The sequence below is a fragment of the Raoultella sp. T31 genome (assembly GCF_002806725.1).
GTDB lineage: Bacteria > Pseudomonadota > Gammaproteobacteria > Enterobacterales > Enterobacteriaceae > Klebsiella > Klebsiella electrica.
Map to the genome: position 1 here is coordinate 172,733 of NZ_PIBO01000003.1, position 57,671 is coordinate 230,403.

Genomic DNA, 57,671 nt, shown 5'->3' on the forward strand with positions numbered 1-57,671 from the left:
CGTACTTTTATCGGAATCAAAGAAGAAGAAATCGCTAACCGCCAGGATGTGGTGGTCAACGTTGCGATTCACTACCCGGCGGAGCGTTCCCGCAACAGTGAAGATATTAACGATGCGCTGAATTACCGCACGATTACCAAACGTATCATCAGCCATATTGAGAATAACCGCTTCTCACTGCTGGAAAAATTAACTCAGGATGTGCTCGACATCGCATGCGAACATCACTGGGTCACTTATGCTGAAGTTGAGATCGATAAACTTTATGCACTGCGCTACGCCGACTCCGTCTCCATGACCATGAGCTGGCGGCGCTAAGCTTCTTAGGGAGGCGCTATGAGGATTCTGCTTACTGGCGGTACCGGCCTGATTGGCCAGCATCTGATCCCCCGGCTGCTTGAGCTTGGGCATCACGTAACGGTTTCAACGCGCAGCCCGGAAAAAGCGCAATCCCGACTGGATGCCCGCGTCACCTTGTGGCGCGGCTTCGAGGGACATCATCACCTCAATGATATTGATGCCGTCATCAACCTCGCGGGCGAACCTATCGCCGACAAACGCTGGACGGCGGAACAAAAGCAGCGCCTGTGTCACAGCCGCTGGGATATCACTCAAAAGCTGGTGAACCTGTTCAACGCCAGCGATACGCCCCCCGCCGTGCTGATCAGCGGTTCTGCCGTCGGCTTTTATGGCGATCTCGGGGAAGTTGTAGTGAACGAGGATGAGCCGCCGCACAATGAATTCACCCACAAACTCTGCGCCCGCTGGGAGCAGCTGGCCTGCGAGGCGCAAAGCGATCGCACCCGTGTCTGCCTGCTGCGCACCGGCGTGGTGCTGGCGCCGACGGGCGGGATGCTGGCCAAAATGATGCCGCTCTTCCGGCTTGGTCTCGGCGGCCCTATCGGTAACGGCAGACAGTATCTGGCCTGGATTCATATCGACGATATGGTTAACGGCATTCTGTGGCTGCTGAACAACGATCTCAGCGGACCTTTCAATATGGTTTCCCCTTATCCGGCCCGCAATGAACAGTTTGCTCATTCTCTCGGGCATGTACTGAATCGTCCGGCAATTTTCCGCGTACCGGCCACGGCCATTCGTCTGCTGATGGGAGAGTCGTCGGTACTGGTGCTCGGCGGGCAGCGAGCGCTGCCCCGGCGCCTGGAGGATGCCGGTTTTGGCTTCCGCTGGTACGATCTGGAAGAAGCGCTAAGAAATATCGTCGGCTAAACACGCCGTATGGTCATCCCGGGAGAATGGCCTTTCTCCCGGGAGCTCCCCTGATTTCACCTGTGGAAGCTGTCTCGCAGTCACTCGCTCTCCTGCCGCCGTTTCGCTATCGCTGTGAAGCCTGTTCCAGCCTCCTCTTCTGCTCTCTGTCATAAGGTCCTGATGTCGGTTTTATCGACAGTGCATCGTGAACATATGATGAGCGTCTGGTCTACACCGAGCGTTCCCGAGAATCACGCCAGGCAAATTGTCAGAATGGTCGACCGCTGCCGCTAAACACCGGCGACCCAACTTCATTACAAGGGTAGCAAATGATGGCCCTCTACAACTTCACGCTCACGCTGTCAGGCGTTAGCGCCCGGACGCCAGGTCTTGAGGATGCATTGCATCACGCCGGTTGTACTGATGCCCTGGTTTGTTTTTACGGGACGGCGGTATATCTGGAATTCGATCGTGAAAGTGAGTCGCTTGAACGGGCAATTCTGTCGGCGATCGATAACATCGAATCTTCATCAGAACTCAATGCCCGGGTCGAGTCCGTTGACGCGACGCTGGTAGGCTTAAGCGATATCGCCGAACTCACCGGCCTTTCCCGGCAGGCCATCGCCCTGCTGAAAGATGGGGCTCGAGGCTCAGGAAAATTCCCAGGCCCCGTGCAGCGCGTACAAGGCAACTCGCCGCTGTGGCGCTGGAAAACCATCGTCAGCTGGCTGGTCACGGAAGAAAGAATTGCCGCAGACTCTCCGCTGGTCGAGCATGCAGAGATCCTCGATAGCCTGAACCTGGCCCTGCAGCTGCGCGCTTCCCGGCGCAGCGAAACCGTGCTGCACTATTTTCACGGGCTCGACAAACCGCTACCGACTTCACCCGCCGCCGGGTAATTCACCGTAACGGAACGGTATAAGATCATGCAATCCGGTCCTTTCTGGTGTTAAGGTTAGAGGACGAACTACCGAAATGGCCCGTTTATCATGACGCTAACCACTCCCCGACTCCTGCTTTCCCCGTTTACTGAATCTGACTGGCCTTTTTTCCTCCGCCTGCGTCGCGACCGCGAGGTGATGCGCTTTATGGGCGAAATACTCGATGAACCCGCGCTGCGCACCCTGTTTGCTGCGCGCTGCGCGGACCCCGGCGTATTTGTGCTGCGCGATAAACAGGGCGAGGCCATCGGTGATATCGGTCTGCGCATTAGCAGTAAAAATCCGCACGAAGCCGATGTCGGGTATGCTCTCATCCCGCAGGCGCAGGGGCAGGGATATGCCCGTGAAGCGCTGCGGGCGATATGTGATTACGGCTTTAGCCAGCTCGGCGTCAATGCCATTAACGCCTGGGTACTGGGTGACAACATCGGGTCGGCGCGTCTGCTGGAAAAACAGGGTTTTGTGCGGATTCAGGTGCTGGAAAAAGCCTGTCACCTGAACGGCGTCGATTACGATGACTGGATATATCGGCTGGAGCGGTAATCCACTCCCGGCGAACGGTATCGCCGGGAGTGACGGCAAGGCTTATTTCAAGGAGCCTTTCAGGAACTGCTGCAGGCGTGGGCTTTGCGGATTGCCGAACAGCTCATCCGGATGACCTTCCTCTTCAATCTTGCCCTGATGCAGGAAAATGACGTGCGAGGAGACATGGCGCGCAAAGCCCATTTCATGGGTCACTACCACCATGGTTTTCCCCTCTTCCGCCAGCTTCTGCATGATCCGCAGCACTTCCCCTACCAGTTCGGGGTCAAGCGCGGAAGTGGGTTCGTCAAACAGCAGTACATCGGGCTCCATCGCCAGCGCACGCGCAATGGAGACACGCTGCTGCTGACCGCCGGAGAGATGCACCGGGTATTTGATCTGCTGACGCTCGTCGATACCCACTTTCGCCAGATATTTCACCGCCCGCTCGCGCGCTTCCTGTTTGCTCAGCCCGAGAACCTGAATCGGCGCCTCCATGACGTTTTCCAGCACCGTCATGTGGCTCCACAGGTTGAAATGCTGGAACACCATCGTCAGGCGCGTACGCAGCAGACGCAGCTGATTTTTATCTGCGACCTTCAGCTGGCCGTCTTTGTCGCGGACCAGGCCGATATTCTGTCCATTAACCACTATCGTGCCTTCGCTGGGCTTTTCCAGGAAGTTAATGCAGCGCAAAAAGGTACTTTTACCGGAACCCGATGAACCGATAATGCTGATAACGTCCCCGGCTTGCGCCTGTAACGAGACGCCTTTCAGCACCTCATGCTCGCCGTAACGTTTATGGAGATCGATAACATTTAATTTATTGTCGGACATGGCGGTCTCAATGCGTCGAAGAAGGTTTGATATGCTGCAACCAGCGCTTTTCCGCCTTGCGGAACACGCTAATCAGCACATACGAAATCATTAAATAGAGCACCGCGGCAATCCCGAAAGCGGTAAACGGCTGATAGGTCGCCGAGTTAATATCTCTGGCGATTTTCAGCAGATCCGGCACGGTGGCGGTAAAGGCCAGCGCGGTGGAGTGCAGCATCAGAATCACTTCGTTGCTGTACGCAGGCAGCGCGATACGCAGCGCAGACGGCAAAATAATGCAGCGATACATTTTGACCGATGAGAAACCATAGGCCCGCGCCGCTTCAATTTCCCCGGGAGGAACGGATCGGATAGCCCCGGCAAAAATCTCCGTAGTATAAGCGCAGGTATTGAGCGTTAACGCCAGCACCGTACAGTTAAGGCCGCTGCGGAAAAAGGCGTTCAGCAGCTCGGTGCCTTTGACGATTTCCAGGGTATACATCCCGGAGTAAAACACCAGCAGCTGCACGTACAGCGGCGTACCGCGGAACACATAGGTAAACAGCCAGATTGGGAACTGAATGTATTTATTCGCAGAGACGCGTCCGATAGCGAGAAATACCGCCAGTATGCCGCCCATCACCACCGAGGAGATCAGCAGCCACAGCGTGATAGCCACCCCGGTAAAGCGATAGCCGTCGGTCCACAGCAGGGATTTCCAGTACTCCTGAATAATCTCAATCACAGGTCAGCCCTCTTCACGCCCACGGAGTAACGGCGTTCAAGCAGCAGCAGTACACCATTGGAAACTGTTGTAAACACGAGATAAACCAGACCGCAGACGATCGCAAAGTAGAACGGCTGCCAGGTGCTTTTCCCTGCCAGCTGGGTGGCTTTGACCACATCTTCCAGTCCCAGCAGAGACACCAGCGCCGTTGCCTTGAGGATAACCTGCCAGTTGTTGCCAATCCCCGGTAACGCATAGCGCATCATTGCCGGAAAGAGGATCCGCCGGAAGGTCTGCCCGTTGCTGAAGCCAAAAGCGGTCGCGGCTTCGATATGTCCTTTCGGAACCGCCATAAAAGCGCCGCGAAAGGTTTCCGTAAAATAGGCGCCGTAGATAAAGCCCAGTGTAATAATCCCCGCGATCATCGGGTCGATATCAAACTGCGATAATCCCAGCGCATCGGTGAGCGTATTCAGCGCAATCTGCAGACCGTAGAAAATCAGCAGCATCAGCACCAGATCGGGCACGCCGCGAATTAACGTGGTGTAGCCTTCAAATACCAGCGCCAGCGGTCGATTGCTCGATAGCTTTGCTCCGGCACCCGCCAGACCAATGAGGACCGCCAGCACGACCGAACTAAGAGCCAGCTCCAGTGTGACAAGAGCGCCCTGTAAAATAACCTGTGAAAACCCGTACAGCATGCTGTCTGCCCTGTCTGTCATCGACCATCGCGCGCCAACATGCGCGCGGTGGGGTACGTATGATGCTTAGTCACCGTACACGTTAAAATCGAAATATTTTTTTGCCAGCTTGTCGTAGGTGCCATCTTTGCGCATTTCCGCGAAGGCTTTATTTAGCGCCTCACGCAGCTCGTTGTCCTCTTTACGCAGCCCCATGCCGGTGCCGACGCCAAACAGTTTTTCATCCTTAATCGACGGACCGCCAAACTGGTAATCTTTGCCCACTGGCTGCTTGAGGAAGCCTTCGCTCGCGGCCACTTCATCCTGGAACGCTGCGTCGATACGCCCGGCGGTCAGGTCGGCATAAATATTGTCCTGACCCTGGTAGGAGACAATTTCAATGCCTTTCGGCGCCCAGTTCTCATTACCGTAGGTCTCCTGGGTTGTTCCCTGGAGCACACCGACACGCTTGCCTTTCAGCCTGGCGAGATCCGGCGTGATATCACTGCCTTTTTTCACGACCAGACGGGAATCCGCAGCGTAAAGTTTGTCGGTGAAAGCAATTTCCTGCTGACGTTTTTCGGTAATGGATAACGAAGACATAATCGCATCGATTTTCTTCGCTTTTAAAGAGGGGATCAGCGCATCCAGCGGGTTTTCGACGAAGGTACATTGCGTATTGATACGCTTACACAGCTCTTTTGCCAAATCGATGTCAAAACCAATCAACTGACCCTGCGCATTTTTCGATTCGAACGGGGCATAAGTTGGATCGGTACCGATACGGAGTTTTTGCGGAATGGCTGCGAATACCGAGCTAACGCTGGAAAGGGCCAGCGCTAAAGAAAGAGACAACGCCAGTTTTTTCATAACTATCCTCAACAGACTGTCATTCTAACGAGTTTTTTAGAAGTACTTACAGCAGTTATCGTGCCATTATTCGCCCCGGTAAGGCAAAGCATTCTGCACCGGGAGGCCAATTATTTCGCAGCATAAACGCTTAACTATGCATTAAGCGCCCGACAAAATCGCCTTTTATGCACCAAAGCAGGACATTGCCGGTGGGATTGCACCGATATGGTGCAGATACGGACATGCGAAATCCATCAGGCCCGGTTTCCCGGGCCAGCGGCATGCTTAGTCGCCGTAGATGTTAAAGTCGAAGTATTTCTTCGCCATTTTGTCGTAGGTTCCGTCTTTACGCATTTCAGCCAACGCTTTGTCGAAAGCGGCTTTCAGCTCGCTGTCGGTTTTACGCAGGCCGATGCCGGTACCATCGCCGAAGAATTTTTTATCTTTAACAGAGGGACCGGCAAAGGCAAAATCTTTACCGGCAGGTTGTTTGAGGAAGCCTTCGCTGGCGGCGACTTCATCCTGCAGGGCAGCGTCAAGACGGCCAGCAGTAAGGTCGGAATAGATCAGATCCTGGTTCTGGTAGGCTATGACATCCACGCCATGGCTACGCCAGCGCTCATTGCCGTACGCTTCCTGAGTTGACCCCTGCAGCACCCCGACGTGTTTGCCCTTCAGGGATTCCAGCGTTGGCTGGATTGATGAGCCTTTCGCTGCAATCAGACGGGAGTCAGCGGCATACAGCTTGTCTGAGAAGGCAATCTCCTGCTGACGTTTTTCGGTAATCGATAATGAAGAGATAATGGCGTCAATTTTCTTCGCCTTCAGCGAGGGAATCAGTGAATCAAAGTCACTCCCCACCCAGGTACATTTCACCTTGATGCGCGAACACAGTTCATTGCCCAAATCAATATCAAAGCCGATGAAGCCACCTTTCGCATCCTTCGATGAAAAAGGCGCGTAGGTAGGGTCGGTGCCGATACGGATACTTTGCGGCAGCGCGGCAAAAACGCTGGAAGCGCTGCTGATTCCCATGATTAAAGAGAGGGCCAGGATCGTCTTCTTCATACAATACCCTTAAGTGTCGTGATGTTGTTATATGGTGCGTTGTTTCGTTATGTGTGTAGCCGACTCATCCTGCAGGTTTTATGCCATCTTCTCAGTGCGTGCTGGAAACAGCGTTAAATTTGTTAATATAAAGTTGCAAGATTGTCTTGAGAGGGAAGATAGCAGCATTGATGGGCAAACCGCAGTGGCCTGACGCAAAAAAGCCAATTAAATGTCGAGGATTTGATCGGGGCGACAAAATTGCACTGCGGAGACGCAAAAGTTCACGGCACGCACTACTTTAGTGCGTCAGAAGGCCCCTGCCAGCGGGTAAAGAGATCCTGAGGAAGGGTAATATCGAACTGATCGATGACCCGGTTGACCGTCTGATTAATCACATCATCGAGGGTTTGCGGGCGATGGTAGAAGGCCGGGACCGGCGGCATGATCACCGCGCCCATCTCCGCGGCCTGAACCAGCAGGCGCAGATGCCCGAGATGGAACGGCGTTTCCCGCACGCACAGAACCAGCGGGCGCCGCTCTTTGAGGATAACGTCCGCCGCACGGGTCAGCAGACCATCGGTATAGCTGTGCACAATTCCTGAAAGCGTTTTCACAGAACAAGGCAGGATCGCCATACCGGCCGTCTTAAACGACCCCGACGAGATGCTGGCGGCGATATCGCGCGCATCATGGACCACATCCGCCAGCGCCTGCACCTCCCGCAGGGAATACTCGGTCTCCAGCGCCAGCGTCTGCCGCGCTGCCTGACTCATGATCAGATGCGTCTCGACGGCAGGCACATCGCGTAAAATCTGCAGCAATCGCACACCGTAAATGGCGCCGCTGGCGCCGGAGATACCAATAATAAGTCGTTTCACGATGATTGCCTCTTCCACATAATGGGGCAGACTTTGCCGGATTATAGCACCGGACGCAAGCCTTGCGGCCCGCTAAGCGTCAAGCCGGGCCATCGGGCCCGCAAAGCAAAAAGCCCGCAGTCTGGCGACGGCGGGCTTTGACAACAAAGGTGTGGCTTAGCCTTCGTTATGCATCTCTAAGTTTTCCACTTCGTTCTGACGCTGCACCGCTTTCGCATCGTCATTACGTAAGGAATCGAGATAATCGAGGTACTGCTGGTCTACGTCCCTGGTGACGTACACGCCGTTAAATACCGAACATTCAAACTGTTGAATATCCGGGTTTTCCGCACGCACGGCATCAATCAGATCGTTCAGATCCTGGAAGATAAGGCCATCAGCGCCGATGAGCTGGCGGATTTCGTCCACTTCGCGACCGTGGGCGATAAGCTCGGTTGCCGTCGGCATATCAATGCCGTAAACGTTCGGGAAACGAATCTCCGGCGCAGCGGAAGCCAGATAGACTTTTTTCGCACCGGCTTCGCGCGCCATCTCGATGATCTGCTCCGAGGTGGTGCCACGTACGATGGAGTCATCCACCAGCAGCACGTTTTTATCCCGGAACTCAGCGCGGTTGGCATTGAGCTTACGGCGCACCGACTTCCGGCGCAGTTGCTGACCCGGCATGATGAACGTCCGGCCAACGTAACGATTTTTTACGAAACCCTGGCGATAAGGTTTATCGAGAATTCGGGCAATTTCCAGCGCGATATCGCAGGAGGTTTCCGGAATCGGAATGACCACGTCGATGTCCAGATCTTCCCATTCGCGGGCAATCTTCTCACCCAGTTTAGTGCCCATATTAACGCGCGCACTGTAGACGGAAATCTTATCGATAAACGAGTCCGGGCGAGCAAAATAGACGTACTCAAAGAGGCACGGGTTGCTGACCGGGTTCTCAGCGCACTGGCGGGTAAACAGCTGGCCCTTCTCGGTAATATAGACCGCTTCACCTGGTGCCACATCGCGCAGGAATTCGAAGCCCAGGGTATCCAGCGCCACGCTTTCGGAAGCGACCATATACTCGGTACGGCCATCGCCGACATCGCGTTTCCCCAGCACCAGAGGACGGATGCCGTTTGGATCGCGGAAGGCAACCATCCCGTGACCAATGATCATCGCCACGCAGGCGTAAGCGCCGCGAATCTGCCGATTGGTCGCCGCAATTGCCGCAAAGATATTGTCGGCTTCCAGCGGGTAATGGCGGAAGTTATCCAGTTCGCTGGCGAAAATATTGAGCAGAATTTCAGAATCGGAGGTGGTGTTGATATGGCGGCGTTTTTCTTCAAACAGCTTCTTACGCAGCTCGTGCGCATTGGTCAGGTTGCCGTTATGCGCCAACGTAATACCATACGGTGAGTTGACATAGAAAGGCTGCGCCTCGGAGGCGCTTGAGCTGCCCGCCGTAGGATAGCGAACATGGCCAATACCCATATTGCCCTGCATACGCTGCATATGACGAGCTTCAAAAACGTCGCTCACCAGCCCGTTCGCCTTACGCAAACGGAAACAGTTATTTGCATCAATAGTGATGATGCCTGCGGCATCCTGGCCACGATGCTGAAGCACCGTTAACGCGTCATAAATCGACTGGTTTACCGGCATAACACCGGCGATACCGACAATACCGCACATACGTCTTTTCCTCGTTCAGCCACATCCCAACGCTTATGCTTTGGGCAAGAAACTTGACGAGCTTTGCAGATAGTCAAAAAACCATCTGATAACGAAACTGAACTGCGGGATAAGCTCTGACTTTTGCCAGTCTTCGCTTTTCGCCATACCGGTAAAGCTATCGAGAAAGAACAGAATCGCAGAGACAATCAGCACGCCGCGCAGGGCGCCAAAACAGATCCCTAACACCCTGTCGGTACCCGACAGGCCCGTTTTCTCCACCAGCGCACCAATCACATAGTTAACGATGGCGCCAACGATAAGCGTTACGATAAACAGTATCGCGATAGCAATCCCATTGCGGACCATTTCGTCTTCAAAGCCCGTGAACCAGACAGCCAGGTAAGTGTAGTAATGACTGGCGACAAAGAAAGCGCATCCCCAGGTTACCAGCGATAACGCTTCACGAACAAAGCCGCGGATCAGGCTTACCAGACAGGAAAAACCAATCACCGCTATAATGACGTAATCAATCCAGACCATAAACATCCCACGATTTACGCCCTGTCGTCCGGTTCGGGGCGCATTCTAACAGAAAAAGAAAACGTTTGCGTAGGGATTTCCGTGCCCTACAGAAATAAAAATGGCGCTGAAAAAACATTCAACGCCATGCTGTCTTTCGCCTCCTGAAAGCGCGTCAGACAGGAGCTTTAGCTCTCACCAGCGCGGAGCGGGGCAAGATTAGTTGGGGCTATATCCCATGACCACACCGCTCAGACCGGAGATCTGTTTCAGGTCGCCAAGCTGCCCTTTCAGTTTATCTTTTGACGCGTCCGGGCCGACCAGAATACGGGTAATTTTACCCTGAACCGGCGTCGAAGGCGACGTGTAGACCTTAAAGCCGGAGGAACGCAGCTTACCGACGATTTCATTGACCTTATCCGCATTCTTCAGCGCGCCGAGCTGCACCACATAGGCTTTGCCGGTCGGAGCAGGTATCTCTGCCGGTTTCGCCGACGGCGTCTGAGCAACGGTTTGTTGCTGCGGCTGCGGCTTCTCAACCGGCTTCGGCGACTGGGGCTGCGCTTTAGGCTGAGGCTGAGGTTGAGCCTGTGGTTTGGGCTGCGGCTGCGGCTTCGGCGCGACAACCGGCTCCTGCGCATCATCGAAACTGTTGCTGTTAACCGGGATACGCGACGGATCCAATGACGGCGCAGCGGCATCCCCCGCTCTGACCTCTTCAGCCGCGCCCTCCGGCGGTTGAGCCGGAAGTGCCTGCGTCGCCGCCGGAAGCATATCCGGCTCATCGCGATCGCCCGGTTTTGGCACCAGTGGAATTGCCGCGAACTCGTCCTGATAATGCTTTTTCTGACCGTCAAGCAGACCCGGGAGGATAATCACCCCCAGCGCGACCAGCACAATCGTCCCGACTAAACGGTTCTGAAACTTACTCGCCACCGATTCTCCCCGCCTCTATTTCTTCCATTACATGCGCCACCGTATGGAACGAACCACACACCAGCACCGTATCTTGCGGTCTGGCATCGGCCATCGCCGCATGCCAGGCCTGAGCCACATTGGCGTAAGCTTTTCCTGCGCGCAAATGCGCCTGCAGCTGTTGCGCCGTTGCGCCGCGCGGCCCTTCCAGAGGCGCGCAGTACCAGCTATCCACTTCCGCCGTCAGGTTTGCCAGCGTGCCGGCAATATCCTTATCATGCAGCATACCAACAACCGCCAGCACGCGCCCCGTTTTCGACAGGCTTTTGAGACGTCCGGCAAGCCAGGCGGCCGCGTGAGGGTTATGCGCCACGTCGAGAATAACACGCGGCGCTTCGCTGATTATCTGAAAACGCCCCGGCAACATGGCCTGTTTAATGCCGTCGCGAATCGCCAGCTCGCTCACCTGAAGTCGGCTGGCCCGCAGCGCCGCCAGCGCGGTTGCCGCATTCGGCAACGGGATCTGCGGCAACGGTAAATCCGTCAGCGTTCCCTCCCCGTCGCTGAACGACCACGTCTGCGCATCGGCGCCATAGCGCCAGTCGACGTCGCGTCGCAGAAGCATCGCGCCTTTCCCGGCGGCCACTTCAGCAATGGAATGAGGCATCTCCGGCTCGCCAACAACGGCCGGTTTGCCGACACGGAAGATACCGGCCTTCTCGCGACCAATGCTTTCCCGATCCGGCCCCAGCCAGTCAGTATGATCCAGGGCGATACTGGTCACCACCGCCACATCCGCATCGACGATGTTGGTGGCATCAAGACGCCCGCCGAGACCGACCTCGAGGATCACCACATCGAGCTGCGCCTGCTTAAACAGCCACAGCGCGGAGAGCGTGCCAAATTCGAAATAGCTCAGGGAAATCTCACCGCGCGCCGCTTCAATTTCGGCAAAAGAGGCGGTATGCGCCGCTTCCGGCAGCTCCGCGCCCTGTACTCGCACGCGCTCGGTATAGCGCACCAGGTGCGGCGAACTGTAAACCCCGACCTTGTAGCCTGCCGCCATCAGCACAGACTCCAGCGTACGGCAGGTGGTTCCTTTACCGTTGGTTCCCGCCACCGTAAAGACGAACGGCGCTGGTTTTAACACCGCCATCCGTTCGGCGACTTCGCTCACGCGGGTCAGTCCCAGATCGATGGTTTTACTGTGCAGGTGTTCCAGATAGGAAAGCCACGTAGCCAGGGGCGACGTGGCCTGAGGAATAGGTTCTTTTTCCATGATGTCCGCGAGTATTAACGGTAAATACGCTTCATCCTTCAAACTGCCTCTTGCCGGCAGCGCTCGTCACCCGCGCAGTCCATTGGGCCGGGCCTGACGGGGCTTTAGCCTTGCCGCCGCGCCGCAGTTTGAATGATGGCGCATAGAATTAAAAAAGGGCAGCGCCATCAGGCCTGCCCTCCGAATTATCAGGCCTCTGGTTCCTGATCCGGTGCCGGTGGCACCACCTCACCTTCGTGAGAGGCGTCCTGACTGGGCGCCGGAAGATTCATCAGCTTCGCCAGAATGCTGGCCAGCTTCAGACGCATTTCCGGGCGACGAACGATCATATCGATCGCCCCTTTTTCAATCAGGAACTCACTGCGCTGGAAGCCCGGCGGCAGTTTCTCACGTACGGTCTGCTCGATAACGCGAGGACCCGCAAAGCCGATCAGGGCTTTCGGCTCTGCAATGTTGAGATCGCCCAGCATCGCGAAGCTCGCCGATACGCCGCCCATGGTCGGGTCGGTCAGCACGGAGATATACGGCAGGCCACGCTCCTGCATTTTTGCCAGCGCGGCTGACGTTTTCGCCATCTGCATCAGCGACATCAGCGCTTCCTGCATACGCGCGCCGCCGGAAGCGGAGAAGCAAACCAGCGGGCAATTATCTTCCAGCGCCTGTTCTACCGCGCGCACGAAGCGCGCGCCAACAACCGAACCCATCGAACCGCCCATAAAGGAGAATTCGAATGCTGCTGCGACAACCGGCATCTCGTGCAGAGTGCCCTTCATGACCACCAGCGCATCTTTTTCACCGGTCTCTTTTTGAGCCGACGCCAGACGGTCTTTGTATTTTTTCGAATCGCGGAACTTCAGCACATCTTTCGGCTCGAGCTCGCTTCCCAGCTCCACCAGGGAACCTTCGTCCAACAGGCTATGCAGGCGATTACGCGCCGACATACGCATGTGGTGATCGCACTTAGGGCAAACCTCCAGGTTGCGCTCCAGCTCTGCGCGGTACAGAACCTGCCCGCAGCTGTCGCACTTAGTCCATACACCCTCAGGAATGCTCGCCTTGCGGGTGGGAGTGATATTGCTTTTAATTCGTTCAATCCAGCTCATTGATAACCTTTCTGCCTGAACATGGTCAATGCCAGTTTTGTCGTAAGGGGCGCATAATGCCATTTTTGACCCTTACAGACCATGAATGTTGCACATTAAATCATAACATCCCGTAACATGGGATAAAAAAGTGGTCGTACCGCTCACACTTCCCTCTTCGGGCAACGACGCGCCGCCCGAAGAAGATAAAGGCTGGAGGCTTATTTCGTCTGCTTCGCCGCTGCGCGTTTGTGGCGAATAATTTCAATGACCCCTGGCAGCACCGACAGAACAATAATAGCGACAATCAGCAGCTTCAGGTTTTGCTGAACGATCGGCAAATCGCCGAACAGGTAGCCTGCGTAGGTAAACAGCAGAACCCACAGCAGCGCGCCAACCACGTTATACGCGGCAAAATGACGATAGGACATATGGCCCATTCCCGCCACAAACGGCGCGAAGGTTCTGACGATCGGCACAAAACGCGCAAGGATAATCGTTTTGCCGCCGTGGCGCTCATAGAACGAATGGGTTTTATCCAGGTAGCTGCGACGGAAAATCTTCGAGTTGGGGTTACTGAAGAGCTTTTCGCCAAACAGCCGTCCGATAGTGTAGTTCAGCGCATCGCCGACAATGGCCGCAATGACCATCAATACCACCATCAGATGCACGTTCAGATCGTTCGTCGGCAGCGCCGACAGCGCACCGGCCACGAACAGCAGCGAATCACCGGGCAGGAATGGCGTCACCACCAGACCCGTTTCGCAAAACAGAATCAAGAACAAAATAGCGTAAACCCAGATACCGTAATCGGCAACCAGCTCAGCCAGATGCACATCAATATGCAGGATGAAATCAATTAAAAAGCGAATCAGGTCCATATTGTATGAGTCCTTAATGACACGACACAAAATCGGCCAGGATGCCGTGCGGCGACAAACCGGTCGTTTCCGGCCGCAGAAAAAAATCGCCGACCGGAACGCTCAGATGCAGCCAACAAACAGACAGCCTGAAGGATAAAGCGTTAATGTTAGTCCGCCAGGAACAGCGGGCCCATCGGCATCACCGGCAGATCGTAGCGGGCCGGATAATCCACCGACACCAGATACAACCCTTCTGCTTTTGCCGTCGCGGCGGCCAGCTTCCTGTCTTTCGCCGCCAGAAGTTCTGCAATCCAGCTCTCCGGCTGGTTACCGGCCCCCACTTCCATCAGGCTGCCGACAATGTTTCTTACCATATGATGTACAAAGGCATTCGCTTTGATATCCACCACCACATACGCGCCATACCGCGTGACGCTAATATGGTTAATATTCCGCCACGGCGTGCGCGACTGGCACTGCACCGCGCGAAATGAGGTGAAATCATTTTCCCCCAGCAAACACTGGGCGGCGCGCTGCATCCGCTCCGCATCCAGAGGCTGATGATAATGCGTTACGCCCTGGCTTAACACCGCCGGACGCAGACGGTGATTATAGATGACGTAACGGTAGCGGCGCGCCGTAGCGCTGAAGCGGGCGTGAAAATCGTCCGGGACATGTTTCACCCAGCGGACGGCGATATCACCCGGCAAATTCGCATTGACACCCAGTGTCCAGGCCGCGTCTTTGCGCAGCGCGTGGGTCTCAAAATGCACCACCTGGCCGGTGCCATGAACACCGGCATCGGTGCGGCCAGCGCAGAATACGTTAATCGCTTCATTTGCCACCTGCGAGAGCGCCTTTTCCAGCTTCTCCTGCACGCTGCGAACTTCGTTTTGCCGCTGCCAGCCGTAATATTTGCTGCCGTCGTACTCGATGCCCAGCGCGATTTTGTAGACCGGCTGCTGCTCCATCTCTGACATCAGTACAAATACTCCTGCACCAGTTTCTCAGCGATTTTCACGGCCATCAGCGCGCCGCCAAAGCGCACGTTATCGGCAACGGACCAGAACTGAATCTGTTCCGGCATCCCGTAATCATTGCGCACACAGCCGACGGAGAGCTGCGCGGTACCTGAAGCATCGCCGACCTGAGTCGGGAACTCGCGCTCAGCGGACAGCTCAATATCTTCGCCGCGAGCGAAGGCATCGCGGGCCTCTTCTGCCGCCAGCGGACGCATCGCTTCGAAGTTCACCATCTGCGCATGACCGTAGAATACCGGCGACTGCACGATACTGGCTGAAACCATCAATCCTTCATCCTGGAGGATCTTGCGAACTTCATCGACAATACGGCGCTCTTCGCGCACGCTGCCTTCGCGATCCGGCAGCAGCGGCAGCATGTTAAACGCCAGCTGACGGCCAAAGAAATCTTCCTCATCGATGGGGATACCGTTGAGCAGCTTCGCGCTCTGCCCTGCCAGCGCATCCACGGCTTTTTTGCCGTATGCGGAAGCGGAAATCAGGCTGGTCACGCTAATACGCGACAGGCCGCCCTCATCGATCAACGGTTTCAGCGCCGTCAGCAGCTGACTGGTCAGACTGTTGGGAACGGCGATGACGTTGCGATTGCGGTAATCGGCCAGCACAAACGGGTTCACTTCCGGCACCACCAGCGGCACGTCCGGCTCCAGCGCGAACAGACCGCTGAGATCGATAACCAGACAACCGGCATTGGTCGCATCGTCAACATAGGCCGCGCTCGCTTCAACGCCGGCGGCAAAAAAGACCAGCTGTACCTGGGTCCAGTCAAATACGGCAGCATCCTGCACGATCACTGACTTACCGCTAAAACGCAGGTGCTCTCCCGCGCTCTCAGTGCGCGCCAGCGCATAGATCTCCCCCACCGGGAACTGACGTTCAGCAAGGGTGTCGAGCAGGGCTTCGCCGACGGCGCCCGTTGCGCCCAGTACGGCAATATTCCAGCCTTCAGACATGGTGGTTTACTCCAGAGAAAAGCGACCCTGCAGGAGTATCTAACAGGGTCATTAAGAAGATATTAACGAATGGGGTGATGTACGGCATTAAAACCGAGCTGTCGCAACAGCGTCGCCGTCTGCACATCGCTGCACTGCACGTACAGTGATGACCATTCACGGCGTTCCTGATAATTTTTGCGCAGCTTGTCAAATTCACCCGGTACGCCGGCCACTTTTCGCAGCGGCGCATCATCGCGGCGCACATCATACACCAAATGCACCAATCGTTTCAGCGTTGACTGATCGAGCGCACCGTGCAGGGTGATGCGGCCAAATTCCGGGGCAGGCAGCAGCGTATCCAGCGCCACCTGCTGCGGATGGCCGATAAAGGCGCTGTAGGCTTCAAAAACCTGCGTCGTCCCGCGCGCTTTCCCTTCGAGGGTGTAGCCCGCAATGTGCGGGGTGCCAATATCTACGCGATCCAGCAGCGCAAGGTTCAAATCCGGCTCAGGTTCCCAGACATCGAGCACCACGCTCAACGCTTGCCCGCTTTGCAGGCAGGCCAGCAGCGCGCCGTTATCCACCACCGGCCCGCGGCAGGCGTTAATCAGCACGCTTCCCGGTTTCAGACGGCGAATCAGCGCCTCATCCGCCAGATGCAGGGTTTTATAGCGGCCTTCTTTATATAAAGGCGTGTGGAACGTCAGAACGTCCGCTTCCTCTACCAGCTCATCCAGAGTGCGGAAGTCGCCTTCATCTCCCTGTTCGGCACGCGGCGGATCGCATAACAGCGTTTTGATCCCCAGCGCTTCCAGACGCTTTTGCAGGCGCCCACCGACGTTGCCGACGCCGACGATCCCGACGGTACGATCGGTCAGCGCGAAACCGTCGCGCTCGGCCAGCATCAGCAGCGCCGAGAAAACATATTCCACGACCGCAATCGCGTTGCAACCCGGCGCGGCAGAGAAGCCAATTCCGGCCTGCTGCAGCCACGCCCGATCGACATGGTCGGTACCGGCTGTCGCGGTGCCAACGAATTGAATTGCCTTGCCGGCGAGCAGCGCTTCATTGACTTTCGTGACCGAGCGCACCATCAACGCATCGGCGCCGGTCAGCGCATCGACGGGGACGGGACGGCCGGGGACCGCCTCGACTTCGCCCAGGCGACTAAAAAGCTCGCGGGCATAGGGCATATTTTCATCAACGAGGATTTTCACGGTTCAGTACCTGTCTGAGAACGAGAGTAAACCGGGGAAGTGTGCCATAATCTCGCCGCCAGGAACATCATCACCGGGCCTCTGTACAGCAATACGGAAAGGATTAATATGACGCAACCCGTTTCAGGTATGTCCGCTCGTCCCCCGGGGACCGGCGCTTCCGTCGCCGGAGAACACGCGCTGACCATGCAACAACGTACCGTTCTCGAGCGACTGATTACGCGCCTGGTGGCGTTAACCTCGCAACAGAACGCGGAAGTGTGGGCGGGAATCAAGCACGATCTGGGGCTCAAAGGCGATGAACCGCTGCTGGCGTGCCACTTTAGCGCCGCCGAAAACAACCTGAATCAACGCTTAACCGTAGCGCAGCAAAACCACCATCAGCGCCAGGCTCTGGCGCAGTTAAGCGAGTTGCTGAGCCAGGGAAACAACCGCCAGGCAGTGAGCGATTATATTCGCCAGCATTATGGGCAAACGACGCTGCACGCGCTGACCCAGGAGCAACTGCAAAATGTGCTGCAGCTCCTGCAAAACGGTCAGCTGTCGATCCCGCAACCGCTGCAGCGACCGCCGACTCTGCGCCCGCTGCTGCCCGCGGAGCACAATACGCTTAACCAGCAGGTAAGCCGCCTTGCCGCCGCAACCGGCGAACCCGGGAAACTTATCTGGCAGTCAATGCTGGAGCTGTGCGGTGTGAAAACCGGTGAGCTGATTCCGGCGACCCACTTCACTCCCCTCTCTTACTGGCTACACGCGCGCCAGACGCTGAGCACGCAGTCAGCCCCGACCCTGACCTCCCTACAGGCGGCGCTGAAGCAACCGCTGGAAGTTCAGGAGTGGCAAAAGATCGTCGATTTTGCCGAGCATAACTGGCACGTCACGCCGCAAACGGCATTGAGCGCAACGCAGATTCTGACGCTACTGAATAAGATCTTTGTGCTTCGTGTCGCCCGGGCGCAAGAAACGCTGGCCATCCCCGCGCTGCCTCCGGAACCCTCTTCGCTCACCAGGCGGCTCAAAAAGCCGGGAGTGATTGTTCTGGTGCTGATACTGCTACTCGCTCTGCTCTGGCTGGTGATGTAATTCCGCGTTGCTCGCCGCCTGACAGGGTTATCGCTGACAATAATCTTTAAACTCAAACGCCCGCGCGATGCGGGCGTTTGAGTCTCGACAAGGCCATGACGCCCCCACCCCGGTCCGCACGCCTGGCATAAATTCATCCTTGCGCTCCAGGTCATAGCGGCGCCAGCATGGTTGACCGCACTCCCTCGCCAAAGTGCGGAAAGCGGGTTATTTACGCAGGGAGAACAGCGTCATGAGAATGCCCAGAACCGCGCATATCGCCCCCGCCAAAAAGACGGAAGAGTAGCCCAGCGACGTGGCGAGCAGCCCGGCAAGCGGGCCGGTGACACCGTATGAAATATCCTGAAAAGCCGCATAGCCGCCGAGCGCGGTCCCCCGCACCTGAGCCGGTACGCGTTTGACGACTTCCACGCCGAGAGACGGGAAGATGAGCGAGCAGCCGCAGCCGGTCAACGCCGCCCCGGCCAGGGCAACCCAGGCATCCGGCGCCAGCCACAGCAGAGTCAAGCCAATGGCCTCGATCAGCAGCGACGCCATCGCCACTTTTATGCCGCCGAAGCGGTCCGGCATCCAGCCGAACAGAATACGCATCAGCACAAAGGCACCGCCGAACGCGGTCAGCGTGAAGCCCGCCATCGCCCAGCCGCGGCTGGCGAAATAGAGTGAAACGAAGGTGCCAATCACGGCAAATCCCACCCCTTGCAGCCCCAGGCCGATGCCCGGACGCCAGATCATACCGACGACGCTCCACAACGAGGGCCGCTCTCCCCCGTGCGCCGGCACTTTACTGACCGTGCCGTTGATTGCCAGCGCCAGCAGCGGTAGTCCCATCGTGACGCAGGCGAGAACCGCAACGCCAAAGTGCGAGTAGATAATCAGCCCCAGCGGCGCGCCCACCGCCAATGAGCCGTACATCGCCATCCCGTTCCAGGACATGACCTTGCCTGAACGCGCAGGGCCAACCAGCCCCAGCCCCCAGCTCAGATTTCCGGTCAACAGCTGGCTTTCGCCAAATCCGAGGATCAAACGCCCGAGCACCAGCAGCGCAAATTTCGCCAGCGCGGAAACCGGCAGTAACGCGGCCAGCAGCCACGCCGCCCCGGCTAATGCGCAGGCGAACATGCCCTGCAACACCGAGCGTTTGGCGCCATGCTGATCGGCCAGACGACCTGCATAGCCCCGGGTCAGCACCGTCGCCAGAAACTGAATGCCCACCGCAAGGCCCACCATCGTGTTACCGAAACCCAGCTCATGGTGGACAAAAAGCGGGATCACGGGTAGCGGCAGGCCCACGGTCATGTAGGTCAGAAAAACGGCAAAGGTAATACGAAATAAGGGAATATTCGCTGCAGAGGTATGTGTTGTGTCAGTCGCTGCGGACATGCTTTACTCCAGTTCGCAGAGTAAGGCGAGGTCATAGCCACGCCCCCTCCACCTGATTATCAGGGTTAAGGCGCGTTGGATGACGTTAAACGCTTACGCATTATCGGGGTGATAATGTTTTGCAGCAGTTTGCCTGCAGAGGTCCGGCCCTGTCAAGACGACAAAAAGGGAGCCAGCAGGCTCCCTTTGAACATATCGCTTGAAAAAGCAGCCGCTTATGCTGTGAGTTTACGCATCACCAGCGTGGCGTTGGTGCCGCCGAAACCGAAGCTGTTGGACATCACGGTCGTCAGCGCTTGCTCGGTCGGTTTGGTGACGATGTTCAGACCCGCTGCCTGCTCATCCATCTCTTCGATGTTAATGCTTGGCGCAATAAAGCCGTGTTCCAGCATCAGCAGAGAGTAGATCGCTTCCTGTACGCCCGCGGCGCCCAGGGAGTGGCCGGTCATCGCTTTAGTCGCGGAGATAGCCGGGCTGTGGTCGCCGAAGACTTCGCGAATGGCACCCAGTTCTTTCACATCGCCGACCGGAGTCGAAGTCCCGTGGGAGTTCAGGTAGTCAATCGGCGTGTCGACACCGGCCATCGCCTGTTTCATGCAACGCACTGCGCCTTCACCAGACGGAGCAACCATGTCCGCGCCGTCAGAAGTCGCGCCGTAGCCGACCACTTCCGCATAAATGTGCGCGCCGCGCGCCAGAGCATGCTCCAGCTCTTCAACCACAACCATACCGCCGCCGCCGGCGATAATAAAGCCATCGCGGTGCGCATCATAAGTACGGGACGCTTTATCCGGCGTTTCGTTGTATTTGGTGGACAGTGCGCCCATGGCGTCGAATTCACAAGCCATTTCCCAGCACAGCTCTTCGCCGCCGCCCGCAAAAACGATGTCCTGTTTGCCAAGCTGAATTTGTTCAACCGCGCTGCCGATACAGTGTGCTGAGGTCGCGCAAGCGGAGCTGATGGAATAGTTCACGCCGTGGATTTTGAACGGAGTGGCGAGGCAAGCGGATACCGCAGAAGCCATCGCTTTGGTTACAACGTAAGGACCGACGGCTTTCAGGCCGCGCGGGCTACGCATCGCATCTGCGCCGAACACCTGAGATTTAGAAGAACCGCCGGAACCCGCAATCAGGCCCACGCGAGGGTTGTTTTGATAAACTTCTTCTGTCAGCCCAGCATCGGCGACAGCCTGCTGCATAGAGAGATAAGCATAGATAGAGGCATCGTTCATGAAACGTACCACTTTGCGGTCGATAAGACCTGTGGTATCCAGTTTAACGTTACCCCATACGTGGCTGCGCATACCAGAATCTTTGAATTCTTGAGAGAAAGTGATCCCCGAGCGCCCTTCACGCAGAGATTCCAGGACTTCCTGCTGGTTGTTACCGATGCTGGAAACGATGCCCAGGCCAGTAATCACTGCACGTTTCATTCAATACCTCTGTAAGTCACACTATTTTAAGTTTCGAGTCGCACAATAGCGTACACTTGTACGCCGAACAAGTCCGATCAGCCATTTTGTGTATAAATTTGCGCCCCCAGACACACATCGTTAAGATCGTGCTACGCCTTGAGATTCGAGTAACTTACGTGAAACAAAACGCCATACAACCTGCCAACCTGGAATTCAACGCTGAGGGTACACCTGTTTCCCGAGATTTCGATGACGTGTACTTTTCCAATGACAATGGTCTGGAAGAGACGCGCTACGTTTTCCTCGGCGGCAACCGCCTCAATGCACGCTTCCCGCTCCATCCACACCCGCTGTTTGTGGTCGCCGAGAGCGGGTTCGGCACCGGTCTCAACTTCCTGACACTTTGGCAGGCGTTTGATGTTTTTCGCCGTGATAATCCTGAAGCTACCCTGCAAAGATTACATTTCATCAGTTTTGAAAAATTTCCGCTGACCTCCGCCGATTTGCGCCGGGCCCATCAGCACTGGCCGGAACTGGCACCGTGGGCAGAACAGTTGCAGGCGCAGTGGCCGCCGGCGATCGCTGGCTGCCATCGCCTGCTGCTGGATGACGGGCGCATCACGCTGGATTTGTGGTTCGGGGATATTAATACGCTGACCCACGAGCTTGATGACTCGCTGAATCAGCAGGTCGACGCCTGGTTTCTTGATGGTTTCGCGCCGGCGAAAAATCCGGATATGTGGACGCCTGAGCTGTTCGGGGCAATGGCCCGCCTCGCCAGGCCGGGCGGCACGCTGGCCACCTTTACCTCCGCCGGTTTTGTCCGTCGCGGCCTGCAGGAAGCGGGCTTTACCATGCACAAACACAAAGGGTTCGGCCGTAAACGCGAAATGCTGACTGGTGAAATGACCCGGACGCTGAATATTCCCGCCCGTACACCCTGGTTTGCGCGAACCGGCAGCCAGCAACGCGATGCGGCGATTATCGGCGGCGGTATCGCCAGCGCCCTGCTCGCACTCGCGCTGCTCCGCCGCGGCTGGCAAGTCACCTTATACTGCGCGGATAACGCCCCGGCTGAAGGCGCATCCGGTAACCGCCAGGGAGCGCTCTACCCTCTGCTTAGCCAGCACGATCCGGCGCTGGCTCGCTTCTTCCCGGCGGCATTTACCTTCGCCCGTCGTCTGTATGATGCCCTGCCGATCATGTTCGACCATCAGTGGTGCGGCGTCACCCAGCTTGCCTGGGACGAGAAGAGCGCACAGAAAATCGCGCAGATGCTGGCCCTCGACCTGCCGACAGAGATTGCCGCTGCCGTCAGCGCGCAAACCGTCGCACAGCTCGCTGGCGTGGAAACCGGCTGCGCGGGAATCACCTATCCTTCCGGGGGCTGGCTCTGTCCGCAGCAGCTGACGGCAGAACTTGTAGCGCTGGCGGCGACACGGGGTTTGCACACCCGATATAACGTCAAGGTCGCAACGCTGACTGCTGACCATGACGGCTGGCGGCTCAATGAGCAGCTGCGTCATGACGTGGTGGTGCTGGCAAACGGCCATCATCTGACCGACTTTCCTCAGACTGCACGGCTGCCGGCGTATCCGGTGGGGGGACAGGTGAGCCATATTCCGACCACGCCTGCGCTGTCAGCTTTGCGCCAGGTCTTGTGCTACGACGGCTACCTGACGCCACAGAATCCACGTCATCAGCAGCACTGCATCGGCGCCAGCTACCATCGTGGGCAGACAGAGCCGACCTTTAGCGTCGATGATCAACAGCAAAACCGCCAGCGGCTGATCGACTGCTTCCCGCAGGCAACATGGGCGCGAGAGGTGGATACCAGCGGAAATGACGCCCGCTGCGGCGTGCGTTGCGCCACCCGCGATCACTTACCGATGGTGGGCAATGTACCGGATTATGACGCCACGTTAACGCAGTACGCGACGCTGGCCGAACACAAAACGCTGGCGCCGACGGCCCCGGTTTATCGCAATCTGTTCGTGCTGGGGGCGCTGGGTTCGCGCGGGCTATGCTCCGCCCCGCTGACGGCGGAAATACTGGCGGCGCAGATGAGCCATGAACCGCTGCCGCTGGACAGAGAGACGCTGGCGGCGCTGAATCCGAATCGATTATGGGTGCGGAAACTGCTGAAGGGAAAAGCGGTAAAATAAGCCGGGCGGCAGTGATAGCGGTCGGTTGAGTCAACAGCAGCGCGACATCAGGGGAGACCCGGCGTCGCGCTACCTGGCCGGATTTTCAGGCCCGGCGCTCAGAGGTTTATTGCTTTGCCCGCTGATATAAATTATTCCACATTCCCTGCACCAGAATCTGGTCCGGCGGCGACAGTTCGCCTGCGCCGATCGCTTTCTCCAGGCTATGCATCACCCGCTCGTTGATCGCTTTCGCAGAGTGATCGTCCCCCCCTTCCAGCTCGGCTACCGCCAGCGTCAGGTGGCCGCGCAGATAGCCGCTGGCAAACAGTTCATCATCACTGGCGTGGTCTACCATTTCATCAATCAACGCCAGAATGCGTGATTCAAACTCCGCGAGCATTGTCTTTCCTCTTCTAGTGTCAAACGTGGCGTTATTGCAGGTCTTCCGGCCACGGGAATTGTTCTGCCGTCAGTGGCGGCGTCTGATAATATTCTTGTAACGCGCGGATAAAGCGCGCCGGACGTTCAGGGATCCCTTGTTCCAGCAAGGTCATAACCTGTGCGTGAACCCGCCGCTGAAAGGCAATGCGGTCAGGTTCAAAGTCGCCTTCCAGATTGTCGCAGCTGACGTTAAACGGAAAACCTGCCGCCACGCAAAACAGCCAGTCCAGCGCCTGCGGTTTCACCTCAACATCTTCAAACTGACACTGGGTCATGGCATCACGGCCATCCGGGCAGTACCAGTAGCCGAAATCAACCTGCTCGCGACGCGCTTTGCCCGCGATACACCAGTGAGAAATCTCATGCAGACCGCTGGCGTAAAAGCCATGGGCAAACACAATGCGGTTATACGGCACGTCGCTATCTGCCGGAAGATAGATCGGTTCGTCATCGCCTTTAATCAGACGGGTATTAAAATCATCGGCAAAGCAGCCGTCAAAAATAGCGATCAGCTGCTGATAATGGTGTTGCTGTTGCATTAATGAATTCCCAACCACTGAAGAATTTCAGCACCGTGGCTGTCATAAAGAAGTTTCGCGCTCATCACCGCGGAGACAACCACAATCATCGGACGAATCAATGATTGTCCTTTACTCAGAACCAGCCGCGAACCGGCGCGGGCGCCAATAAACTGCCCCGCCATCATCACGAATCCGGTCGCCCAAATCACTTTCCCACCGATGATAAACAGCAGCAACCCGCCGATATTCGACGTCGCGTTGAGCACCTTGGCGTGAGCGGTGGATTTGGCAAGGTTGAACCCGGCAAGGGTGACGAAAGCCAGCGCATAGAAAGAGCCGGCGCCTGGGCCGAAGAAACCGTCATAAAAACCTACGCAGCCGCCGGCTACCAGGGCAAACGGCAGACCGTACAGACGACGCTGACGGTCTGCTTCACCTAATTTTGGCATCAGCAGGAAATACAGGCCAATGCCGATCACCAGCACCGGCAGGATCTGGCGCAGAATATCGGACTGGACGTGCTGCACCAGCAGCGCACCGGCGGTTGAGCCGATAAAGGTCATCAGGATATTGAGCTTCTGATCCGCCAGGTTCACCACCTTGCGGCGGATAAAATAGAGCGAAGCAGAAAGCGATCCCCCGCAGGCCTGCAGTTTGTTTGTCGCCAGCGCCTGCGCCGGAGGCAGCCCTGCCGCCATCAGCGCCGGAACCGTCAGCAGCCCGCCGCCGCCCGCCAGAGAATCAATAAATCCCGCCAGAACGGCCACAAAAAACAGCGCCACCAGTACCGTCGGCGACACCATAAACAGCTCAATAAAGCTTTCCATTACAGCACATGCTCATCCAGTAGCGCCTGACAGGAAGCCGGCAGCGGAGGCGGCGTCTTCTTCACAGGAGAGGTTGTTCCAGGTTTCGGTGGTTCAAACCAGCTTTGTAGCTCAGCGCCGCAGCCATCGCCTGGCGGCGGTGGCGCCTGTTCTTCGCACTCCAGGCTACCCGCCGGGCAACGCAGACGAACGTGCATATGCGCACGATGCTGGAACCATGGTCGGACTTTCTGTAACCAGGCGCGATCGTTGCCGGCATCCAGGCACAGCTGCTGCTTGATTGCCGGGTTCACAAAAATGCGCGTCACATCCCTGTCTTCTGCCGCCAGTTTAATCAGATGGCTGATTTGCGGGCTCCACAGTGACGGCACGACGTTCTTGCCGTCGCGAGCCACCAGATCCAGCGCCTGGGGTTTCAGGAGCTGCGCTGAACTCCAGCGCGTCTGCGGGAGCTGAAGGAAGATATCAACATCCAGCCCGCTCTGGTGACTGGCATGGCCGCCGTTAAAGCGCCCGCCTGCCGGCATCCCCATATCGCCAATCAGCAGCGTCCCCATTCCCTGACTCTGCACCTGATTACCCAGGCGCTGAATAAACTGGATCAGGTCCGGATGGCCGAAGTAACGGCGCTGGTCGGTGCGCATGACCTGGTAACTGGTCGCACTCAGCGGCAGCGCCTGCGCGCCGACAATGCAGCCGTTCGCAAATGCGCCAATTGACTGCGCGCTGCCGCTAATCGGCTGGGTGATTTTTTGCCACGGCGTCGCCGCAAGGCAGGCAGAGCTGGCCAGGAGCGCCAGCAGAGCGATAACGGTTTTTTTCATCGATTACCAGCGTGGAATTGATGTCGTCACGTCGCCATTTTGCGCGCGTTGACGCATAAAGTGATCCATTAGCACGATCGCCAGCATGGCTTCCGCGATCGGCACCGCGCGGATGCCCACGCAAGGATCGTGGCGCCCTTTGGTGATCATCTCAACTTCTTCACCGTGACGGTTAATCGTATGGCCCGGCACGGTGATGCTGGAAGTCGGCTTCAGCGCGATATTCGCGACGATCTGCTGACCGCTGCTGATACCGCCAAGAATGCCGCCCGCATGGTTGCTCTGGAAACCATTTTTAGTGATTTCATCGCGGTTTTGGCTGCCGCGCAGTTTCACCACCTCAAAACCATCGCCAATTTCCACGCCCTTCACCGCATTGATGCTCATCAGCGCATGGGCAATGTCGGCATCCAGACGGTCGAATACCGGCTCACCGAGTCCCGGAGGCACGCCGTCGGCGACCACGGTCACTTTTGCTCCGATGGAGTCGCCCTCTTTTTTCAGGCCACGCATCAGTTCATCAAGCGCTTCAATTTTATCCGGGTCCGGGCAGAAGAACGGGTTTTGTTCAACCTGTTCCCAGTCTTTGATCGCCAGAGGAATATCGCCCATCTGGGTCAAACAGCCGCGAATCACCATGCCGAATTTTTCCGCGAGGTATTTCTTGGCAATCGCGCCAGCCGCCACCCGCATCGCGGTTTCACGTGCTGAGGAACGACCGCCGCCGCGATAATCGCGCAGGCCGTATTTCTGCTCGTAGGTATAGTCAGCGTGCCCAGGACGGAAAACGTCTTTAATCGCGCCATAGTCCTGAGAACGCTGATCGGTATTCTCAATCAGCAGACCAATGCTGGTCCCGGTCGTCACGCCTTCGAATACGCCGGAGAGGATCTTCACCTGATCCGGTTCACGGCGCTGGGTGGTGTAGCGCGACGTCCCCGGACGACGACGGTCCAGATCGTGCTGCAGGTCAGCTTCAGTCAGCGGAATGCCCGGCGGCACTCCGTCAACAATGCAGCCCAGCGCCAGACCGTGCGACTCGCCGAAGGTGGTGACGCGAAAGAGTTGTCCAATTGTGTTTCCTGCCATCACGGCTCCGTCATGTTTGCGTGTTGTTTTAGTCTTTATAAATGCCGAAATGCGCGCGGGCGGCGATCAGCTGCGCTTTGGTCAGCATGAAGACGCCGTCCCCGCCGTTTTCAAACTCAAGCCAGGTAAACGGCACGTCCGGATACTGCTCAATCAGATGTACCATGCTGTTACCGACTTCACAAATCAGAATACCGTCATCGCTGAGATAATCCGGCGCATTACCGAGGATACGGCGCGTCAGCTTCAGGCCATCGCTGCCGGAAGCCAGGCCCAGAACCGGCTCATGACGATACTCGCCCGGCAGATCGGACATATCTTCTTCATCAACATACGGCGGGTTGGTGACGATCAGGTCGTACTGCACTTTCGGCAGGTCGCGGAACAGATCGGAACGAATCGGCGTGACCTGATGGATCAAACCGTGCGCTTCCACGTTCTGCTCGGCAACGGCCAGCGCATCAACGGAGATATCCACCGCGTCCACTTCCGCTTCCGGGAAAGAGTAAGCGCAGGCGATAGCAATACAGCCGCTGCCGGTGCACATATCCAGAATGTGCTGCGGTTGGTAGTCAATCAGGCCAGCGAAGTGATTATTGATAAGCTCGCCGATCGGCGAACGCGGCACCAGCACACGTTCGTCCACGAAAAATTCATGGCCGCAGAACCAGGCTTTATTGGTCAAATAGGCAACCGGAATACGTTCGTTGATCCGGCGAATGACGCGCTCAACGATGCGGTGTTTCTCGCTGGAAGTCAGGCGTGCGGAGTGCATATCCTCCGGGATATCCAGCGGCAGGTAGAGCGATGGCATAACCAGCTGTACCGCCTCATCCCACGGGTTGTCCGTGCCATGGCCGTACCAGATATTCGCCGCGCTGAAACGACTGACCGCCCAACGCAGCATGTCCTGAATGGTATGCAGCTCATTGACCGCTTCATCAACAAAAATTTTATCCACGCCATCCTCCAGGACACGCTCTACTGTAAATTCGGCGGCTAGTTTGCCACGAAGACGGCGATAAATCAGCATTCTTACGTCGGGCGGGCGGGGAAAAATACGTTTTGCTTGCCTGAACAGAGGCCGAGTCGGGTAAACTAGCGAAAAGAAATGATGAGAGTGGGCAATGAAAAAGAAAACATCGCTAAGCGACGAGGATCAGGCGTTGTTCCGTCAGTTAATGACCGGCACGCGTCAGATTAAACAAGACACCATCGTGCACCGCCCGCTGCGCAAGAAAATCACCGAGGTACCGCCAAAGCGCTTACTTCAGGAGCAGGCCGATAACAGCCACTATTTTTCCGATGAGTTTCAGCCGCTGCTGAATACCGAAGGGGCGGTCAAATATGTTCGCCCGGACGTGAGCCATTTTGAACTGAAAAAACTGCGCCGCGGGGATTATTCGCCGGAGCTGTTTCTCGATCTGCACGGGTTGACCCAGCAGCAGGCGAAGCAGGAGCTGGGGGCGCTGATCGCCGCCTGCCGTCGCGAGCATGTCTTTTGCGCCTGCGTGATGCACGGACACGGGAAACACATCCTCAAGCAGCAAACGCCGCTCTGGCTTGCGCAACATCCGCACATCATGGCTTTTCATCAGGCGCCAAAAGAGTATGGCGGAGACGCCGCACTGCTGGTGCTGATTGAAGTTGAAGAGTGGCAGCCGCCGGAGCTTCCGTAATACGGATGCTCCGGGGGGAGTCAGATAGCCTTCGCCATCTTCAGATTGCAGGGGCTCATCTGCCAGTTGAACTCGCCCTTACCATCGGCATCAAGGGTGACACAGGCAATAGCCGAAGTTGTGAACATCGGGGGAGTCTCCCCCGGGCACAGCTCTGAGACGAGGTACCCCACCAGCGGCAGGTGCGAAACAACCAGCACCGTTGAAACACCTTCATTGTTCAGCGTCTGAAGCCAGGCACTGACCATGCCAACATCGCCACACGGCGTGAGCTCCGGCATCACGTCGACATTCTCGGGCAGGTCCATGCACTCTCTTACCACATCCAACGTCTGTTCAGCACGCAGGTAAGGACTGACAAGAACCCGTTCAATATCCACTTTTTGACCTTTCAGCCAGGTTGCCATCTGACGGGACTCATCACAACCACAAACGGTTAAGGGACGAACCGAGTCACTGGCTGCATCGAGGGCAGCGTCGCCGTGACGCATGATAAAAACTTGCATATTGCACCGCTTTTGTTAACCAGAAGCACCGCAGTCTTACCTGCGTAGATAGCACGCAGTCGACCCGGTGGCCGGGCATTGTGCCTGATTCATCCAACGAATGAAACGCTGTTTTTTACCTCAATGGCGTAAGTATAGTCAATGATTGTTTACAAAACAGCCAGCCAACAGCGTCATTCATCGCCGGATTTATCTTCTTTGACCAGAACTTAGGTCATCCGTTCAGCAGCGGGCCAAAAGGTTGCCCCCTGCCCGGCCATGCGCAATAAATTTTCGCATGGGGTAAACCGTGAGCCGTACTGAGCGGCCAGACGTTGCAAGATTGCAACAACTTCACCCGCCCCGAGTTTATCCATATAACGGAACGGGCCGCCAAGAAACGGCGGGAAGCCAATACCAAACACCGCGCCAATGTCGCCATCGCGGGCGCCGCGGATGACCTGTTCATCGAAGCAACGCGCGGCTTCGTTAAGCATCATCATGACACAACGCTCGGCTATCTGCTGCGCGGACAAGCGCGCCTGCGGCGCAGAAATGCCCAGCAGCGAATAGACCGCAGCATCAGACCGTTTTTTGCTTGTACGCCCTTTTGTCTCATAAAGATAGAAACCGCGGCTATTTTTTCTACCTTTGCGATCGTCATTCAAGATCGCATCAATGATGTTTGCAGGCGGGCTAAAACGTTCTCCCCACGCGGCTTCCAGTACCGGCAGGATTTTGGTTCCGGTATCAATCCCGACTTCATCCAGCAGTTGAACAGGCCCGACGGGAAAACCAAATTTCACCAGTGACTTATCAATATGCTCAATGGGTTCACCTTCCATGAGCAGGCGCATCGCTTCGTTGATATAGGGCGCCAGGATACGGTTAACGTAGAAACCCGCTTTATCCGCCACGACGATCGGCGTTTTCCCCTGCATTTTGGCCAGCTTCACTACCGTCGCAATCGTCTGCGGATCGGTATGCTGATGGGGGATCACTTCAACCAGCGGCATTTTCTCGACCGGGCTGAAGAAATGCAGGCCAATCACCTGCCCCGGTCGACTGGCCTGCGCCGCAATGTCGCCGATGGGTAGCGAAGAGGTATTGGAGGCAAAGATCGTCTGCGGGCCGCAGTGTGCCTCGATCTCGGCCACCATCCGCTGTTTAAGGGCTAAATCCTCGAAGACCGCCTCGATCACCACATCGCGATGGGCAAACCCCTGATAATCCGTGGTACCGGAAATCAGCGCCAGCTGGCGATCCCGCTCGCTGGCCCGCAGATAGCGGCGGCGAACCTGCTTATCCAGCAGATCCCAGCTGTATTTCAGCGCATGGTTAATTCCCCGGGGCTGAATATCTTTGATGCGCACCGCAAGCCCGCCTTTACAGGCGGTAACATAAGCAATTCCGCCGCCCATCAGACCGCCGCCGAGAACGCCGATTCGAGTCAGCGGCCCGGCCTGCGCATCGGCGCCGCGATCTTTCTTCAGATCGGTGCTGGCAAAAAATATCGATCGTAATGCCTGGGATTGCGGCGTCATCGCCAGCTCACCGAAGGCGCGCGCTTCCTCGGCGTAGCCGCTGCTACAGCCGTGGGCCAATCCATTTTCAATCACCTGTAGAATACGCCCGGCGGCCGGATAGTTGCCCTGGGTTTTCTGCCGGGTCTTTTTCGCCACCAGCCGAAACAACAGGCTGCGACCCAGCGGTCCGGCCAGCACCCGCTCGCGGATCGGCATACTGCGACTCGCTGGCCGCCCTTTCAGCGCCAGTTCCACCGCCGTCTGCAGCAGAATCGATTGCGCAACCACCTCATCCACCAGACCCGCCTTTAACGCCTGACGCGGACGAAGCTGTTTGCCGGTCAGAATCATCTCGAGGGCGCCGCTGACACCGATCAGTCGGGGGAGTCTCTGGGTGCCGCCAGAGCCCGGCAGCAGCCCCAGCTGGACCTCAGGCAGCCCCAGACGTGTTTTCTCGTCATCGCTGCACACCCGCCCATGACAGGCCAGCGCCAGCTCAAGACCGCCGCCCAGGCAGGCGCCGTGGATGGCGGCAATCACCGGAATCGCCAGCCCATGGATCTCCGCCATAATTTGTTGCCCCTGGCGGGCGAGCGCTTGCGCTTCCTGAGCGGTGGCGCAGCGGGCAATCATATTAATATCCGCGCCGGCGATAAAATTGTCCGGCTTTGCGGAAATCAGCACCGCGCCGCGTAGGGATTTATTGTCACGAATCTGGAGAACGATCGCCCGCACCTGCTGACCAAATTCGGCCTTCAGGGTATTCATCTTTTCACCGGGCACATCGATGGTGATGACGGCGACGTTGTCCGGACGAATATCAAGAGTAAATGCCGATGTCATGTCCATTATTCCGCCTCCAGAATCATCGCCGCGCCGAGGCCACCGGCTGCGCAGGCGGTAACCAGACCAAATCCGCCTCCCCTGCGCCGCAGTTCATGCAGCGTCTGGGTAATCATCCTCGCGCCGGTGGCTGCAAAAGGATGCCCGTATGCAATGGAGCCACCGAGAACATTGAATTTACTTTCATCGACTTCCCCGGTCGCCTGCGAGCGTCCGAGAACATCGCGGGCAAAGCGGTCGCTGGCCAGGCACTGAAGATTCGCCAGCGTCTGCGCGGCAAAAGCCTCATGCATATCGATAAGCGTTAAATCAGCCAGCGTCAGTCCCGCCCTTTCCAGCGCCAGCGGCGTTGACCACGCCGGCCCTAACAGCATATCCTGGCGCACATCGATGGCGGTAAAGGCGTAGCTGCGCAGGTAGCCCAGCGGGGTTAAGCCCAGCGCTTTGGCCTGAGACTCGGTCATCATAATCACCGCCGCGGCACCGTCGGTTAGCGGCGTACTGTTTGCCGCAGTGACCGTGCCATGCCGGCGGTCAAAAGCCGGACGTAATTTTTGGTAATCCGCCAGCGTCGAATTTTTACGAATATTGTTGTCGTTTTCCAGCAGCTCACGGAACGGCGGCACATACGCGGTCATCACCTCAGAGGCCAGCTTCCCCTCTTCCCAGGCTTTCGCCGCCAGCTGGTGCGAACGGTGCGCCAGCGCGTCCTGCTGCTCGCGGGTAATCCCCCATGTTTTTGCCATTTGCTCTGCGGTATCGCCCATCCGCAGCCCGGTCGAATATTCGGCCACCGCAGGCGGTACCGGTAAAAGATCGCGAAGCCGTAAACGGGAGAAGAGCTTCAGACGCTGCCCGAGAGTGCGCGCTTTATTGGCATCCACCAGCGTGCGGGCCAGCTTTTTACTGACGCCGATAGGCAGAACGGATGAAGAGTCGGCCCCGCCGGCAATGCCGGCGCGGATCGTTCCGGCCATCAGGCTCTCCGCGACGTTGGCGACGGCCTGAAAACTGGTGGCGCAGGCCCGACTTACGCTGTAGGCATCGGTATGTACGCTCATGCCGGTGCCAAGGACAATTTCGCGCGCAATATTTGGCGCTTCCGGCATCTGCACCACCTGGCCAAATACCAACTGCTCAATCATTTCCGGGGGAATATCGCTACGAGCCAGCATTTCGCTGATCACCATTTTCCCCAAATCAACGGCGGGAACACCGTGAAATGCCGTGGCCTGACGGGCAAACGGCGTACGTAAACCGCTGACAATGGCAATGCGATCGCCTTGACGGGTGACAAGCGGTAATACCTGACTCATGACTTTCCCCTGTTAACCGATAAAACCAAGTGGTCTGACCTGATACCAGTTTTAACTAATTTTTTACATTAAGCCAATCGGCGAAGAGAAAAAGTGAGAGCCAAAACACAGGAGGGAGAAGATAACGCCCCTGGCGGGAGGGGCGTTGAGGGGAAATTAACGCAGACCGAGCTGGAAAATGAGCGTTTCGGCTTCGCAGCAGAAAACAAAATCGATATCCAGCTGTACACCGCCTGCAACATCGCTAAAGGTCGGGGTAATTTTGCACGGTTCAGATTCCACGCCGCGTGCTCTCTCAGTCAATGCGGCGAGAGTTTGTTCCGCTTCGGCGCGATTGGCAAAAACCCGGCTGTAAGAGGCGGTGCAATCGGTGTTGTCCATAATGGTGCCAACATCCATACAGCAGCAAACCGGGGTTTCATCAGCACTACATTTACTCATCGTAGATTTCCTCTGTATATGCACTCAAGGTGCCAGACAAATAATGAGGTTATTTTACGCGCGGCGTCCCCCGGCCTCCAGTCGTTAATGGCGACAACGGTCCTGAGTGACCGAAATCACACTTAAAAATGATCCAAAACAAAAAATGCCTTGTTTAGATAAGGCGGACGAGGGCAATTTTGCCAACTGGATCGCTTTTTTCGTATCACAAATGAAAAAACTTATAAACAAACTTGCAACATCTTATCTGGTCAGACCTATACTCAGCGCACTGGTCTGATTTCTCTGTCGTAAAGCAGACCCTACACTTCGCGCTTCTGTTACGGCATGTAACATAGTTTATATAAAAATAACTCAATGAGGTTATGGGCATGAGCCAGAAAACCCGCTTTACCCAATCTGCCCTCGCAGTGGCTGTAGCACTTGTTTCAACACAGGCCTGGTCAGCAGGCTTCCAGTTAAATGAATTCTCTTCATCAGGTCTGGGCCGCGCCTATTCCGGTGAAGGTGCAATTGCTGACGATGCGGGCAATGCCAGCCGTAACCCAGCATTGATCATGATGTTCGATCGCCCGACGATGTCTGCGGGCGCAGTCTTCGTCGACCCTAACGTCAATGTTTCCGGTCGCTCTCCGACAGGCAAAAGCCTGAACGCCGATAACATTGCGCCAACCGCATGGGTGCCTAACTTCCACTTTGTTTCGCCGATTAACGATCGGTTTGGTTGGGGGGCGTCTATCACCTCTAACTATGGTCTGGCGACCGAATACGCCGATGACTATGCCGCCGGTAGCATGGGCGGAAAAACAGACCTGACCACCGCCAACTTCAACCTGAGCGGCGCCTATCGTCTGAATAGCCACTGGAGCTTTGGCTTAGGGTTTGATGCGGTATATGCGAAAGCGAAGATTGAACGCTTTGCGGGCGATTTGGGGCAAATCGTGGCGGGCTCTGGCGCACTGCCGCCGCAGTTGGCCGGCCCGGTATCGAAAATTCCTGCCGATACGCAAATTGCTCACCTCAACGGTAACGCGTGGGGCTTTGGCTGGAACGCCGGTATTCTTTATGAACTGGATAAGAATAACCGCTATGGCTTCACCTATCGTTCCGAAGTGAAAATCGACTTTGACGGTAATTACAAAAGCAGCTTACCTTCCGCGTACAACCAGATCCTCGGTAACTTCGGGCTTCCGGCGGGGACCAACGGTCAAACGACCAATGGTTCTCTGACTCTGAACCTGCCTGAAATGTGGGAGCTGTCCGGTTATAACCGCGTGGCGCCGCAGTGGGCTGTCCACTACAGCCTGACCTACACCAGCTGGAGCCAGTTCCAGGAGCTGAAAGCGACCGGCAGCAACGGCCAAACGCTGTTCTATAAAGATGAAAGCTTTAAGGACGCCTACCGCATCGCGCTGGGTACCACCTATTACTACGACGATAACTGGACCTTCCGTACCGGTATCGCCTTCGATGATAGCCCGGTACCTGCCGCCACTCGTTCTATCTCCATCCCGGATCAGGATCGCCTGTGGCTGAGCGCGGGTACCACCTATGCCTTCAACAAAGATGCTTCGGTTGACGTGGGTGTTTCATACATGCACGGTCAGCATGTAGAAATTAAAGAAGGCCCTTATACCTTCCGCTCTGAAGGTACCGCGTGGTTGTACGGCGCGAACTTCAACTACCGCTTCTGATAGATCTGGCAGCATAAAAAAAGGGTGAACTCGCGTTCACCCTTTTTTGTTGTCATCTTTAATTCTGTTTACTGCGAGTCGATATCTTTCAGATCGCCCTGAATCGCCTGAGCGTTAGGGTTCTCAGCCGGCGTGAGTTTACCGCCGTTGGCAATAAAGTCATGACGCTGGAAGTAGGCTTCGCGAACCATGATATACGGGTCGGAAGACTGGCGCAGCAGACCGTCGGAATCGAGCAACTGAGCACGGGTCTCAACCCCTTCAACCGCCCACTTACCGATGGACATCGGCCAGGTCAGCCAGGAAAGCACCGGGTAAAGGCCATCAGCCATATCACCGCCTTCATCACGCAGCGTAAAGCTGCCATAGAACGGCAGCTGCATATAAGGGCCGTAACCCACGCCATAGTGGCCCAGGGTGCTACCAAAGCGATGCGGTTCAACACGCTGCAGTTTCGGGTTCGCCATTCCTGCGACATCAATCAGGCCGCCCATCCCCAGAAGGGTGTTAAGGAAGAAGCGGGTAAAGTGCACCATACCTTTATAGGGATCGCCCTGCAGGAAGTAGTTTGCCATCACCGCCGGTTCTTCAAGGTTGCTGGTAAAGTTACTCAGCCCATTGCGCGCCGGCTGCGGGACATAGTCACGCCAGGCAACGGCAACCGGACGCAGCACGTACGGATCCACCACGTTAAAGTTGAAGTTGAACATCGTACGGTTAAACCCTTCAAGCGGGTCTGAACGCCCCTGCGGCAAATCGCCAGAGCTGGAACTGGCACATCCCACCAGCAATGTGGCGCCAAGCGCAAGCGCCGACAGGCGAAAATTCATAGGTGTCTCCCTGTTAATTTTGGCTATTGCTGTGGGTAATCCGGGGACTACGCCTCCATTACGATACCGCCTGAAGCAGATGCATCTGGTGCCTGCTTTCAGCATAGCCTTCTTTGGCATAATTGTTGCGCCCTGATTCTATACATATTTTGCAATATCCGTATTGCTAATCTTGCCATTAGTAAAAATTCAGGAGGTTATCCCGGGCCAGCCGGATGAAATATCTCTACGCTTATGAGAACAAAAAAACGCAGGAGGAAATGCCATGACGACAGATCCCAAACCTTACGCCAGCCATCATAACGAAGATGTGGAGGTTGAAAGCGATGAAAAACAGGATGGCGAACCGATTGAGGTTAACGAGGAGCGCCTGCCCTCGCGGGCGATGGCTACCCATGAAGAGATCCGTCAGGAAGGGGAAAAAGAGCTGGAGCGCGATGCCCTTGCTCTTCTGTGGTCAGCGGTAGCCGCCGGTCTGTCGATGGGGGCATCGATGGTGGCAAAAGGGATTTTCCATGTCCACCTGGGCGAGTTCCCCGGCGGTTTTTTACTGGAGAATCTGGGTTATACCTTCGGGTTTGTTATTGTCATCATGGCTCGCCAGCAGCTGTTTACCGAGAATACCGTCACCGCGGTATTACCCATCATGCATAAACCGACGCCCGGAAATATCGGCCTCCTGTTACGGCTCTGGGGCGTGGTGCTCATCGGTAACCTGGTCGGTACGGCAATTGCGGCCTGGGCCTTTAATATGATGCCGATTTTTGACGATGCCACTCGCGGCGCGTTTCAGGAGATCAGTTTAAAGGTCATGGAAAATACGCCGTCTGAAATGTTCGCCAATGCGATCATTTCCGGCTGGCTGGTGGCGACCATGGTCTGGATGTTTCCCGCCGCCGGCGCGGCAAAAATTGTGGTGATCATCATGATGACCTGGCTGATTGCGCTCGCTGATACCACCCATATTGTGGTCGGCAGCGTCGAGATTTTCTACCTGGTCTTCAACGGCTCGCTACCGTGGCAGGACTTCATCTGGCCCTTCGCGCTGCCGACGCTGGCTGGCAACATTTGCGGCGGGACGTTTATTTTTGCGCTACTCAGTCATGCGCAGATTCGTAACGACATGAGCAACGCCAAAAAAGAGCGGCTCAAGGCAAAAAAACACCCTTAAGTGGCGACAGTTTAAGCAGTCAATCCATAGATGCTTAACGGGCAAGGAAAAAAACGCTATACTCCCGCCGCTTCGTCCCCTTAGTTAAATGGATATAACGAGCCCCTCCTAAGGGCTAGTTGCAGGTTCGATTCCTGCAGGGGACACTTCTTAGCCGTTCGCCGCAACCCGACACCGTTCGCTAACTCCCTTGAATAATATAATTTTTATTTCGACGCCTGCTGTTTTATTTCAGCATAACGGGCAGCCAGTTGCTTGAGATGCATCTCCAGTTGCGTCCTGTCAGCAACCGGTAAAGGTTTGCCCGCGGGTGTTTGTGATAATGCCCGCAATTGCTCTTCAGCGGGTATGGATTGATTAAAGGACTGCATGGCGGAAAAGACCACCGATTTCAGCTCACTGACCGTCATGTATTTGCCTTTCTGCTCATCAAGCCCGTTCAGCCTGTCGCTCAGTTTGTGTAGCGTTGTCATCCCCTGATACCAGCCATTGAGATTTTCTGCCGGCATTGAGGCAGCAGTAAGTTGTTGCTGCCACTGTTGCGCCAGAGGTTTAGCCTGCTCCGGCCAAAGCGTCTGAGCCTGTTCCAGAAGCTGCCTGCTCCAGACGATATTCCAGTCAGGGGGGAGCTTGTCCAGTCGGGCAAGCTGCTGCTGCGTTTGTGTGATTATCGCGGGTGATAACGAGGATCGCTGGCGCAACGCATCCAGCTGTGCAGGTGTGAGTGTTGCGGGTAACGGCGCCAGTGAGGCTGCGAGCTGAGTTTGCAGTGGATCAGGCCGCAGCAGGGTATGCCAACCCCACACCGTCGCTACGCTTACCACCAGCATGGTGCACATCCCGGCGGCGAAGGATTGCGATTTTTTTACCGGCGCGGACATTGCCGCCTGTACTTCGATATTCGCCTGCTGTTCTGCTTGCGCGACATACACCCACTTCGCGGTACTATCCGGCGCGCGACGCCCTTCAGGCGGACGCCCGGCAAGGTCGCTCGCTGTGCCCCCTGAACCATTCATTACCTTAGCAGGCAGCACGATACCCGGCTCGATGGTCGCCCCGGCACAACCGGAGGTGTTATCACTGTTTTCCAGCCGGGCGGCATTGTTGTGCATCAGCGTACGCAAGGCAGCAAACTGACTCAGATGTTTAAGTTCCAGGCGCTGTAGCACGACGCAGAGACCAGTAAGCAACTGCTCCGCGCGATATAGCTGGCAGAGGTCACTGTCATTCAGCAGGAGCGTGCGCATCCGTTGCTGCAGACGCTGACTCAGGCCACTGAGAATTTCCATACGGGCATGTACAGGCTGAGGCCAGAGCGCGCCCCACTGATGGCCGATCAGGGCCTCCAGTATGGCCAGTCCTTCATTCAAACCAGACAATCCGGCCAGATGCGTCCGCGCAAGCGTATACCAGGCTGCCGTCTGCAGTTCAACACCGTTTTGTTCAAATAATGAAAGGCAGAGCCTTTCGGCATACTGCCAGTTGACGTCCGGGCGTGCCGGATGGGTCAGCTTACTCAGCTCATCACGTAGGGCTGCATAATCCGGCAGGGTACGCGGATCGCCGCCGGTTTTAATTTTATGTGGGGTAATGTCATTCATGACCAGATATCCATCTGACGAGTCTGAAGCTATGGAAGATTTTTGAGGCACGGTGATTTTACTGACATGGTGCTACCCGGCCTTACATACGGATTGTCGTGTCGAGATACTGCTGTTGCTTCAGGTGTCGCAACAGGACCCGCCCTTCGGGCATAAATTCGGTGCCATAACGCACCAGACCAATACCTTTGAGCTCAGCATCAATGGCATAGCGCAGTTCACCGGGGACATTCTGTTCCAGCAGGGCAACGGCTATTTCTTTCAGGCGAGGTTCATATTTGAGCAGGACGGCAGACAATGTCCCCATCAGCTCATGGGCAGTGCCCGGCATCCCCTGGAGGATTTTGGTCATATCCGGCAGGCCGTAGTCCGGCAGATGCGCCAGCGTCCCGGCACGGCAGTTGAGGATGCGCTGCATATTGTCGAGCACGGACAGGATGACCTGGTTCTGCTCACTGACCTGCTGCAGGGCAAGCCCGCCGGTAAAATTACCCAAGAGGGTCTCATACAACGATGGACGGGAAGTCTCATTCATTTTTCAGCGCCTTAAGGATCAGCTGGTTGTTCCCTGCTTCGATGATACGGGCTTTATCCGGATCGAGGTCATCACGGCTCAGTACCACCCGCCAGGTATTATTCACCTGGTCCGGCGACATAAACATGCCGGCCACCGCCACATACTGCGCACTTTCCTCCAGCGGCATATCGACCATCACCGCCCCACCCGGCTGCAGGCGGATATCTTTCTCCGTTAGCAGGTCTGCTTTGATAGCCTGACTGTCAGCCTTGAACAGCGACGGATAGTCCGTGCTGTCAAAGGTATTGCGGTCTTTGAGCTGGTAGATACGTATCACGGTGGACAGCGCCACTCCGCCAGCATTATGGTTTACGGCCTCGCGGGCGCGAATATCGAGGTGAAGCGTTTTCACCTGTTTATAAAAAATCGATTTGGTGACGGCGACAGTGCCGTCCGTGACGCTCTGGGTCAGCCCACAGCCCGCCAGTATCAGTGTGATACTGGCGACCAGCGCAGCCAGAGGAAATTTACCAGCGATAATCGCCATCTTCATCGGTCTCCCTGCGGTGAATATTTTCCTGTACCCGTTCATAGCGGCCAAGATTGATGGTTATGGTTTTGGGATGTGTGGCGGTGTTCGCCGCATTCAGCGGGCGCATCACGGCAGTGCGGCCCAACTGCACGGCGCCGACTTTGGCTTTACTGCTCATCGTCGCGTCCGGCAGCAGGCTACGGTCGACACACAGCTGCAGGCGGACATCAAGGCGTGAGCCAAGCCAGACATGCAGCAGCGCCATCAGGTCCGTGTGAAGCTCCCCACCCGGTAACCAGCCCTGCACTTCAGCCGGGTCGGTGGTGGTCAGACGCATCAGTACCTGGCTGTTTACGTCGGTGGCATAGTTGCCCATCACCGGGCGATTTGTCAGGGTGATGGGCCGACGCACACTCATGGTCAGCGACTTCCTCAGCGGCACCCGGCGTTTGTCGTGGTGCCAGATTTTCGCCTGCGTGTTGGGTGCCAGCAGGCGCACAAGGGAGGCCATACCTTCTGCAGTCCGTCCCGGCAGCAGCATCACCGGCAACAACGCGAGGAAGCGTGACGCAGGAGCGGCAATGCTGTCCGTGCAGCCGTCGATGCCAAGCCCTGCCAGGCCCAGCAGGTACTGCGAGGTTTTATCCTTCCCCCCTTCCTCAAAGGTCGCCGGATATGAGTATTTACGCCAGATGCGGTAGTACTGGGTAATCAGCCGGTGGTTGAAGATATCAAGGAAATCCGCAGCCGCCTCGTACCCTTCCCGCCGCTGAGTAATGTCATCGATATAGTGCGTCGGCAGCGGCGACTCCACGCCGTAGAGCCCCATAAAGGTGATGCGTACCGTGGGTGGCAGGTGCGGATGCTCCGGCAATTCTACGCCTTTGATTTCGGCGGCCGGGAAGCCCATTCCCGGATGTGGCCGGAAGCGCACCGGCTCATGGCGCACCTGCCAGTTGCTGCCGGCGACCGGTTTATCTGGCTGACTCCGCTCCAGCAGCTGACAGAAACGGTAAAAATTCATGTACGGTAGCCGGTCACCCAGCTGCGCTATCAGCCGGGCAGGCGCGGACTGTGGTTCTCTTTCCACCGGATGCATTTTCCTTCTGGCTGAATGAAAAGGGTGAGCTGGTTAAACTGGTTCATGTCGGCATAGAGCGCGAAGAAGCGGTTGAGCATTTCGCCGAACAGGTGAATATCGCCCTCGCCGGTAAACCCGCCGCTGTCGAGGGTGACCTCAATATCAAGCCCCCGCAGCAGGTAACCCTGCTCGAACCGCTGCAGGCGGTGGTGTTTCACATGCTGAATCGCCTCCAGCCGCCGGGTGTTGAGTTCATCTTCCGGCCAGTTGTACAGCGCAAGCGTCCCGCGCAGCACTTCGGCCGTGCTCATCATGTTCAGAAACCCGGAGCCCAGGTGACTCAATATCCGCCAGTGGAAACGGTCTTCCGCAGGAGGATAGACCGGCAGCGTGGGCTTGCAGAGATTGCGTACCGAGAGCGGCGTATCGACTATCTGCTCACAGCGGTCAAGGAGCGTACTCTGTAGCGCCCGGCGCGGTAGCTGGCCGTTGGTACCGGTGATTTGCAGCGATACGGCTTCGCGGTCGACAAGCCGGTCATTTTCCCACTGATGGCCGCCCAGGATAAGCCAGGTATCATACAGCCCGGTCACACTGCGCTTTACACGGGTGTGGTAATACCGGGGCGGCGCATGACGACGCATCATCCCGCCTTTGTGGCGGAAACTGCTGAACGGGACATACTCCGCGTCAATGGTCCGGTTGGAGCCAGTAACTGAATCCACGGCGTAAATCTCGGTGTGTCCGTCCTGCAACCGTTTGGGCCGCAACAGATATTCACTTTCAAGTCCGGTGATGGTGAGCGGGTCGGCTTCCAGGGTGAACAGGTTAATCACCGGCACGCAGTGAAGACGAACCGCGTCATCGGTGACCGGCAAGTCTGATGGCCACGGCGTACTGAAAACCACTTCAATATCGAAGTACTCTACCCCGGCAGGCGGCGTCATACCGTCAAGACCATTGAGGTGGACAAACATAAACTTGTCGCGGAAAGTGAAGTACTCCAGCAGCAGCTGGTAGCCGCTGAACGCGGTATCGCCTTTCGGCCACAGACCGTCCTCTTCAGCAAAACCGCCCGGTGAAAAATACCCGTCGAGGTGGATACGATCGGTCTGCCCGGGCAGGCGCATATAGAGTGCCGCCTGACGTTTCGTCAACATCAGATGCAGATGGCTGCTGACTGGCGCATCCGCGCCGAGATACAGGCTCAGACGACGGAGATCGGCATGTGACCAGTCGGCCTGACTGCTGCAGGCAAAGCGCATCCGCAGCAGCGAACGCCCGTCAGGCTCAGTCGCCATCGTGACGCCTGAAACACTCAAAGGATTAAGCATCACATCCTGAGTAGTGCGGTAGCGACAAACCGTGTTCTTCGGCTCTACCGGGCGGGAGTACACTTCAAGGCCCGCAGGTACAACCTCCGCCATTTTCATGGCATGCAGCGCCGGGGTCAGAGCCACCAGCGAGAGCGACGGAATAGTGCGCAGATAATGTGGCCAGAGCATACTGACCAGTCCTTCGGTCAGCTCAGGCAGATCGTCGTCAATCTTTTCCCGCAGCCGCCCCATCGAGAAGGCAAAGCCTTCAAACAAACGTTCAACATAGGGGTCGGGTGTACCGGCTTTATCCAGATCAAGCATCGCTGCGCGATCGGGGTGGGTCTGGGCAAATTCTTTCGCAGCTTCACGCAGGTAGCGCATTTCCGCGTCGTAATAACGCAGGGTCAAATCTTCCATTTATTTGTGTTCCTGTGGATTTAACCGCAAAGCACGGCGGCACGGGCAGGATCGACAGCGATCAGCCCGGCAAGTAGCTGGTCCATTACCGGTGTAAGTCGTGCCTTATCAGCCTCACTGCGACCGGCTTTCAGGCGCAGGAGTTTCAGATGACGGGCCTGTACCTCAAACAACAGCTCAGGCTCCCACTCACTGAGGGTCACTTCTCTTGCACGCTCACCCAGTTCTGCAAACAGATGCACCGCCAGGTCATTTTTACCGTACTGCTCAGCAATGCGGCCCATCAGCAGGCGCTGCAGCCACTTCTGACGATCGGTGGTCATGCCTGGCCGGGTCTGTAACCAGCCCAGCGCGGCATCCGGACCTTCACTGTCGGCCAGTGCCACGGCTTCCGGCTCCAGCGCCAGAATGTCGTCGTGACCAGAGGTGACCGGGGCGGATGGCGTGTCGTTGCCCCACCCGCCGACGGTGTCCAGCACAGTTTGCTGGATCCAGTTCAGCGTCACTTCGTCCGCAAACGGCGTGCCGTCACTGAATGCCAATGTCTCCAGCCCGGACAGGCGCGACAACAGCCCTTTCAGGTCAGCAGCAATAATGTCAGCCAGGGTGTCCTGACCGGATTTCGTCAGAGCCTGGTGGATGTACCACTGCAAATCCAGCCACAGGTGGTTGGCACCGCGCGAAAATGTGCTGTCGGCCGTTTCCAGCATTTCAGCCCAGTTCTGCTGTAGGTAGAGGCGTTTGAGTAACGCGCGCTGATCCGCTCTTGGCGGCTCGATGCGTGTACGGCCCTGCGCATCCGGCGCCGGGATGGCCCTCAGGGTGTCGTGGCGCAGGCTCTTCATCAGATGGTGTGCTGACAACCAGCCATCTGGCTGCTCACGCAGGTATTCGGTGAGGGTGCGGGCCTGGGCCAGCAAATCCTGACCGGACGTGATCCGCCCGATGGCCGGGGCATCGCTGTGACTGGCAGACGACGGGGTTTCGCTGGTACTGGCGTTCTGCGGTACCACCGCATCCACGCCCCCCGCCTTCTGCAGACGATTCTCCAGCGCGCCGTACAGCGCATTGAGTTCAGGACGGGTTTCATCCGGCTCATTTTCGGTAAGTCCGGCTATCAGCAGCAGCGCACCGGTAGTACGCATCGCTTCCTCCCTGACCACTTCCGGGTACAGGGAAAGCGAGTCGGTCATACGCGATCCTGCCAGCCATTCCAGTGCCGCCTTACGGCTGCGGTCACGCTGCGGATGCAGTTGTGTGCCAAAGCGCTCCAGCAGACCGGCCAGCAGTTCGAGTCCTTCGGCCAGTCCCTGTTCACCTTCACGGTGCAGCTTCGCCCAGCAGTAGTATGTGGCCACCCGGATATCTTTGGCGGTGGTGGTCAGCAGCTTCTCTGCCAACCGGCAGATGAGTTCGGTATCCGCGCCCGAGAGCTTGTTGACCTCCTCGCGCATCTGCTGGAAGTCATCATCATATCCCGGATCTTCGCCAACAGGCGATGAACCGGACAGCGGCTGCAGCCAGCTGTCCCACTGCGCCACACGCTCACGGGTGGCGGCAAGCAGAGGTGCCTGCTCTGTCTGGCAGGCACTGAGTAAGGCATTGAGTGTGCTCATCAGTATGTCTCCCCGTCGTCACTGGCCGTCTCTGTCGCCGGACCCGACGGCGCGATACCGGTGGTACTGAAGATGGTTTCCGGCAGACGGAAGTTACGCAGCTTCAGCAGCGCCAGCGGACCCTCGCCCGCTTCGGTACGCAGGGTGTAATTGAGCGTGCGACCACCCTGTGCTTTCCAGCTCAGGCTGTAGCTGCTGCCGACACCCGGGTACGCGCTGACCGCGGCTTTATCGAGCAGGCGTATCCATCCCCAGGCACCCGGAATATCGGCGTACTGGCGGGTGCCCGCCTGCGTACTGATCCAGCTGAGGTTCGCACCAGGGGCCTCCGTATCCGCAGGCCAGGTGAAGCGCTTCCACGCCGGCATCTGGTTCACATACGTCAGCTTCTGGCTGTCGATAATTATGTCGGTCTGCATCACGCCGTCGGCAGTACCTGGTCGCAGTTCGAAGTTCATCCCGGCATTGCCTTCGGTGAAGGCCACATCTGAGATATGACTCAGGGTGTTGATGGCATTGAGGAATGCCGGGTTAAAGGCGAGGCCCTGTGAGTTGATGCTGTCCGGTACCCAGTGGTTGCCCTCTTTATGCAGCACGCCTTTGAGGCGGGTCTGCAGGAACTGCGCGATACGCCCGGAATCCTCGTTGAGGTATTTGGCCAGCAGCGGCAGAGAAACATCGCTGCTGGAATTGTTGAACGGATAGCGTCCACCAAAGGCACTGTTCCACTCTGCCACCACCGCCTGCTGCCACTGAGCATTAAGGCTGTCGGCCGCCGGGGTCAGTACCTGCTGCCAGGCCAGCTCCATTGGGTTAACAAATACTGTGCGACCAAAACCGCTCCACTCCTGGCCCAGACCGGCGGCAATCAGACTGCCGTAGTCACGGGTTTCGGTGAGGTCCACCGCTTTACCCTGAAATACGGTCTGAGCAATGGCCTGGGTCATCGCCTGCGGGTCGGTAGCATTGGTCACCTGCTGCAGGCGCAGACGCACCTGCGTCACGCGAGTCAGGTATGACTGCAGGCTCTGCTCCTGTGCCCCCGTGCGATTCTTGTCCATCAGCACCAGCACCGGGGCAAAGGTCGCATCCAGCGGGCCATAGACACCGGCACGCTGGTCAATAGCCCCCTTGTTATCACCGCCCAGCAGATTTTTGGCCGATTTCACCAGCGAGTCCGAAATCGCTTCGCCGGTTTGCCCGGTACGCCCCTGCACGTTCAGGGTGTTCATCAGCGCCACCAGAGGTGACTGACGCACGTCGGCCATCAGGGTCAGTTGGTCAATGGAGTCCGACAGCGTGGCAGTCTCGCGAAGCCGCAGACTGTTGAGGAACGCCAGCCACGCCCCGCTAAAATCGGCGAAGTAACGCTCCGTCAGTCGATTTTTCAGCGCTTCCGGGGACCTCTCATCCTGTGTATTCACCTGATGCTTGCTGTCAGTCAGCACCCAGTCAAGCTCATCCCGGCGCGCCTTCACCACTTTCTCAATGGCAGGCTGCACCGCTTGCTCCCATGCCTGACGGGTAAACATCCCCGGCACGATTTCGGTGGTGCTGAACAGGCGAGCAGCATCGGTATCGCCAGCCATATCTTCGAGACGCATATCGGCATACAGATGCGCCACCTCAGAGAGCATTTTCTGGTAGAGGGTCGATTCACTGTTGCGCATGCCCATCAGGCGAACCAGCAGCGAGCGGGCCTGACTGATCATGCGCTCATCTGCCCATAGCTTCCACTGCGGATGGGTCGCCAGCTGCGCGCCATAAAACGACAGCAGTGACGGGGCCATCCCCTGCCAGACGCCGTCTTTCACGCCATCACGCTTCGGCCAGTCGCGCAACAGTGCCGAACTGAACCAGTTGGCGTCCATATGTTCCGGACGGGTCAGCATCAGGTACAGTTTGAGCTGGTCATAGGTATTTTTTGCCATCTGCTCACGCAGCGGGCTGCCCGGCGGCAGCGCATTAAAGGCACTGACCTGTTTCTGCAGATGGTCAGCGGCCGCATCCCGCAACAGCGGCAGGGCGCTGTCCTGATAACGTGGCCAGAGTGCGGCCAGCAGGGCATTATTCTGACTCAGTCCGGCCTGCTCGTACCACGGTACACCATGCTCAGCGCGGTACTGCAGACGGGTCAGGGTTTTCTGCAGTTCAGACAGAGCATGCAGGCGCTGTTCCAGGGGCTGATTCTGTCGGGCGGCAAGTGCGGCCTGGGCATTCGCGCCATCAATCTGACTGCGGTTGATGACATACGCGATGCTCATCCACACGGCCCATGCCACCATCGCCAGGGCGACAGCCGATGCCATCACCCTGCGCCACGGAATGCCCGGTTTGCGCGGACGCAGTCCGGCAGGAAGCGTCCGGACGGACTCAGGCAGAACATCCCAGCGCTTATCCATGCCCCAGTGGTGCGGCACGGCACGTTCAGCATCGGCAGAAGGCTGGCTGAACACCACCCCGGCCAGCGGCAGCGGTCGGTACGGGTTGAGCATCACCGACAGCGGCGCAGTCACACTCTCCGGCTCACGAATAAGCTGGTCGGCAAGCGTCAGTAAGAAGTGATGTTTAACCTCGCCGCAGGTCTGCTGCAGACCTTGCGAGGTCAGCCCGGACGTCAGGGCTGCAAACTGTTCAGCCAGCGTTTCAGGACTGCATCCAGCAGGCAGCAAACAGCCAGTGGCCTGCACAATCCGGCCTTCCGGCTTACCGGCACGTGGATGCAGGGACCAGACATACAGGGGAAGTTTCCAGCCCAGTTCATCCATACGCGCACTGATGGCATGAGACAGGGAATCCATGGTGCTTTCAGACGGTACCGGCAGCGGCTGCTTCAGTCCTGGCGCTGAGAGCTGGTCAAAAGCCGAGGTAACCCATACCAGACCATCCACTGGACGGCGGCGCAGTTTGCGCAATGCGGTCAGCCAGTCGCTGTCTGCTGGCGTATTGAGGTCACCGCCCCACAGCAACAGCGTGCCGCGATCTTCCTGCCAGAGCTGGTCTGTCAGGCCAGGGGTCAGTTGCTCAACCTCAGCGACGGTGCCGGTTATCAGCAGGATGCGTGTTTTACTGCCCCAGCGCCGACCGTAGAGGTTGCGCATGGCGAGGCGGATAGTGTCGACGGTGATATTGCGTGGTGCGGTCTGCTTGACGCGCCCCTCATCGGCAGGCAGGACACTTTTACGTTTCGCCTGAAAACGAGACCACTGTTGTTTAATTGCTAGGCTAATGGTTTTGCTATGACGGACAAGCAACAGAAGGATTATCGCTGCCACAAATCCCAGCAACTTTAGTCCATTGCTGGTAAGTCCGAATGCATCACCCTTTTTCCAGATGGCCAATCCGATCGCGGCAGTAATGAGTACGGTAATACTGAGGCGTCCCCAGTTACCACGCCACACTGAACTATCCTTCGCCATTTATCTGATTCCCTGTAGTTACGGTATTTATAAAACGCAGCTCTTTGTCACCCGAAAGCATCAGGCAATCTTCTTTTGTCAGCGCAGCAATATCGCTGACGACAGCAGCCATGATCCAGGGTGAGAAAGGGCCGCTAAGTCCGGCATACTTTTCCAGCCAGTGGCACTGTTGAGGTTTCCAATTACCTTCATATTGTTTTGCACTGGCCAGAAGAGTGGAAAAATCACCACCCCACTTCATGCTGTCGCCCACTATTGCATGCGCAGCAATAGCCTGTGACTGGGTTGAGAAAAAGGTAGCGAGCTCTTCACTCAGCATTTGGGCTGATTCAAGCGACATAGGCCGAAGCAGGCGAGCGTGATGGTTTAGCTGATACTTCGTTGCTACATCATCAGAGGTCAACATTAAAGCCGAGAGCGAATCACTGTACTCATTCCCTCCCTGAGTCTGGTGAACCAACAGAAGCTCAACATCCAGAATAGGGGCTTTTAGGCGATCGCCCACCCAATCGAAGGCCCGGTCTTTAAGAATCGTCAGTAATGGTACGGGATACGCCTGTCCAACTAACTGGAGCCAGCATGCTGAAAATTCTCTCTGCAATGTCTCATCAGGATCGTGTGAATCAGTCAGTAAGGTTGCGTGGAAAGGGAGGTCAGATAAGCGCTGTAATTCTGATATATCCAGGCCCCCAATCAATACTGAAAAAACATCTTCGCCTGCAGGTAACGTTATTCCCCGACTAAAAGAACTACCCTGCTCTCGATCTTTGGGAGCCTGCAGAAATATGGATGGCGTCAATTCATCAGGCAGGATAACCCGACTATACATAACTGCCAGGTAACGTCCAGCCCAGGAAATCCATTGCTGCTGAACATAATCTGCCTCATCGGATTCAAACTGATGACGGTCCATTGAATGGTTATACATCCAGCCACGAAGACAAATCGTAATGAACCAGATTAAAATAGGACTCCCAGAAACAATCCAGAGGTTGAATTTTTGCAATTCACCCAGAAACTGATTGGCATGGAGGACAAAGAGCAGCACTCCAGCAATTACAGCAACAAGACCTGCAATCAGCCAGATGACCAGAGACGGTTCTTCTGGCTCTGTAGTAATTGTGGCTTTCTGACGCTCCCAGCTCATAACTTATCCTACTGAACAATCCGGCGCACTTGAGATAACATGGCAACCACATTCACATTCGCAGCCATCCACAACAACAGACTTGCCATCAGAGATCCATTCTGGTGATCCTTCAATAATGGCATTAACACCATGCCCTTCAACAGGGCAATTAATTTCGTCGCCAACAAGAGCTACTTTCTTTCCGTTCACAATCATGGTCGAAGATGCAGATATAACCTCACCACCGTGAGTAGTTTTATCTCCTAGCAATACAAATCCTTTGGACATAATATCCCCTAGAATATTTAACTGGTCGAAAGATCAAGCTCAAGAAGCAGAAGTTTCATTGAATTTTTCAAAAAGAATTCGCCCTTCTTTTATTTGCCGAACATTGTCATCATTAAGCAATAGGCCGCAAATTCCTGAATCGGTTGCAAATATATTTGTATTGTATGAAATATCATCCTCCGTGTAATCAGGGAGTCCATTTTCATAATAACCATTTATCTTTAAATATTTTTTGCAATCTACGCTAAAGGCATCAGGCCTTTCAACCTTGAAAGGAATAATTTCCTTTTGGGCGGGAGAAGTGTCCCTCCCTGAAAAATCATAATTGATATAGAATTTCCCAGGTGGAACCTTACCATCAAAGAAAGTATTTGATATATTGTTTTTTATGCTGAAGACACCATCCAAAATATCGACATCACCACGACCGATTGTCACAACGCCCCCATCATTATTCACTTGCCTGTAATATATATTTACAGTATCATCCGATACTCGTAGATAAATTTCATCACCAATTATTGACGCATTATCTGGAAGTAAGTACACCCCATTTTTATCGCGATTAAATTTATTAGACAGTATTGGATACACTTTTTCCATATTGTTTTCTGAGTAAACCCATTTAGAATAATAAACTCCATTTGTTAAAATATTTGCATTAACATAAAAAGGGAACTGAGTTACAATAAAAACAAGCATGAGTCTTATATTCATTGTCTCACCTCCAAATGGAAAACGGGCTCACCGTTATAAGCATAAGGACTTATATAATAGATATCATCATTATTTTTCATGTACGCTTTAACTGCTTTATCAAAGGGTTTCGCGAGTTTATTCATCCTTGACTTGCTAATGTCGACCACATTTCTTTGCGCATATATTTCCTCACTAACGCAATGTCTTGATACTACTTGCCCGTCACTCATAAGAGTATTAATTTCATCAACCATTGCCTGAATGGCTTTATTGCGATCTTCTATGCCTGTAGCCACACCTGCCTGAATTACTTTCCAGCCAGCTGGTTTGTAATGATGCTGAGAATCCACACCTAAATTTTTAGCATTAGAATACATCGCCTGCGCTTGTTCCAAAGGTGTCCTTAGAGTACTGGTAATGTGAACCTTGTGAATCCCTGCACTTTTAGCTATGTTTATTAAAATTTCTTTAGTTTTACTGCTTACTCTTTTTTTATCACTATTGCCTTTATCAAAAATCAGTACTGGTACGAAATCAGCATTTGTTTCAATTTTTTTAGATGTTCCCTGCGTATCTGTTTGATGTTTCTCAGGCTCTTTTCCAGTTCTACTATTAACAGATTTATCGGTTGTCGTAGTTTTAATGTGAATTACATTGTCTTTTTTTTCTGAGTCCGCAGATTTACTTCCTTTAGGCAACACGATATGACTTCTTGAATACTCTATGGCCGCTTTAGCATTAGCATTTTCAACTCCAACATTTTTGAGAATCTCTTTTTTGGTTTGTTCAGAAACATAGCGGCTAACATACCCATGATTTTGATTACTTCCAGGTATTTTCAATTTAGTACCCACGCGTAACATGTTTACGTTATGAATCTTATTAACTCTTGCTAGCTTCTCAACTGATACGCCATGGCTCTTAGCTATTGCTGATAAAGTGTCACCTTTCTTAACGGTATAAGTTAGAGTCTTATGCTTTTCATCGGTGTCTTTTCCACCAGTTGCTTTAGCTAATTCTTTGTAATTATCAGCAAGAATAGTAAACACAATTTCTGAACCTGCGATAGCATTGACTGATTCAGTCATCCCGTTTCATCAGTCACGCCTGTGATAAAAACCAGAGATTTCTCATAGTCTGACACTAAATTTGGGCATGTTGAACTTGGAAATGGAGAGATTGCAGCAATATAATTTTTGTTTTTGAATGCTGTGTTATTTCCCGTAGACAGTTTAAATTTAGTATTAACTTCAGTATTTTTTAGTAATCCTTCCACAACTGATAAATGCTTAGTTATATACAGTGCCCACTTCTTGCCATCTGCACTTTTCTTACGCGTACCATCCAGATATTTCCCTAAGCTATAGGCACCATCATGATGCAACAAATAAAGCCATTCCCAATATTCACTTTGATCTGATGTGTAACTCTCCATTACCTTAGACTTGTTGAGTAAAAATGAATAAATTACCGCATAACATCCTTTCTCAGCATCAAAAACTTCTTCATTACGAAGATCTAGCTGAAAACCAAGAATGTCTTCAGATTGTGTCAATGCATCTTTGATAAAACCAACTGTTCCTTGTGCTAAACCAGCTGCACTAGTAGTCCCTGCTGCCGCATCGGGGTTAAACCCGGACTCGACTTTAGTTGTTAATAAAATATATGATATCTCTTTATAACTTAATCCATAGCGGACAGCTATGGTAATAATCATATCTATAATAGCATCTTGAACATCTTTATCAGCATCTCCTGTTGTACGGCTGTTACCTCTTAGCTTTCGGGATGTATCTATATCCGGATAGAGTGAGATTAGCGAAAATGGCTTAATCTGATCATCAAAATATGCTTTTCCCTTCTTGGCATTTAAATACTCATATAAATCAGACATACCATACCTCAGCGATTGCTAATAAAGTCTATATTCGTATTGTCATATGGTTTTTTTATCTCTCGAGATCTAAGCTCAGAAAGCTTGTTACCTGTAATAAAGTTACCTGAAAGATCAATAAATGGGGCGTCAATATAGGACAACAATGAACCCTTTACGCTCTCCTCTTCATCCAACCCTAGATGGTATCCGATCACAATGTTTTCATTATCATAGCATTTCATTGTGGAGGGGACCCAATCACCAGGCTTAACTACATCATTAAAGGAATAACCCTGTCCTTCCAGGAGGACTTTTTGGCTATTCGGGATGTATGGCAAAGAAAAGTCTTTATTATTCGTGCCGTTTTTTATTTCCAACTGGTAATTTTTGCATATATTCTCCGTTGGGCTTTTCTGATTCACCTGGCATTCAGCACTGACTTTTACCAAAGCTGAGCCACATTGCATTTGTGCTGATTTAGCATTCCATGTGCCACTTGCAAAAGAAAAAAATGGAGCCGGCAACATGCATAACAATAATTTAAACTTTAAAGTCATATCACGCACTTTTATTTCCCTCACAATCACTGCATTGACAACCATCATCCTGGAATGACATATCTGAAAATGATGAACAATGTACTCTATCCACAATATTCTCACTATCGTACCAATAATCACTTTGAATCATTTCAAGTTCAAAAGGCTCATTCGGGTTTGATGAGTAAACTGGGACTGTTTCACCGTTCTCGTCTGTTCTACCAAATAATTTCTGCCCATTACTCGATGTCAACATATATGCCGCAGCTGCAACTGGAACACCTGCATCAGACGATGCCGTGAATTTCCCACTATATCCAGATGGAAACTGGGGCATAACACTACTCATGCTTACACTACCCATTTTCTGCGCATTGGCACATTTCCACAGAATATTACCTTCACAACCCAGAATAATGTTTTTACCTTGTAGCTGAATGAAAGACCCATCCAGATTTTTCAGCACAACATCTTTCGCCGCTGTGATTTCGACCCGCCCTTCCGTGCTGGTTACGGTCACATCCTTTTTGGCTATCGCATCAAGCGCATCATCCTGAGCCTGAATTTCTACTTTGCCCTTAGCAGCAAAGAGTTTCATCCCGGCCTTACGGGCCAGCATACTCACGGCTTCACCCGCAGCTACCGTAAAACGCTTAAGTGCACTGATGTCAGTGTTTTGTTGTGACATAATCCCGACGCTGGCGCTTCCCGAGGCCATACGCACTGCCTGCGGACTGGTGATACTCACGCCTTCTGGTGCATTCAACACCATGCCTGGCTGCACCAGATCTTTGAGGGCATCACTCAACTTCACCTGGCTCTGTATATCTGCAGGAAGTGCCTGCGCGGTTTCAGCTGCATCTGACATGCTTCGGGCAATACTCAGTGCATTCTCAAGCTGGGCTATCGCCTCCTGCATGGAAAGCATCTTGTCCCCGGCAAACGGCTGTTTATCTGCAGTGATAAACACCCCGGCACCACCCCGGATAGAAACGTGTCGGTCAGTACGAAGCTCAGCACCTTCGCCGCGAAGTTTCCTGGAAGCGTCTACATTGTGACCTAAATTAAGTTGGGTCTTACCACCGTACTCCGTACTGAGCTTAACGTGCTCTTCGCCGCGCTTGTCCTCCATCCGCAGCTTGCTCAGGCCCGCTGTGCGGATAACGTTACGCGTGCTGTTCAGTTCAGTGACATGGTCAACGTGACGGGAGTCGTGCAGGGCGTGAGCGATATACGGACGATCCGGATCGCCTTCATGGAACGCGATGGCGACTTCAGTGCCCTGTATCAACGGGAAGTGGAAGCCGTACTTGTCACCACCGTAAGGTTTGGCAAAACGTACCGGCATACTTTCCATGCCCTGTCGTTTATCGTCGCGATCAGCATCAAATTTCACCCGGTACATGCCTGATGCATCCTGCCAGGCGTAGATGTCGTTATCTTTGGCGCTGGTCACTCGTGCCGTCAGGGTGCCGCTGACCACCGGGCGCTTTTTAGCAGCAGGACGCCAGCAGCGGTTCTCGTAGTACGGCATGGCCGCCCATTCCACCTTCAGCGCGTTCTGACGGCTGGCGGAGTAACCGGCGCTGATGATGACGAGACCGTTTTCGGTTTCACGCGGTAGCGTCGGGGGGATAGCCGTTTCAGTGATAGTCAGCACCTGAGCCGGGCCCAGGGTATGGTCGGTACTGCTGCCAGTTACAGTGGTCTGAGTGGAAAGGTAGCGTTCATGCTCCAGGCGTGCCCAGAAGTTACCTGTTTCTGCCGTCGGCGTGATTTTGTCGCCACGTTCAAGGTGACGCGGGCGATAATGGTACACATCGCCGTAGGTATTCCCTTCCCCGTCACCGCGGGTCATATCCGCCGGAACGGACGTCAGGACGTTCTGGGCTTCGCGGTGGTTATAGTCGCTGGCAGTGACTGAACGTTCCACCACGTTATGCCAGACATGCACGTCCCACACCGAATCCGCCGCATTGTCATTCGCCCCTGACGGGCTGTTCAGCGGGAGCTTTTTACCAAACGTCCACGCGCTCTGCTTGTCCGCAAAGTGCACCACTTCGGTCTGGGTGTCGGGCTGCAGGGTGAAGAAGTAAAAAATCCCCACCTCCGCCAGCAGACGTTCTATGAAGGCGAGGTCGTTTTCCTGGTACTGGTTAATCTGCTCACGCTTTGGATAGTCGGCTTTGAGCGTGAACTCATACTCCCAGCCTTTCAGGCCATGCTCCGTGAGCACCTCTGCAACCACTTCCGGTACCGACTTGTTGACGAAAAAGCGGTGAGTGCGGAACTGATTGCCCAGCAGCGCCAGAAACGGCTCCAGCACAATGCAGTACTGCGCTTCATCTGCAGAACCTCCGGTACGCTCGAAATGCGTCACCACCCCGTGAACCACCTTGCGATCCGCCAGGGAAAGCAGATTGCCGGCCCCCATGGTCAGGGTCGCAGGCTTACTCATCATCTGGCGGGCATCAATGTTCTTGTCGGCACTGGTGAAGTTGATGGTGTAGCTGTAAAGCTCGCTCATCGCTTCTGAACCACTGAAGTCCTCCACGTCGATATCGGCCGTACAGGAAGGGATATCGAGGCGGTAGCGGTTCAGGGCTTTTCCGGTGACGGTGGTCACCATCGTGTTCAGGGTATCCGTCAGGCTCATGGCGTTGACTCCATATGAGAAAGAGATTATTTTTTTTGTTGATTTTTCATCCAGAAAAGCAGCTTCATCAGGAGGAACGCCCCGACAGCACACAACGATGTTTTAATCACGATGATATGCATCTCAAAGCTGTCCATCGCTTCTTCTCCGTCACCACTAATCGGGATATGGGCTTTCACAAAACCCGCAATCCATGCATCGGGAATGAAGTGGATCCCGCTCCAGAACAGCACAATAAACAGCAGGATTTTCATTCGACATTCTCCGCTCGCTTTTTCAGAGCCTGCTGTGTCCGGCGTTTCTCAGCCTCTTTTCTTTCTTCGGTCTCTTTATCGCACTGGTTGTAGTCCGGGGTGCCACGCACATCGATACGGGCATAGGCCTTCAGACCATTGCCGCCAGGAACCGGGAAGGTTCCTCTCTGCAGTAGCAGACGTCGCAGATGCTGAAAATCACTGAACCGGCGCAGGGTGATACAGCCCCAGGATTCACCTGAACCATCGCTGTTCAAAGGATGAAGACGAAATCCTGTACGGTTCAGGCCATTCACCATGATGCCGTCTCTTTTAGTTTTATCGCTGAAAAGGGCAAACCATTCGGAATGATGATTTCGGTAACCATGCCAGGCATCAATCGCCTCTGCCCGGACTCGGTTGTACAAGCTGCCGGCAGGCCGGTCGGTGACCCAGTATGTCCCCGGCGGGATAGCAGCATTTTCATGGTCGGCACAGTCAGGATTATTGATATAAAAATCCACGCCCGTCAGCACTTCAAACGTCCCGATGCCGTAGCATTTCAGGTACGCCGTTTTGCCATCCGCCGACAGGTTGCCGTAATCCATCATGCAAATCTGCATTTCAGCCTCCGTGTGCCTCATTAAACTCCAGCCCAATCCCCTCGTCCTCACTCCACCCCAGCGTCAAAGATTGCGGCTTTTGCTTCGCCGCCATATGGCTCAGCAACTGCTGGCTCAGCACCGGCAGAATTTGCTGGTTGAGCAGACTGTCGACGTTACGCGCGCCGGTGTCTGGCAGCAGGCAGGCGGCGGTCAGCGCATCGAACAGGCTCTCGTCTATATGCGTGGTCAGACCGTAATGACGGTGCAGACGCTTGCTGACCTGACCGAGTTTCATTTCGACGATAGTGCGCATCGCTGCTTCCGCCAGCGGGCGATAGATCACCGTCTGGAAACGCGCCAGCAGTGCAGGCTGGAAGTGGTCCCTCAGAATGGGTCGCATTAATTCGTGCAAATCGCCTTCGGTGGCATCCGGCTGTTCATCCAGCAGTTGCATCAGGGGGTCGCTGCCGAGATTCGAGGTCATCAGAATCACGGTATTGCGGAAGTCGATTTCACGGCCCTCACCGTCGCGCATAAAGCCGCGATCGAAGACCTGATAGAACAAATTCATCACATCGTGGTGCGCTTTCTCCACTTCATCCAGCAGCACCACGCTGTACGGACGCTTGCGCACGGCTTCGGTGAGAATCCCGCCCTGACCATAACCGACATAGCCCGGCGGTGAGCCTTTCAGCTGCGACACCGTGTGCGGCTCCTGGTATTCCGACAGATTGATGGTAATCAGCGATTTTTCGCCGCCGTACATCACGTCTGCCAGCGCCAGCGCGGTTTCGGTTTTCCCCACGCCGCTCGGGCCGACCAGCAGGAACACGCCCTGTGGGCCATTCTCGGACGTGAGGCCGGTTTTCGCTGCACGCAGGCGTTGCGCGATGGCTTCCAGCGCCACATCCTGCCCGACCACGCGCTTGCTGATTTCATTTTCCAGGGTCAACAGCCCGGTCTGTTCATCTTTCAGCAGCGACGACAGCGGCACGCCGGTCCAGTCGGCAATCACGGTAGCCACAGTACGCACATCCACATCAACAGAGAGCAGCGGGTTGCTTTGCTGCAAACCATTCAGTTCCTGTTGTAACGCATGAGTCTCACTCTGACGGGAGATATCCTGGCGGATTTCTAGCAGCCGTTCGGTAAGTTTCAGCGCCTGGCCGTACTGAGTTTCCAGTTCGTCAAGCTCAACGATAAGGGCGTTTTCTTCCTGCCCGATGGCGCTCAGGCGCTCACCGCGGCTCTGATTGCCGACGGCAATGTCTTCCAGCAGCGCCTGCTTCTCCATTTCAAGAGCGGTAATCTGCGAACGGATGCGAGTCAGCGGTTCCGGTACGGTGTCGAGACTCATGCGCACGCGGGCGCTGGCGGTATCCAGCAAATCGACGGCTTTATCCGGCAACTGGCGGCCCGTCAGATAACGGCGGGAGAGTGTGACGGCAGCACGCACTGCATCATCGGTAATGTGCACGTTGTGGTGCTCAGCATAGCGGGACTTCAGGCCGCGCAGCATCAGGCAGGCGGCGTCATCGTCCGGCTCGTCCACTTTGACCATCTGAAAGCGGCGCTCCAGCGCGGCGTCACGCTCGAAGTATTGTTTGTACTCAGACCAGGTGGTGGCGGCGATGGTGCGCAGCTCACCGCGCGCCAGCGCGGGCTTCAGCAGGTTGGCAGCATCTGCGCCGCCCGCCTGGTTACCCGCGCCAATAATAGTGTGTGCTTCATCGATAAACAGCAAAACTGGTACCGGTGACTGCTGCACGGCGTCAATCACGTTTTTCAGACGCTGTTCGAATTCGCCCTTCACGCCTGCGCCCGCCTGCAACAAGCCGAGGTCGAGAGTGCGCAGCACCACAGGCTTGAGGGATTCCGGGACGTTGCCTTCAGCGATGCGCAATGCAAGGCCTTCCACCAGCGCGGTTTTGCCCACGCCCGGCTCACCGACCAGAATCGGGTTGTTCTTACGGCGACGGGAAAGAATATCCACCATCTGGCGGATTTCGGTATCGCGGCCAAACACCGGGTCGATTTTGCCTTCCTTCGCTCTGGCGGTGACGTCGAGAGTGAATTTATCCAGCGCATTCTGTCGTGCCGGGCTCAGTTCTCCCTCTTTTACCTGCGCGCCGACAGGACGCCCGACAAACGCCACATCGCCGTCATGACTCTGCGCCAGTTCAGCTTCCTGCTGCACTTCCGGACGTTCGTCAGACTGTGCATCAAGCAATGGACGCAGGCGAGC

General features: G+C 55.5%; 55 protein-coding genes and 1 tRNA gene (2 of these 56 running past the window's edge). 11 read left to right on the top strand and 45 right to left on the bottom strand.

The features are described from left to right. The 5 genes from folX to CWM52_RS03425 form a co-directional block, all read left to right on the top strand. Nucleotides 1-318 carry the 3' portion of a dihydroneopterin triphosphate 2'-epimerase gene (gene folX / locus CWM52_RS03410; protein WP_015583781.1) on the top strand. The gene continues 45 nt to the left of window position 1, outside the view, so 318 of the gene's 363 nt are visible here — the last part of the coding sequence; its start codon lies beyond the left edge, outside the window; the stop codon is at nt 316-318. Between the two features lie 18 nt (nt 319-336). Next, nucleotides 337-1,230 (top strand): TIGR01777 family oxidoreductase, encoded by an 894-nt coding sequence (locus CWM52_RS03415; RefSeq protein WP_100682799.1) that lies wholly within the window; start codon nt 337-339, stop codon nt 1,228-1,230. Between the two features lie 69 nt (nt 1,231-1,299). Next, nucleotides 1,300-1,506 (top strand): hypothetical protein, encoded by a 207-nt coding sequence (locus CWM52_RS26635; protein WP_227521255.1) that lies wholly within the window; start codon nt 1,300-1,302, stop codon nt 1,504-1,506. Between the two features lie 38 nt (nt 1,507-1,544). Then, nucleotides 1,545-2,111, top strand: a complete 567-nt coding sequence (locus tag CWM52_RS03420; RefSeq protein ID WP_100682851.1) for a helix-turn-helix transcriptional regulator — start codon at nt 1,545-1,547, stop codon at nt 2,109-2,111. Between the two features lie 87 nt (nt 2,112-2,198). Further along, nucleotides 2,199-2,696 (top strand): GNAT family N-acetyltransferase, encoded by a 498-nt coding sequence (locus CWM52_RS03425; protein WP_100682800.1) that lies wholly within the window; start codon nt 2,199-2,201, stop codon nt 2,694-2,696. 42 nt (nt 2,697-2,738) lie between these two features. Here the strand turns inward: CWM52_RS03425 and hisP are convergent, their stop codons facing one another. From hisP to pdxB, 15 genes are all read right to left on the bottom strand, one after another. Further along, a complete protein-coding gene (gene hisP / locus CWM52_RS03430; RefSeq protein WP_100682801.1) occupies nt 2,739-3,512 on the bottom strand; it encodes a histidine ABC transporter ATP-binding protein HisP in 774 nt (257 codons plus the stop codon). A gap of 7 nt (nt 3,513-3,519) precedes the next feature. Then, nucleotides 3,520-4,236, bottom strand: coding sequence for an ABC transporter permease (locus CWM52_RS03435; protein ID WP_100682802.1), 717 nt, complete (start codon nt 4,234-4,236; stop codon nt 3,520-3,522). Then, on the bottom strand, nt 4,233-4,919 hold the full coding sequence (locus tag CWM52_RS03440) for a histidine ABC transporter permease HisQ (protein WP_004865186.1): 687 nt from the start codon (nt 4,917-4,919) through the stop codon (nt 4,233-4,235). Before CWM52_RS03440 ends, CWM52_RS03435 begins: the two co-directional genes overlap by 4 nt. A 66-nt stretch (nt 4,920-4,985) precedes the next feature. After that, nucleotides 4,986-5,768 carry a histidine ABC transporter substrate-binding protein HisJ gene (gene hisJ, locus CWM52_RS03445; RefSeq protein ID WP_100682803.1) on the bottom strand — a complete coding sequence of 261 codons (783 nt, stop codon included), beginning with the start codon at nt 5,766-5,768 and terminating at the stop codon, nt 4,986-4,988. Between the two features lie 267 nt (nt 5,769-6,035). Beyond that, complete coding sequence (gene argT / locus CWM52_RS03450; RefSeq protein WP_100682804.1) at nt 6,036-6,818, bottom strand: lysine/arginine/ornithine ABC transporter substrate-binding protein ArgT; 783 nt, start codon at nt 6,816-6,818, stop codon at nt 6,036-6,038. A gap of 275 nt (nt 6,819-7,093) precedes the next feature. Further along, a complete protein-coding gene (locus CWM52_RS03455; protein ID WP_100682805.1) occupies nt 7,094-7,678 on the bottom strand; it encodes a UbiX family flavin prenyltransferase in 585 nt (194 codons plus the stop codon). Nucleotides 7,679-7,834: 156 nt separating this feature from the next. Continuing rightward, on the bottom strand, nt 7,835-9,352 hold the full coding sequence (gene purF, locus CWM52_RS03460) for an amidophosphoribosyltransferase (protein WP_100682806.1): 1,518 nt from the start codon (nt 9,350-9,352) through the stop codon (nt 7,835-7,837). Between the two features lie 33 nt (nt 9,353-9,385). Continuing rightward, nucleotides 9,386-9,874 carry a colicin V production protein gene (cvpA, locus tag CWM52_RS03465; protein WP_100682852.1) on the bottom strand — a complete coding sequence of 163 codons (489 nt, stop codon included), beginning with the start codon at nt 9,872-9,874 and terminating at the stop codon, nt 9,386-9,388. A 198-nt stretch (nt 9,875-10,072) separates the two neighbouring features. After that, nucleotides 10,073-10,789 carry a cell division protein DedD gene (gene dedD, locus CWM52_RS03470; protein WP_100682807.1) on the bottom strand — a complete coding sequence of 239 codons (717 nt, stop codon included), beginning with the start codon at nt 10,787-10,789 and terminating at the stop codon, nt 10,073-10,075. After that, nucleotides 10,779-12,047 carry a bifunctional tetrahydrofolate synthase/dihydrofolate synthase gene (gene folC / locus CWM52_RS03475; protein ID WP_100682808.1) on the bottom strand — a complete coding sequence of 423 codons (1,269 nt, stop codon included), beginning with the start codon at nt 12,045-12,047 and terminating at the stop codon, nt 10,779-10,781. The genes dedD and folC overlap by 11 nt, the downstream gene beginning before the upstream one ends. A gap of 188 nt (nt 12,048-12,235) precedes the next feature. Continuing rightward, nucleotides 12,236-13,150 carry an acetyl-CoA carboxylase, carboxyltransferase subunit beta gene (accD, locus tag CWM52_RS03480; RefSeq protein ID WP_100682809.1) on the bottom strand — a complete coding sequence of 305 codons (915 nt, stop codon included), beginning with the start codon at nt 13,148-13,150 and terminating at the stop codon, nt 12,236-12,238. A gap of 200 nt (nt 13,151-13,350) precedes the next feature. Further along, the gene (locus CWM52_RS03485; RefSeq protein WP_100682810.1) at nt 13,351-14,010 is read right to left on the bottom strand and encodes a DedA family protein; all 660 of its coding nucleotides are present in this window, start codon (nt 14,008-14,010) and stop codon (nt 13,351-13,353) included. 149 nt (nt 14,011-14,159) lie between these two features. Continuing rightward, nucleotides 14,160-14,972 carry a tRNA pseudouridine(38-40) synthase TruA gene (truA, locus tag CWM52_RS03490; protein WP_100682811.1) on the bottom strand — a complete coding sequence of 271 codons (813 nt, stop codon included), beginning with the start codon at nt 14,970-14,972 and terminating at the stop codon, nt 14,160-14,162. Further along, the gene (locus CWM52_RS03495) at nt 14,972-15,985 is read right to left on the bottom strand and encodes an aspartate-semialdehyde dehydrogenase (protein WP_100682812.1); all 1,014 of its coding nucleotides are present in this window, start codon (nt 15,983-15,985) and stop codon (nt 14,972-14,974) included. Before CWM52_RS03495 ends, truA begins: the two co-directional genes overlap by 1 nt. Before the next feature lie 62 nt (nt 15,986-16,047). Beyond that, nucleotides 16,048-17,184 carry a 4-phosphoerythronate dehydrogenase PdxB gene (gene pdxB / locus CWM52_RS03500; RefSeq protein ID WP_165785332.1) on the bottom strand — a complete coding sequence of 379 codons (1,137 nt, stop codon included), beginning with the start codon at nt 17,182-17,184 and terminating at the stop codon, nt 16,048-16,050. Nucleotides 17,185-17,292: 108 nt separating this feature from the next. Between pdxB and flk the strand changes: the two genes are divergently transcribed. Continuing rightward, a complete protein-coding gene (flk, locus tag CWM52_RS03505; protein ID WP_165785333.1) occupies nt 17,293-18,267 on the top strand; it encodes a flagella biosynthesis regulator Flk in 975 nt (324 codons plus the stop codon). Nucleotides 18,268-18,474: 207 nt separating this feature from the next. On the opposite strand, the gene CWM52_RS03510 is transcribed toward flk, so the two are convergent. Together CWM52_RS03510 and fabB are read right to left on the bottom strand one after the other, a co-directional pair. Continuing rightward, the gene (locus tag CWM52_RS03510) at nt 18,475-19,650 is read right to left on the bottom strand and encodes an MFS transporter (protein ID WP_100682814.1); all 1,176 of its coding nucleotides are present in this window, start codon (nt 19,648-19,650) and stop codon (nt 18,475-18,477) included. A gap of 215 nt (nt 19,651-19,865) precedes the next feature. Continuing rightward, entirely contained in the window at nt 19,866-21,083 is a 1,218-nt protein-coding gene (gene fabB / locus CWM52_RS03515; RefSeq protein WP_100682815.1) for a beta-ketoacyl-ACP synthase I, read from the bottom strand. Nucleotides 21,084-21,241: 158 nt separating this feature from the next. On the opposite strand from fabB, the gene mnmC reads away from it, so the two are divergent. Next, nucleotides 21,242-23,230, top strand: coding sequence for a bifunctional tRNA (5-methylaminomethyl-2-thiouridine)(34)-methyltransferase MnmD/FAD-dependent 5-carboxymethylaminomethyl-2-thiouridine(34) oxidoreductase MnmC (gene mnmC, locus CWM52_RS03520; protein WP_100682816.1), 1,989 nt, complete (start codon nt 21,242-21,244; stop codon nt 23,228-23,230). A gap of 106 nt (nt 23,231-23,336) precedes the next feature. On the opposite strand, the gene CWM52_RS03525 is transcribed toward mnmC, so the two are convergent. From CWM52_RS03525 to prmB, 6 genes are read right to left on the bottom strand one after another with little or no spacing between them, the layout of a single operon-like run. Next, complete coding sequence (locus tag CWM52_RS03525) at nt 23,337-23,612, bottom strand: YfcL family protein (protein ID WP_100682817.1); 276 nt, start codon at nt 23,610-23,612, stop codon at nt 23,337-23,339. Nucleotides 23,613-23,643: 31 nt separating this feature from the next. Beyond that, entirely contained in the window at nt 23,644-24,192 is a 549-nt protein-coding gene (locus tag CWM52_RS03530) for an elongation factor P hydroxylase (RefSeq protein WP_004865249.1), read from the bottom strand. After that, complete coding sequence (locus CWM52_RS03535) at nt 24,192-25,001, bottom strand: sulfite exporter TauE/SafE family protein (protein WP_100682818.1); 810 nt, start codon at nt 24,999-25,001, stop codon at nt 24,192-24,194. Before CWM52_RS03535 ends, CWM52_RS03530 begins: the two co-directional genes overlap by 1 nt. Further along, complete coding sequence (mepA, locus tag CWM52_RS03540; RefSeq protein WP_100682819.1) at nt 25,001-25,825, bottom strand: penicillin-insensitive murein endopeptidase; 825 nt, start codon at nt 25,823-25,825, stop codon at nt 25,001-25,003. Before mepA ends, CWM52_RS03535 begins: the two co-directional genes overlap by 1 nt. Before the next feature lie 3 nt (nt 25,826-25,828). Further along, entirely contained in the window at nt 25,829-26,914 is a 1,086-nt protein-coding gene (gene aroC, locus CWM52_RS03545; protein ID WP_100682820.1) for a chorismate synthase, read from the bottom strand. 28 nt (nt 26,915-26,942) lie between these two features. Then, nucleotides 26,943-27,875, bottom strand: a complete 933-nt coding sequence (gene prmB / locus CWM52_RS03550; RefSeq protein WP_100682854.1) for a 50S ribosomal protein L3 N(5)-glutamine methyltransferase — start codon at nt 27,873-27,875, stop codon at nt 26,943-26,945. 166 nt (nt 27,876-28,041) lie between these two features. Between prmB and smrB the strand changes: the two genes are divergently transcribed. Beyond that, the gene (smrB, locus tag CWM52_RS03555; protein WP_015583758.1) at nt 28,042-28,593 is read left to right on the top strand and encodes an endonuclease SmrB; all 552 of its coding nucleotides are present in this window, start codon (nt 28,042-28,044) and stop codon (nt 28,591-28,593) included. Nucleotides 28,594-28,613: 20 nt separating this feature from the next. Here the strand turns inward: smrB and sixA are convergent, their stop codons facing one another. From sixA to CWM52_RS03575, 4 genes are all read right to left on the bottom strand, one after another. After that, complete coding sequence (gene sixA / locus CWM52_RS03560) at nt 28,614-29,099, bottom strand: phosphohistidine phosphatase SixA (RefSeq protein ID WP_015583757.1); 486 nt, start codon at nt 29,097-29,099, stop codon at nt 28,614-28,616. A gap of 209 nt (nt 29,100-29,308) precedes the next feature. Further along, on the bottom strand, nt 29,309-31,453 hold the full coding sequence (fadJ, locus tag CWM52_RS03565) for a fatty acid oxidation complex subunit alpha FadJ (protein WP_100682821.1): 2,145 nt from the start codon (nt 31,451-31,453) through the stop codon (nt 29,309-29,311). After that, nucleotides 31,453-32,763: an acetyl-CoA C-acyltransferase FadI gene (gene fadI / locus CWM52_RS03570; RefSeq protein ID WP_100682822.1), complete on the bottom strand. Its 1,311-nt coding sequence runs from the start codon at nt 32,761-32,763 to the stop codon at nt 31,453-31,455. The genes fadJ and fadI overlap by 1 nt, the downstream gene beginning before the upstream one ends. A 156-nt stretch (nt 32,764-32,919) precedes the next feature. Beyond that, on the bottom strand, nt 32,920-33,204 hold the full coding sequence (locus CWM52_RS03575) for a YfcZ/YiiS family protein (protein ID WP_100682823.1): 285 nt from the start codon (nt 33,202-33,204) through the stop codon (nt 32,920-32,922). Nucleotides 33,205-33,575: 371 nt separating this feature from the next. On the opposite strand from CWM52_RS03575, the gene fadL reads away from it, so the two are divergent. Beyond that, nucleotides 33,576-34,898, top strand: coding sequence for a long-chain fatty acid transporter FadL (gene fadL, locus CWM52_RS03580; RefSeq protein WP_165785334.1), 1,323 nt, complete (start codon nt 33,576-33,578; stop codon nt 34,896-34,898). Nucleotides 34,899-34,966: 68 nt separating this feature from the next. Here the strand turns inward: fadL and mlaA are convergent, their stop codons facing one another. Next, nucleotides 34,967-35,728 carry a phospholipid-binding lipoprotein MlaA gene (mlaA, locus tag CWM52_RS03585; RefSeq protein ID WP_100682825.1) on the bottom strand — a complete coding sequence of 254 codons (762 nt, stop codon included), beginning with the start codon at nt 35,726-35,728 and terminating at the stop codon, nt 34,967-34,969. A 265-nt stretch (nt 35,729-35,993) separates the two neighbouring features. Here mlaA and CWM52_RS03590 point away from each other — a divergent pair, with 265 nt between their 5' ends. Both CWM52_RS03590 and CWM52_RS03595 read left to right on the top strand, forming a co-directional pair. Next, nucleotides 35,994-36,899, top strand: coding sequence for a formate/nitrite transporter family protein (locus CWM52_RS03590; RefSeq protein WP_100682826.1), 906 nt, complete (start codon nt 35,994-35,996; stop codon nt 36,897-36,899). Nucleotides 36,900-36,973: 74 nt separating this feature from the next. Further along, nucleotides 36,974-37,045: transfer RNA gene (locus CWM52_RS03595), tRNA-Arg, on the top strand. A 60-nt stretch (nt 37,046-37,105) separates the two neighbouring features. Here CWM52_RS03595 and CWM52_RS03600 read toward each other — a convergent pair. The 17 genes from CWM52_RS03600 to tssH all read right to left on the bottom strand — a co-directional run. Further along, on the bottom strand, nt 37,106-38,500 hold the full coding sequence (locus CWM52_RS03600) for a VasL domain-containing protein (protein WP_100682827.1): 1,395 nt from the start codon (nt 38,498-38,500) through the stop codon (nt 37,106-37,108). Between the two features lie 82 nt (nt 38,501-38,582). Continuing rightward, nucleotides 38,583-39,035, bottom strand: a complete 453-nt coding sequence (gene tssE, locus CWM52_RS03605) for a type VI secretion system baseplate subunit TssE (RefSeq protein ID WP_100682828.1) — start codon at nt 39,033-39,035, stop codon at nt 38,583-38,585. After that, nucleotides 39,028-39,564 carry a type VI secretion system lipoprotein TssJ gene (gene tssJ, locus CWM52_RS03610; RefSeq protein WP_165457137.1) on the bottom strand — a complete coding sequence of 179 codons (537 nt, stop codon included), beginning with the start codon at nt 39,562-39,564 and terminating at the stop codon, nt 39,028-39,030. The genes tssE and tssJ overlap by 8 nt, the downstream gene beginning before the upstream one ends. After that, on the bottom strand, nt 39,545-40,648 hold the full coding sequence (gene tssG, locus CWM52_RS03615; RefSeq protein WP_100682830.1) for a type VI secretion system baseplate subunit TssG: 1,104 nt from the start codon (nt 40,646-40,648) through the stop codon (nt 39,545-39,547). Before tssG ends, tssJ begins: the two co-directional genes overlap by 20 nt. Then, on the bottom strand, nt 40,603-42,366 hold the full coding sequence (tssF, locus tag CWM52_RS03620) for a type VI secretion system baseplate subunit TssF (RefSeq protein ID WP_100682831.1): 1,764 nt from the start codon (nt 42,364-42,366) through the stop codon (nt 40,603-40,605). Before tssF ends, tssG begins: the two co-directional genes overlap by 46 nt. A gap of 20 nt (nt 42,367-42,386) precedes the next feature. After that, on the bottom strand, nt 42,387-43,982 hold the full coding sequence (gene tssA / locus CWM52_RS03625) for a type VI secretion system protein TssA (RefSeq protein ID WP_100682832.1): 1,596 nt from the start codon (nt 43,980-43,982) through the stop codon (nt 42,387-42,389). Then, nucleotides 43,982-47,401, bottom strand: coding sequence for an ImcF-related family protein (locus CWM52_RS03630; protein ID WP_100682833.1), 3,420 nt, complete (start codon nt 47,399-47,401; stop codon nt 43,982-43,984). Before CWM52_RS03630 ends, tssA begins: the two co-directional genes overlap by 1 nt. Beyond that, complete coding sequence (locus CWM52_RS03635) at nt 47,388-48,548, bottom strand: hypothetical protein (RefSeq protein WP_100682834.1); 1,161 nt, start codon at nt 48,546-48,548, stop codon at nt 47,388-47,390. Before CWM52_RS03635 ends, CWM52_RS03630 begins: the two co-directional genes overlap by 14 nt. 3 nt (nt 48,549-48,551) lie before the next feature. Next, a complete protein-coding gene (locus CWM52_RS03640; RefSeq protein ID WP_100682835.1) occupies nt 48,552-48,818 on the bottom strand; it encodes a PAAR domain-containing protein in 267 nt (88 codons plus the stop codon). A 39-nt stretch (nt 48,819-48,857) separates the two neighbouring features. After that, nucleotides 48,858-49,535, bottom strand: coding sequence for a hypothetical protein (locus CWM52_RS03645; RefSeq protein ID WP_100682836.1), 678 nt, complete (start codon nt 49,533-49,535; stop codon nt 48,858-48,860). Beyond that, complete coding sequence (locus CWM52_RS26640; RefSeq protein ID WP_227521253.1) at nt 49,532-50,605, bottom strand: LysM peptidoglycan-binding domain-containing protein; 1,074 nt, start codon at nt 50,603-50,605, stop codon at nt 49,532-49,534. Before CWM52_RS26640 ends, CWM52_RS03645 begins: the two co-directional genes overlap by 4 nt. Next, nucleotides 50,602-51,411, bottom strand: coding sequence for a hypothetical protein (locus CWM52_RS26645; protein ID WP_227521254.1), 810 nt, complete (start codon nt 51,409-51,411; stop codon nt 50,602-50,604). Before CWM52_RS26645 ends, CWM52_RS26640 begins: the two co-directional genes overlap by 4 nt. An 8-nt stretch (nt 51,412-51,419) precedes the next feature. Beyond that, a complete protein-coding gene (locus CWM52_RS03655; protein ID WP_227521256.1) occupies nt 51,420-51,950 on the bottom strand; it encodes a hypothetical protein in 531 nt (176 codons plus the stop codon). Between the two features lies 1 nt (nt 51,951). Next, nucleotides 51,952-54,588, bottom strand: coding sequence for a type VI secretion system Vgr family protein (locus CWM52_RS03660; RefSeq protein WP_100682838.1), 2,637 nt, complete (start codon nt 54,586-54,588; stop codon nt 51,952-51,954). Between the two features lie 26 nt (nt 54,589-54,614). Further along, nucleotides 54,615-54,842 (bottom strand): hypothetical protein, encoded by a 228-nt coding sequence (locus CWM52_RS03665; RefSeq protein ID WP_100682839.1) that lies wholly within the window; start codon nt 54,840-54,842, stop codon nt 54,615-54,617. Next, complete coding sequence (locus CWM52_RS03670; protein ID WP_100682840.1) at nt 54,839-55,444, bottom strand: DUF2778 domain-containing protein; 606 nt, start codon at nt 55,442-55,444, stop codon at nt 54,839-54,841. Before CWM52_RS03670 ends, CWM52_RS03665 begins: the two co-directional genes overlap by 4 nt. Nucleotide 55,445: 1 nt before the next feature. Further along, nucleotides 55,446-57,671 carry the 3' portion of a type VI secretion system ATPase TssH gene (gene tssH, locus CWM52_RS03675; RefSeq protein ID WP_100682841.1) on the bottom strand. The gene runs 423 nt beyond the window's last position, so only the last 2,226 of its 2,649 coding nucleotides appear in the window; its start codon lies off the right edge, out of view; the stop codon is at nt 55,446-55,448.

Excerpts from the sequence above, each read along its gene's own strand:
- fabB (WP_100682815.1), bottom strand. The coding sequence starts at position 21,083 with ATGAAACGTGCAGTGATTACTGGCCTGGGCATCGTTTCCAGCATCGGT.
- CWM52_RS03665 (WP_100682839.1), bottom strand. The coding sequence starts at position 54,842 with ATGAAAATCCTGCTGTTTATTGTGCTGTTCTGGAGCGGGATCCACTTC.
- CWM52_RS03420 (WP_100682851.1), top strand. The coding sequence starts at position 1,545 with ATGGCCCTCTACAACTTCACGCTCACGCTGTCAGGCGTTAGCGCCCGG.
- fadL (WP_165785334.1), top strand. The coding sequence starts at position 33,576 with ATGAGCCAGAAAACCCGCTTTACCCAATCTGCCCTCGCAGTGGCTGTA.
- CWM52_RS26640 (WP_227521253.1), bottom strand. The coding sequence starts at position 50,605 with ATGACTGAATCAGTCAATGCTATCGCAGGTTCAGAAATTGTGTTTACT.
- smrB (WP_015583758.1), top strand. The coding sequence starts at position 28,042 with ATGAAAAAGAAAACATCGCTAAGCGACGAGGATCAGGCGTTGTTCCGT.
- argT (WP_100682804.1), bottom strand. The coding sequence starts at position 6,818 with ATGAAGAAGACGATCCTGGCCCTCTCTTTAATCATGGGAATCAGCAGC.
- CWM52_RS03535 (WP_100682818.1), bottom strand. The coding sequence starts at position 25,001 with ATGGAAAGCTTTATTGAGCTGTTTATGGTGTCGCCGACGGTACTGGTG.
- tssA (WP_100682832.1), bottom strand. The coding sequence starts at position 43,982 with ATGAGCACACTCAATGCCTTACTCAGTGCCTGCCAGACAGAGCAGGCA.
- fadJ (WP_100682821.1), bottom strand. The coding sequence starts at position 31,453 with ATGGACATGACATCGGCATTTACTCTTGATATTCGTCCGGACAACGTC.
- CWM52_RS03530 (WP_004865249.1), bottom strand. The coding sequence starts at position 24,192 with ATGCAACAGCAACACCATTATCAGCAGCTGATCGCTATTTTTGACGGC.
- tssJ (WP_165457137.1), bottom strand. The coding sequence starts at position 39,564 with ATGGCGATTATCGCTGGTAAATTTCCTCTGGCTGCGCTGGTCGCCAGT.
- aroC (WP_100682820.1), bottom strand. The coding sequence starts at position 26,914 with ATGGCAGGAAACACAATTGGACAACTCTTTCGCGTCACCACCTTCGGC.
- CWM52_RS03525 (WP_100682817.1), bottom strand. The coding sequence starts at position 23,612 with ATGCTCGCGGAGTTTGAATCACGCATTCTGGCGTTGATTGATGAAATG.
- CWM52_RS03635 (WP_100682834.1), bottom strand. The coding sequence starts at position 48,548 with ATGAGCTGGGAGCGTCAGAAAGCCACAATTACTACAGAGCCAGAAGAA.
- CWM52_RS03415 (WP_100682799.1), top strand. The coding sequence starts at position 337 with ATGAGGATTCTGCTTACTGGCGGTACCGGCCTGATTGGCCAGCATCTG.
- CWM52_RS03670 (WP_100682840.1), bottom strand. The coding sequence starts at position 55,444 with ATGCAGATTTGCATGATGGATTACGGCAACCTGTCGGCGGATGGCAAA.
- CWM52_RS03575 (WP_100682823.1), bottom strand. The coding sequence starts at position 33,204 with ATGAGTAAATGTAGTGCTGATGAAACCCCGGTTTGCTGCTGTATGGAT.
- mlaA (WP_100682825.1), bottom strand. The coding sequence starts at position 35,728 with ATGAATTTTCGCCTGTCGGCGCTTGCGCTTGGCGCCACATTGCTGGTG.
- tssE (WP_100682828.1), bottom strand. The coding sequence starts at position 39,035 with ATGAATGAGACTTCCCGTCCATCGTTGTATGAGACCCTCTTGGGTAAT.
- flk (WP_165785333.1), top strand. The coding sequence starts at position 17,293 with ATGACGCAACCCGTTTCAGGTATGTCCGCTCGTCCCCCGGGGACCGGC.
- sixA (WP_015583757.1), bottom strand. The coding sequence starts at position 29,099 with ATGCAAGTTTTTATCATGCGTCACGGCGACGCTGCCCTCGATGCAGCC.
- CWM52_RS03590 (WP_100682826.1), top strand. The coding sequence starts at position 35,994 with ATGACGACAGATCCCAAACCTTACGCCAGCCATCATAACGAAGATGTG.
- CWM52_RS03510 (WP_100682814.1), bottom strand. The coding sequence starts at position 19,650 with ATGTCCGCAGCGACTGACACAACACATACCTCTGCAGCGAATATTCCC.
- CWM52_RS03640 (WP_100682835.1), bottom strand. The coding sequence starts at position 48,818 with ATGTCCAAAGGATTTGTATTGCTAGGAGATAAAACTACTCACGGTGGT.
- folC (WP_100682808.1), bottom strand. The coding sequence starts at position 12,047 with ATGGAAAAAGAACCTATTCCTCAGGCCACGTCGCCCCTGGCTACGTGG.
- CWM52_RS03645 (WP_100682836.1), bottom strand. The coding sequence starts at position 49,535 with ATGAATATAAGACTCATGCTTGTTTTTATTGTAACTCAGTTCCCTTTT.
- hisP (WP_100682801.1), bottom strand. The coding sequence starts at position 3,512 with ATGTCCGACAATAAATTAAATGTTATCGATCTCCATAAACGTTACGGC.
- CWM52_RS03630 (WP_100682833.1), bottom strand. The coding sequence starts at position 47,401 with ATGGCGAAGGATAGTTCAGTGTGGCGTGGTAACTGGGGACGCCTCAGT.
- CWM52_RS03495 (WP_100682812.1), bottom strand. The coding sequence starts at position 15,985 with ATGTCTGAAGGCTGGAATATTGCCGTACTGGGCGCAACGGGCGCCGTC.
- CWM52_RS03655 (WP_227521256.1), bottom strand. The coding sequence starts at position 51,950 with ATGACTTTAAAGTTTAAATTATTGTTATGCATGTTGCCGGCTCCATTT.
- hisJ (WP_100682803.1), bottom strand. The coding sequence starts at position 5,768 with ATGAAAAAACTGGCGTTGTCTCTTTCTTTAGCGCTGGCCCTTTCCAGC.
- tssG (WP_100682830.1), bottom strand. The coding sequence starts at position 40,648 with ATGCATCCGGTGGAAAGAGAACCACAGTCCGCGCCTGCCCGGCTGATA.
- tssF (WP_100682831.1), bottom strand. The coding sequence starts at position 42,366 with ATGGAAGATTTGACCCTGCGTTATTACGACGCGGAAATGCGCTACCTG.
- accD (WP_100682809.1), bottom strand. The coding sequence starts at position 13,150 with ATGAGCTGGATTGAACGAATTAAAAGCAATATCACTCCCACCCGCAAG.
- purF (WP_100682806.1), bottom strand. The coding sequence starts at position 9,352 with ATGTGCGGTATTGTCGGTATCGCCGGTGTTATGCCGGTAAACCAGTCG.
- truA (WP_100682811.1), bottom strand. The coding sequence starts at position 14,972 with ATGTCAGAGATGGAGCAGCAGCCGGTCTACAAAATCGCGCTGGGCATC.
- CWM52_RS26645 (WP_227521254.1), bottom strand. The coding sequence starts at position 51,411 with ATGTCTGATTTATATGAGTATTTAAATGCCAAGAAGGGAAAAGCATAT.
- CWM52_RS03660 (WP_100682838.1), bottom strand. The coding sequence starts at position 54,588 with ATGAGCCTGACGGATACCCTGAACACGATGGTGACCACCGTCACCGGA.
- cvpA (WP_100682852.1), bottom strand. The coding sequence starts at position 9,874 with ATGGTCTGGATTGATTACGTCATTATAGCGGTGATTGGTTTTTCCTGT.
- CWM52_RS03485 (WP_100682810.1), bottom strand. The coding sequence starts at position 14,010 with ATGGACCTGATTCGCTTTTTAATTGATTTCATCCTGCATATTGATGTG.
- fadI (WP_100682822.1), bottom strand. The coding sequence starts at position 32,763 with ATGAGTCAGGTATTACCGCTTGTCACCCGTCAAGGCGATCGCATTGCC.
- CWM52_RS03600 (WP_100682827.1), bottom strand. The coding sequence starts at position 38,500 with ATGAATGACATTACCCCACATAAAATTAAAACCGGCGGCGATCCGCGT.
- mepA (WP_100682819.1), bottom strand. The coding sequence starts at position 25,825 with ATGAAAAAAACCGTTATCGCTCTGCTGGCGCTCCTGGCCAGCTCTGCC.
- CWM52_RS03440 (WP_004865186.1), bottom strand. The coding sequence starts at position 4,919 with ATGCTGTACGGGTTTTCACAGGTTATTTTACAGGGCGCTCTTGTCACA.